This window comes from Bacillus sp. B.PNR1, assembly GCF_030386235.1.
GTDB classification, from domain to species: Bacteria; Bacillota; Bacilli; order Bacillales; family Bacillaceae; genus Bacillus; species Bacillus stercoris.
The window spans coordinates 573,593-631,263 of the sequence record NZ_JANYMN010000002.1 but is presented as its reverse complement, the minus strand read 5'-3'; the positions used below and the strand labels follow the sequence as shown (position 1 = coordinate 631,263).

Genomic DNA, 57,671 nt, shown 5'->3' with positions numbered 1-57,671 from the left:
TTTTTCAGCATATCAACAGCAAGCCTAACCGGCATTTTATTCCAAATGGAAATGCAGACGATTTGGAAGCCGAATGCCGACGGTATGAACAGCTAGTCGAATCCCTGGGCGGCACTGACATACAGCTTCTCGGCATCGGGCGAAACGGACACATCGGCTTTAACGAACCGGGAACGTCCTTCAAGTCGCGAACTCATGTTGTGACATTAAATGAGCAAACCCGCCAAGCGAATGCCAGATATTTTCCTTCCATAGACAGCGTGCCGAAAAAAGCACTGACAATGGGAATTCAAACAATACTCTCAAGCAAGCGCATTCTGCTGATCATTTCTGGAAAAAGCAAAGCGGAAGCTGTAAGTAAGCTGTTAGAAGGAAACATAAGCGAAGAGTTTCCCGCATCTGCTTTGCACCTGCATTCCGATGTTACGGTTTTGATTGATCGTGAAGCCGCGTCATTAAGACCTTGAAAGGAACATGCTGACTTATGCATATCAATAAACAATCGCCTATTCCGATTTATTATCAGATTATGGAGCAACTAAAAAACCAAATTAAGAGCGGAGAGCTGCAGCCGGACATGCCTCTTCCTTCTGAGCGCGAATATGCCGAACAATTCGGGATCAGCCGGATGACGGTTCGCCAGGCGCTTTCTAATTTAGTTAATGAAGGCTTGCTCTATCGCCTGAAAGGGCGGGGCACCTTTGTCAGCAAGCCAAAAATGGAACAAGCCCTCCAAGGACTGACAAGCTTTACCGAGGATATGAAAAGCCGCGGAATGACACCGGGCAGCAAGCTCATTGATTATCAGCTTATTGATTCAACTGAGGAGCTCGCGGCTATATTAGGCTGCGGGCACCCCTCCTCTATCCATAAAATCACTCGGGTGCGGCTGGCAAATGATATTCCGATGGCGATTGAGTCCTCACATATTCCGTTTGAGCTTGCGGGTGAATTAAATAAATCGCATTTTCAGTCGTCGATTTACGAGCATATTGAAAGGTACAACAACATACCGATTGCCCGTGCCAAACAGGAGCTTGAGCCAAGCGCTGCCACCTCGGAAGAAGCACACATTCTTGGTATCCAAAAGGGAGCGCCTGTCCTATTAATCAAACGAACAACATATCTGCAGAACGGAACTGCTTTTGAGCATGCAAAATCCGTATACAGAGGCGACCGTTATACATTTGTCCACTATATGGATCGTCTTTCATAAAAAAAGCCTCCAACCCTTTTCAAGGATTGGAGACATGGCGAAAATCAAACTGGTCTGGTGCCGGACGATATGTCTCTTTTTTCGTCTTGAACTTCCAGATCGGTGATTTCGTTTTGCCGTTAAAACTGTCTTCCACGATAATGTACCAATAATAAACAGACTGCGGTTCAAGATGATCCCAGTGGAATTCAGCTGTATCCCCGCTCTTCACTTGCTCTCGTTTTCCGAGCTCTTCATTGGTATATACGTTACATTCAAAATAATCGGTTTCCACCTTTTTGATTCTTGGCTTCAAATCAAGCGAAAGGGAAAATTCATCCTTGTTGCCATAGGTGTCCGTATCATAGTAATTCTTATCCTTTACATACGGAGAGTACGTCGATACGTGCACCATGTCATTGGCTTGGTCAAATTGAAGCAAACGCAAATACCCTTGCCCGCCTTCTGGCCCGCCCTGATAATCGGCCAGCATTTGATGCACGAGACGATCCGGTTTTCCATCACCATCATCATCCAGCTCATCTGTTTTTCTCATCGCACTATGATAATGCCCGCTCAACACCATCACCACATTCGGATTCGGCTTCACGATTTCTTTGAATATTTTCTCTCCGATTGGGCTTCTGTTTCCGCTGACCAGCAAATACTCATGAAAAGCTAAAATGGCCATCCGGTCAGGGTGCTTCTTCAGCACCTGATTCATCCACGCGATGTCTTCATCCGTAATGCCCCATCCCATGTAAAGCATGATATAATCGTTGCCGTTGCTCGAAATCAGGTCATAATGTCCGCGGTTGTTTTTATAGGAACCGCCGTAATGCAATTTTTTATCAAAACGATCGCTGCCAAAATATTTGCCAAACGCCCTGTAGGAACCATCCTTATGCCCGACATCGTGATTACCGGCCAGCACGCCGTATGGAATTCCGCTCTTATCCAGAACGGACATTGACCGATCAGCGTTTTTCCACTGTCTGATATCGGCAGAATCATCTACAATATCACCCGTGTGGAACACATATTTGATATTGAGCTGCTTTTGATTATCTTTTATCCATTCGGTCTGTTTATCAAAAATATGCGGATAGCTTTCGGCGTAATACTGTGTATCAGACATCCAGACAAATGTGTACATATCCTTCGCAGGAGGAATTTCATCCTGTACGATCACGTTCATTTTCGACTCCCGTACAAAATCGGAGGCGATCACAGACGCTTTCAGCGTAAATGGTTTGTCATCCTTCGCGACAAAGCTGTCAACGGGCTGCCATTCATTTGTCCGATAATTCCAGGCATACATCGTCACCTTTCTCCCCGGCAAAGAACTGCCCTTCCAAACTGCTTCCGCCAAATCATTCTCATCCACGGATTGATCAACAGTCACTTCAAAGCGATGATAAGGGAAAAGCTCTTTCTTTTCTGTCGATACTGTTTTTCCATCAGCAGCAGATACCAGCTCCAATTCTTTATTCGTAAACGGAGTCTCACTTTCCGGCACAAAGCTTTTCGGCGGTTCAGTCAGTGACGCGTGCTTAAATATTTTCACATGATTCCGCGCTGTATATTGAAATCCCCTATAAAAACCAACATCCATGGCATCATTCGTCGGATCCTTCACCCGCACAGAAAGCTTGGCCTTATGCGTGTCAGCTTCGGTGTCTATCACCTCCGGCTGGTCCGGATGCTCTCGTTCAATTTTAAACGTCCTCTCAATAACTGTTTTATTGCCCGCAAGATCCGTTGCCGTCACTTTTAGAGAATGTTTTCCCGGCAAAAGTTCAGAGGATGACGTATGATATGGAAGTGTAATGCTTTCCCCATCTAAAAACGCTTCCGCTTCCTCAATTATGCTCCATTTATCATACATATCCGCCTGCAGGATAAGGTTTCCTTTATATGTTTGCCCCTCGGTAATATTCGGCTCAATGTGAGGCCCTGAATTATCTACCCTTACAACCAGGCTGACATTTTCCTTGCCGTTGCTTGCTTGAATATGGTGAGCGCCTTCAGAAAGCTTTGATGTATCCCACTCCAGCAGCTGTGATGTAAACAGTCCGTCAGGCAGATTGAATTGGAATTGCCAGCTTTTATTCGAGCGCTGATTATCGCCAATCAAGAGTTCCTTCTCAGGGGAAACCCTCTCATCCCTGATCACCGTTCCATCCGATAACACCAATCGGGCGTTTTTGACTAAGAAGTCATCACGGTTTTCAGCCGTATCATATGGTGACACCTTTGAACCCGATCGTATTGTAATACGCTGCAGCTGCTTCCCTTTGCGCAGCAGCGTCTCCGGCAATGGAACAGAATAGGTGCGGTATTTATTTGTCGTATCATCGAACACTTTTAATACTTTGCCTTCCATCGTTACCGCGTTTTTAAAATAAAGATTCGTTTTCCTCGTATCAAACGCAAAATACACTTCTTTCTCCATCGCCGGCTCTGTCACTTGTTTTTTTCCGTCAATCCATAGCTTAATGCTGTCTGCTCGCCCGTCTGTCGTGGCTTTGAGAAATTGAGTTCCCGACAGCGTGTCTCTGTTTTCAATGTTCATCCGCAAACCATGCGACTTGCTTGTTTGTTTAATATCAATCATTTTAACAGGCGTTCTTGCTTCATTGATCCCGTCCCCGGCCGCCACGTAATACTCAAGCTGATCTTTCCCAATCAGTTCAGGTGAATACACTATATAATGGTAAAGATTATCGTTGCGGTCTTTTTCAGCAAGAATTCGCTTAAACGGTTTGTTTTCATCCGTCCGGTAGTAAAAAGCTGCTGTTTTCACCAGACTGCGATCCCTTATGTCAGCCCGCAGCTCAATGCTTTCAGCAGGGCGGACAGGCTTGCGGTCAGTCAAATCCTCAATAACCGGCTTTTCTTTATCCAGCTTGATTTTCCGTTTCTGCTCGGGTACCTGTGCCTGTAATACGGTTCCGGGAGACGGATTTTTTTCCCCGATTGAAATGTTCAAAAGTTCTGCAGTTCCGTTTAGCGGATACTTGTAAAGCACAGATGACAGCCGGCGCAACGCATGTTTCCGATAATGCGCTGCCGAAATATCCTTTCCTGTATTCGTTGATATTACAACCGCCCGCGGCCTCGTATTGGCCATACCCTCTGTCTCGTCTATCACCGCAAGATTTTTTCCTTCTATTAATTGTGTCTGATAATACCGATTGAAATCCTCCGGCGTCAATTCTGGATGCCCGGCAGGCTTCAGCCAGATAACAAACGTTTCACCGGATGGTATCAAGATCTTTTCATCAGGTCTCCAAATCAAATCGGAGTCAGGCCCTTCTTTTGGGTAGCGGTAACGGATATGGTAGTCTTTAAAATCAATCGTTCTGTCAGTCGTATTATAAATCTCAATAAATTCATAACCGTCTGCGCGTCCTATGTTCTTCGTATCAACCGCCAGCTCTGTGATCAGAAGCTCTGGAATATGCGCAAGGTCAGCCTGGTATCCTTCAAGCTTCAGTTTCTGCGTCTCCGACTCCACCCGCTGCTTCCCATTCGACATCACAATGTAATACTCAAGCTCGCTGTTCCAAATCAAACGTTTCGGAATTTGCGCCAAAAACTTGCGGACCGCTCCGGGTGTCGGATCCATCGGCACCATTTTGTAGCCCAGCTCATTACTTTGTTTGTAAAAAAGAAAGGCGGAAAATGCTTGATACGAATTGTCGCGAACTTGAGCCTCAATCATTAGGTTGCTTCTCATTTCAGCTTTCACATCAATTTGAGGAGGATTTTCAAGCAAAGGTATGTAATGAGGCGTTTGAAATGGTTCCTGCTGTATAACAGGAAAAACTTTCGATTCATGATGGCCGCCAGACAAAACGGAAAGAAAAGACAATAGCACAGAAGCGATAAATGTGTATTTCCTCACCAAAACACCTCCCTTTTCATGTATTTTGCGTCTGAACAGGGAAGCTTATGAGTTCATTTTTAAACAATGTCCAATCTGACAAAGCAACAAAAAGCGATTACTTCACAATTTTTTAAGAAGGCTGCAGAACATGTAAAAAAGCTGCCTTTGCGGCAGCTTTTTTTTATTTTTTTCTAAGCGGCTCTAAAATGCCTTTTTGAATCAATAAATGAAATACCGACAGGATAACGGATGCCCATATCGCTGTGCCGAAGCCGTCGATTTGAAAACTGTCACCCATGATGGACGCAGTCATCATCAGTGTGATGGCGTTAATCACAAACAAGAAGAGCCCAAGCGTCACCATGGTGACCGGCAGTGTAAAAATAATTAAAAGCGGTTTAATCAGCACGTTTAAGATCGATAAAATGAGGCTGGCGATAATCGCTGCCCCAATGCTGCTGATATGGATGGAGTCAATATATCCATCAATGACGATTAATAACAATGCATTGACTAAAATGCTGACTGCCCATTTTACCATGTCATTTCATATCCCTTTCTGACGGGACGATAAAAATCCAAATGATATAAATGAGCAAAACCGGTAAGACACTTGTCATAATTGCTAAGATGACAGTTATGACTCTGAGGAGTGATGCATCCCAATTGAAATATTCCGCGAGACCTCCAATGACACCAGCGATTTTCTTGTCTTTTTCTGAGCGATAAAGCTTATTCATTCGATCACCTCTGTGAGTACTTTAGTTTGATGGCGCCTGTTAATGATTCTGAGAAGACGGTGATGTTTTGATCATGTGCCTGATTTGAAGTGAACATCATTTCTTTTTGAATGGTTTCATTTTTTTCCTTCAGCATCTCAACATCCATTAATTCATGGGACAGCGAACCAAGATTGCTTTTCAGCTCTGCCTTCACTGCGAGATCGTCCGGAATCGCAAGCTCCACACTCCCAGTCGTTGTTTTTGCATAAATGGAGCGGCAGTCTGATTCTGTTACGTTAATCGCAATATTTCCGTTAAAGCTTTGAACGTCAATGGATTCGCTTTTCCCTCGGAGATCGATCAATCCGTTAATGGTTTCCGCTTCTATCGTTCCGCAGCTGTGGCTGGCGAGCTTAATTTGCCCGTTGGCCGTTTCAGCAATGGCTTTTCCAGCTGTTAAATGTGAGAACGACAGCACACCGTTTGTCGTTTTCGCTGAGAACTCTTTTACATGTAAATGTTCCCCTCTGATCGGTCCATTAAACAGCTTCACCCGAATCTTATCATACTCCTTTTGAGGAATATACAAAGTGACATTCGTTTTCATCGTCTTTTTCTCAGTACGGATAAAAAACTTATTTCCTTTGATTTCGCATTCAATATGCTGAAGAAATGCATGTCTCGCCGCATCCTGGCTGTCAGCGCGATATACCTTTGCCTGGCATTCCGCTCTGATATCCTCATCTTCCCAAGGGACGATATTCACGCTGCCATTGGCAATTTGCAGCTCGACACTGGAAAAGTCAGTATCTTTAAATTGAAAAATGTGCTGAACATCATATGCATGGCCGAAGTTTAAATCAAGGTCAACTTCCTTGACCTTTTTCACAGCAGAATCAATCCAGTCAAACAGCTTGGCTCCTAAAGACGGCTTGCCGCTCTCTTTTTTTGCCGTTGTAAATGGCTCTTCCTCGTCATGAACGTGAACTGAGAGCGCTGTGATTTTCTCTTCTTTTTCCTTATAGTCGCTGTCAAGTTTTTCAATCAGTGTCAAAGCCTCTTGTGCGGTAAGCTTCCCTTCCTCAACAAGCTTAAGGATTCGTTCCTTTTCTTGCTTCATTACGATCTCCTCCCCATTGTCTACTTATGCTGCACGCAGGACCTTAATGCCCTGAATCACATTCCAAATGATAATGCCAATGACAACCAAGAAATAAATAACCGCTCCCCCAATGATTACAAATACGGGAAGAAGGCTGTCTCCATCAATCGCAATAGCTCCGCCAAGTAAAGCAATAAAAAGGAACAGCCAGCCGACAAACGGAACAATGTGAGAAATAAGAGAACGTATCGCATGGCGTTTTGTTTCTTTCTCATTTACTACAAAATAAGCGACAATCGGCACAATGATTGGCGCAATGAACACACTGAAGTAACAAAGTGATGCAATAATAGCTTGATTACGGTTCAATTCATTCCACACTCCTATTGTGAATTGTCCATGACAAAAGATCAGGGACGTTTTACTTATTTATACGTTTAAAATCTCTTCAGGTTTCAAATTCATTCTTTAGACATGCTCCGATTTACGGAAATTGGATTTTAAAAAGTTTTAGAAGTAGAATCTTCCGGCTATACCGATTACAATATGTAAAAAGCTTACGGCAACCAAGGAGGCTGGACAAGCAATGGAGAAAGATACCAGTGACTATACAGTAACACAAGAATCCGTGTTAAAGCTGATTCATGAACAAAAAAGAATGAATCGTGAAATGATCGCCGAGCTTGAACAGATTCACGGTCCCTTCCCGATCTCTCACGATATCCAATATATAAAAGTGCTCCTCGATAGCAGCAACACGCATATTGTTCAAGATTTAATGAGTGTAAGTAAGCAGCTGTATAAGAAGACTTTATAATTGCGGAAAACATTTCATTTATGATAACTGAAACAAAGCTAAAGGTTAGATGACAATATCTTGCCTTTTTTGTTTTGAAAAAACAAGTGATTCCCTAACTGTCACATCATGATTGTAACAAAAAAAGCCTGCCGGCACATCCAGTTAATGGACTCTGTCGGCAAGCTGTGACTGTGACTATCAAAAAGAGATAGCCGTTCAGAATTAACGCAACAATTGAAGCACGTTTTGCGGCTGTTGGTTTGCTTGAGCAAGCATCGCCTGAGAAGCTTGAGAAAGAATGTTGTTCTTTGTGAACTCGCTCATTTCTTTCGCCATGTCAACGTCACGGATACGAGACTCAGCAGCTGTCAGGTTTTCAGAAGAAGCACCAAGGTTGTTGATTGTGTGCTCTAGACGGTTTTGTACCGCACCAAGTTTAGCGCGTTGAGCAGATACTTGATTCGTTGCTGCGTCGATAGCTCCAAGTTGATCGTCAAATGAATTAGTTGTGAAATCTGTTACTTTAATATCTTTGATTTTGATAGCGTCTGAACCTAAGTCAGCAGCTTTCATGCTCTCAATGTTTACACTTAACTGCTGTCCGCCATTCGCTCCAATTTGGAATGTAAGCTGTTTACCGCTTGCTTCTGAAAAAGAACCGTCTAACAGGTTTTTACCATTAAATTGCGTACGGTCCGCAATACCTTTACTTCCGTCTTGCCCACCGATCTCTTCAATTAAAGAGTCCATTTCGTCTTGGATCGCTTGAAGGTCAGTATCATCTTGCGTACCAGTGTTTCCAGCTTGAACAGTAAGTTCACGCATACGTTGAAGGATTGCATGAGTTTCAGTCAATGCACCCTCAGCTGTTTGGATAAGAGAGATTCCGTCTTGAGAGTTTTTAGAAGCCATTTCAAGACCTCTGATTTGTCCTCTCATTTTTTCAGAGATCGCAAGACCCGCTGCGTCATCTCCCGCACGGTTGATACGAAGGCCTGAAGACAGTTTCTCCATGTTCTTTTGGCTCGCACCGTTGTTTGAAGACAAACGGTTCAGTGTGTTAAGTGCTGCGATATTGTGGTTAATTCTCATGTGTAAATTACCTCCATGTGTATTTATTCTGAAATCAAAGACTTCCTTTTCTTTGATTTCTGGCGTATGAGATTCCAATAAAGCTTCTAACCTATGTAGATTCAGTTATTGATTAAGGATGCCTTTAAACCCCTTAATAGGGTTTGTCTGCTTGATTTGGAAATCATCATCCGCCTTTCAATTCATATATCGACAGCAATTTGTAAATGTTTAGGCGTTTTCCCAAAGAAATTTTACCCAAAGACGATTCTAAACCTATTATGCCGTAAAGAAAAAGCTTGCCTGCTAAGCCCCTGGATGGACTTGCTGACAAGCTGTTCTCTCTTAATAAAGTTTTTTAAGATGTAGCCGTTTCTTTCGCTTCCAAGAGCGATTTCATGCGTTTTTTGTCACGCTCCATAACAGGCTTCAAATAACGGCCTGTATACGATTCTTCCACTTCGGTGATTTCCTCAGGCGTTCCTGACGCGACAATGGTTCCGCCCCCGGCTCCGCCTTCCGGGCCCAAATCCACAATGTAATCGGCCGTCTTAATGATATCAAGGTTGTGCTCAATAACCAGTACAGTGTCTCCGTTGTCTACCAATCGTTGCAGCACGACAAGAAGTCTGGCGATATCGTCGACATGCAAACCTGTCGTCGGCTCATCTAAAATGTAGAGCGTGCGTCCGGTCGAGCGTTTGTGCAGCTCTGATGCGAGCTTCACGCGCTGCGCTTCTCCGCCCGACAAGGTCGTCGCCGGCTGGCCGAGCGTAATATAACCTAAACCAACATCATATAGGGTTTGAAGCTTGCGTTTGATTTTCGGGATATTTTCAAAGAAAGAAAGAGCATCTTCAACCGTCATATCAAGCACATCAGAGATGCTTTTTCCTTTGTACGTCACTTCAAGCGTTTCCCGGTTATAGCGTTTGCCGTGGCATACCTCGCATGGAACGTATACGTCAGGAAGGAAGTGCATTTCAATTTTAATAATCCCATCTCCGCGGCAGGCTTCACAGCGACCGCCCTTCACGTTAAAGCTGAAACGGCCTTTTTTATAGCCGCGGACCTTCGCTTCATTTGTCTGCGCAAATACATCGCGAATGTCATCAAACACACCGGTGTATGTCGCAGGGTTGGATCTCGGCGTTCTACCGATTGGCGCCTGGTCAATGTCGATGACTTTGTCTAAATGGTCCAAACCTTTTATCTCTTTATGGCTGCCGGGCTTCGCTTTCGCTTTATGAAGCTTTTGCGCCAGCGCCTTATGCAAAATTTCATTAACGAGTGTACTCTTTCCTGAACCGGAAACACCTGTAACTGCTGTAAACGTCCCCAGCGGGAACTTGGCATTCACTTTTTTCAGGTTGTTTTCTGAAGCGCCTTTCATTTCAATGTAACGTCCATCCGGCTTTCTTCTTTCAGGAGGCAATGGGATAAACTTTTTCCCTGATAAATAGCTGCCAGTTAATGAGTTCGGATCTTCCATCACTTCTTCCGGCGTACCTGCAGATGTCACCTGTCCGCCGTGAATGCCGGCACCCGGTCCAATATCTATTAAATAATCCGCTGCCATCATCGTGTCTTCATCATGTTCTACAACAATCAGCGTGTTCCCGAGGTCTCTCATATTTTTCAGTGCGCTGATCAAGCGGTCGTTATCACGCTGATGCAGACCGATAGACGGTTCATCTAAAATATAAAGCACACCGGATAAGCGCGAGCCAATTTGAGTCGCCAGCCTGATGCGCTGTGCCTCTCCACCGGACAGCGTTCCCGCTGCCCTGCTCAATGTCAGGTAATCGAGGCCGACTTTGTCCAGAAAGCTTAAGCGCTCCACAATTTCGCGCAAAATCAAATTGGCGATCTGCATATCCTTCTCAGAAAGGGTAAGGCCTTTGAAAAAGGCGAGTGCATCGGCTACAGACTGCTCGGTAATTTTTCCGATGTGGCGTCCGTCAACCAATACGGCAAGCGCCTCTTTCTTTAACCGATAGCCTTTGCACGTCGGACAAGACTTCTGAGACATATACTGCTCCATTTGTTCACGGATAAAATCAGAGCTTGTCTCCTTATAGCGTCTTTCAATGTTGCGCAATACGCCTTCAAATTGAATTTCACCTTCACGGATTTGTCCAAAATCATTTTCATATCGGAAATAAATCAGATCATCTCCGCTGCCGTACAGCACTTTATCCAGTTGATGCTTCGGCAGATCTTTGACCGGCACATCCATATCAATCCCGTAGTGGGTGCAGACTGCCTCAAGCAGCTGAGGATAATATTGTGAACTGATTGGTGTCCATGGGGCGACCGCATTCTCCTTCAATGACAAATCTTGATTGGGGATGACAAGGTCGGCATCCACTTCAAGCTTCATTCCGAGACCGTCACACGTCGGACACGCCCCGAACGGACTGTTAAACGAAAACAGCCGCGGCTCAAGCTCACCAATTGAAAATCCGCAGTGCGGACAGGCATGATGCTCGCTGAACATCAGCTCTTCCTCACCGATGACATCAATCATAACCCGTCCTTCACCTAAACGGAGCGCCGTTTCCAATGAATCTGACAGACGGGCTGCCACGCCTTCTTTCACCACAATCCGGTCAATGACAACCTCAATGGAATGCTTCTTATTCTTTTCTAATTCGATATCGTCGGAAAGCTCACCCATCTCGCCGTCAATTCTGACTCTGACATAGCCTTGTTTTCTAATCTGGTCAAGCACCTTGACATGAGCGCCTTTTCGACCCGAGACAATCGGCGCCAGCACCTGAAGCTTCGTCCGTTCCGGGTATTCCAGAATTCTGTCCACCATCTGCTCGATGGTCTGGGATGTAATCTCAATTCCGTGCTCCGGGCAATGAGGCTTCCCTACTCTCGCATATAAAAGACGCAGATAATCATAAATCTCCGTTACCGTACCGACAGTAGACCTCGGATTGCGGCTCGTTGTTTTCTGATCGATGCTGATGGCGGGAGACAGTCCCTCAATTGCATCAACATCAGGCTTATCCATTTGCCCTAAAAACTGGCGGGCATAAGCAGACAGCGATTCGACATACCGTCTCTGTCCTTCAGCATATATCGTGTCAAAGGCAAGGGAGGATTTACCTGATCCGGACAAACCCGTGACAACGACAAGCTGATCTCTCGGAATCGTTACATCTATATTTTTCAGGTTATGCGCCCTGGCTCCCTTCACCTCTATCCGATCCATAGCCATTTGTTCATCATCCTTCCGCTTTTAGCTCTAAAAGTAAATCGCGAAGCTCCGCGGCTCTTTCAAAGTCAAGCGCCTTGGCGGCTTCCTTCATTTCATGCTCCATCTGTTCAACGACTTTCTGGCGTTCTTTCTTCGTCATTTTCGACAGCTTCGGCGCGGCTTTTGTTTTGTATTCCGCTTTATCCTCAGCTGCTACTGTTGCACGAATGACATCACGAATTTCTTTATTTATCGTTTTCGGCGTAATGCCGTGCTCTTCGTTAAACCGCTCCTGCTGCTCGCGGCGTCGTTTTGTTTCATTAATCGCAATTTCCATAGACTTCGTTATTTTATCGGCGTACATAATGACGCGGCCTTCCGCATTTCTCGCTGCCCGCCCGATGGTCTGGATCAGCGAACGCTCAGAACGAAGGAAGCCTTCCTTATCCGCATCCAAAATCGCAACTAAGGATACTTCTGGAATGTCCAGCCCTTCCCTCAGCAGGTTGATGCCGACAAGCACATCGTACTTGCCAAGGCGCAGGTCACGAATAATTTCAATCCGTTCAAGCGTCTTAATCTCAGAATGCAGATAGTTTACTTTAATGCCGATTTCCTTTAAATAATCGGTCAGATCCTCTGACATCTTCTTCGTCAGGGTTGTCACAAGCACCCGTTCATCCCGCTCGATTCTTGCTTGAATTTCGCCGATCAAGTCGTCAATCTGGCCTTCGATTGGACGCACATCGATAAGCGGGTCAAGAAGCCCCGTCGGACGAATGATCTGTTCGACCATTTCATCTGTATGTTCAATCTCGTACGGCCCTGGTGTTGCTGATACATACACGATATTGTGCATATGCTTTTCAAATTCCTCAAAACGAAGCGGACGGTTATCAAGCGCTGATGGAAGCCGGAAGCCGTGATCAACAAGCACCTGTTTCCGCGCCTGGTCTCCGTTAAACATGCCGCGCACCTGAGGAATGGTCACATGCGACTCATCCACTACGATCATAAAATCGTCTGGGAAATAATCAAGCAGCGTATACGGCGTTGAACCTGGAGGCCGCAGCGTCAAATGTCTTGAATAGTTCTCGATACCCGAGCAGAAACCCATTTCACGCATCATTTCAAGATCATATCTTGTCCGCTGCTCTAAACGCTGCGCTTCAAGCAGCTTGCCGTTTTCGTGCATAACCTTCAGCTGTTCCTCAAGCTCTTTCTCGATATTTTGAATCGCTTTCTCCATTTTCTCGGCCCGCGTTACGAAGTGGGACGCCGGGAAAATCGCAACATGATCACGGTCGCCGAGAATTTCTCCTGTCAGCGCATCCACTTCCCGAATCCGTTCAATTTCGTCACCGAAAAATTCAACTCTGATACAATGCTCATCACGGGATGCCGGGAAGATTTCCACTACATCCCCGCGCACACGAAATGTGCCGCGCTGAAAGTCGATATCGTTGCGGGCATATTGGATATCTACAAGTTTTCTGAGCAGCTCGTTGCGCTCAATTTCCATTTCACTCCGCAATGACACGACCATTTCCCGGTATTCCTCAGGCGAACCGAGGCCGTATATACAAGACACACTCGCAATAATAATGACATCTCTACGCTCAAACAGAGACGATGTGGCGGAGTGTCTCAGTTTATCAATTTCATCATTAATACTAGCGTCTTTCTCTATAAATGTATCCGTTTGAGGCACATACGCCTCCGGCTGATAATAATCATAGTAACTGACAAAGTACTCGACAGCATTGTTCGGAAAAAATTCCTTGAACTCACTGTAAAGCTGTCCAGCAAGGGTTTTGTTATGGGCAATCACGAGAGTCGGCTTATTGACTTCTTTAATCAAATTGGACACCGTAAATGTTTTCCCAGTTCCTGTCGCACCCAGCAGAGTCTGATGCTTCTTGCCCTCCTGAATTCCTTTTACAAGCTTTTCAATGGCTTTCGGCTGATCTCCCTGGGGCTGATATTTCGAGACTAACTCAAAGCGATCTTTCACAAAAATAAGCCTCCGTTTCTTTAACGAAATCTTCCTATAGATATAGTAACACAATGGAAAGCAAAATCACTAAAAATACGAACTAAAGTTCGGTGGTTTTTTATTTCCATTTGTTTTTGTGTATAAAAAACCTGCTTTTTAAACGTAAAAGCAGGTATTCGGTCTTTATATTCATTATGTCCGATTTATTCTTCTTTTTTCTCTGCAGCTTTTTTGGCCATATACAGTCCGCCAGCCACAAGTGATACAACATCCAATCCTACAATAAAATACGTTTCTGTATAGCCTTTTAAATAAGAGGCAAACAGCAATGCAGCTGTTAGAGCAATCGCCACATAATGATTAAAAGTGACTCTAGTAAATAGAACGACAAGCATAAAAGGGAAAAACAATGCAAAAACGGCTTTTGTAATCAACAAAAACCCTCCTCAGGGATTCTTCATCTGATCTGATTATAGTAAAAAATGAAGAATCGGACAATCATGCATTCGCTCCCTCTCCTACACCATACCCCTTTTCATCCAAAATCAATCACCATATTTGCATTTTGGTGCCGGACATTGTGCTGCTGTTCCACACAACGGCACTTTTTTTGTTACATCATCAAGTCCGCCGCCAGATTCCTAGAATAAAAGAAAATAGGTATACAGCACCAGTTCATCCGTATATTTCATGATAATATAACTAACTTAACTATTCATTTTATTTAGGACTTTCTGAGTTTGACAGCATTTTCCTGAAAACCTACAATGGAATGATAGTGTTTACTATCATTTTTAAACACAGGCTCCGCCATAAAAAGACTAGAGAGAAAAATAAAATGAAGGAGAGAGGGGTTTCAACTATGTATTCTGTTTTATTTCGCCAGGCAGAAGAGTCCAGCCAGCTGGCTGGAGCAAAAGGAATGAATTTGATTAAATTGACCAAACACGGTCTTCCTGTTCCGGACGGGTTTATTATTCAAACGAACGCGCTCGCACGTTTTATGGAGGACAACCAGCTTCAAGAGACTAGCAAGAGCGTCGAAAGCGGGATCATTTCCGGAACATTTTCGGAAGAGCTGAAAAATGAGCTGACTAGTTCTTTTTATCAGCTTAGAGAATCATATCGATCCGTAGCCGTGCGTTCTTCATCTGCTTCGGAAGATTTAGAAGGCGCCTCATTCGCCGGTCAGTATGAAACCTACTTAAATATCAAAACAGAGGAAGAGTTTCTGGCTAAAGTGAAAGAGTGCTGGGCCTCATTTTTTTCAGGGCGGGTCAGCAGTTATAAGAAAAAAATGAACAATCAAATCACAGAGCCGTTAATGGGAGTGGTCGTTCAGGGGCTGATCGATTCAGAAGTGTCAGGTGTTATTTTCAGCCGCAACCCTGTTACCCATGATGATAGAGAGCTTTTAATCAGCGCCAGCTACGGGCTGGGTGAAGCTGTCGTTTCAGGAAGTGTTACCCCAGACACGTTCATTGTTCATAAATCTTCGTTTGAGATTCAGAAAGAAATAGGGGCAAAAGAAATCTACATGGAGTCTGCGGCAGAAGGAATTGCTGAAAAGGAAACGAGTGAAGACATGCGCAGCCGTTTTTGCCTTACAGATGAACAAGTGATTGATTTGGCTGAAATCACAAAAAAAACTGAAGACCTGTACGGGTATCCTGTTGATATAGAATTTGGAATTGCTGATCATCAAATATACCTTCTGCAAGCTCGCCCGATTACAACCATTGAACAGGACAAAAAAGCGGCAGAAGAAAAACGCAGCTTCATGATTACCGATGCTGATATGAATGATTTCTGGCTTAACATGGAGTCTAATATTGAAGGTCCGGTGAGTCCATTATTTTCATCGTTCATCGTGCCGGCATTGGAATATGGCCTAAAGAAGAGCATGCAAAAGTTCCCGATTGGTGTTGTTGTTGATGAAGTAAAACTTTATCGCGGACATATTTATTCCAAAAATCAAGGAGGGCAGCAGCCTCCTTCTGAAGACTGTGGCAAAGAGCTTTTCCCAATTTTATCGGAGCGTATGTATGACATCATCAATCACACCTATCTTCCTTTTTACCGGACACTGGACCAGTTCGCACAAACTGAGCATACTGCAGAAAGCGCACTGGATGCTTTTCGACAACTAAAGGCCTTTTATCTCAAGGCTTATGAAGAGCACTTCAATATCGTTTTCCCGCAAATCCTTTTAACAAACAAACTGCAAGCGATGTATCAGGACATTCAAGGAGAGTCCGAAAACGCTCATTTTTACGAGATGCTGACAGGAAAAATGAACAAATCACTGGAAACTGACCGCTGCCTATGGCTTTTTGCCGTTGAAGTTCAGGAGAACCCGCACCTTATGGCCATTTTTGAAAACAACAAGCCTGAACAGCTCCAGGAAAAATTGGAACAAACAGATGAGGGAAGACGCTTCCTGAAGAACATCCATGAATTCTTGCAAGAATACGGATGGAGATCTGTTAAAAGTCATGATCTGATTGAACAAATCTGGGCGGAAAATCCGTATTTTGCTCTGGCCAATATTCAAAATTATGTCCGTAATGGCTATCACTTTGACAATGAATTTCAGAAAACGAAAGAAAAACGAGAGAAATTATACAATGAATTCTTGGAAAACATAGAAGATCCCGATTTACGCACAGAATTTGGCCGCCTTTATCAATGGACGCTGAACGCTGCAAATATAAAAGATGATCACCACTTTTATATTGACGCCATGCTGGATGCCAAGGCGAGAATCTTTCTGCTGAAGGTAGGTGAATTGCTGGCGGAAAACGGTGTTATTCAAGATCGTGAGGATCTTTGGTTCTTATATGACGACGAAGTGGAACACGCGCTTCTTCACCCTGTATCCCTGCAAGAAAAGGCTGAAAAACGCAGGCAGACCTTTCATGAGTATGAGCTGGCCCAAGCCCCTGCCTATCTCGGCACTCCGACAAAAGAACAGCTAAAAGCTGCTGAAGAAATTGTCGGCGCTGTGATAGAGGATGAAAAAAACACAGAGAATCATATTTTTGGCATTGCGGCGTCAAGCGGCATTGCGACAGGTCCGGTGAAGATCATTCGGGACGCCAATGAATTTTCTCAATTCGCGCCTGGGGACGTACTCGTTTGCAAGATGACCACACCGCTATGGACCAGCCTGTTTCAAGACGCCAAAGCGGTTATTACAGACACGGGCGGCATTTTGTCTCACGCTGCGATTATCGCCCGTGAATACGGCATTCCAGCCGTTCTCGGCACACGCACGGCAACAGAAAGACTGCGAGACGGAGACATCATCACGGTTGACGGAAGCAGCGGCAAAATCACAGTTGTCAGCCGGTCCTGATGCGTCCCCTCTTTCTTATACAAGCGGGGCGGGTGTATACTTGTCCTGCCAGTATATTCGTGAGGTGAAACGTATTGAGACCGACAAACAAGAGAATCCTTGACGCTGCCATGCAGCTGCTCGTCCAAAAAGGATATCGCGCAACGACTACAAAAGAAATTGCAGAAAAAGCAAACGTAAGTGAAGCGACGATTTTCAGAAACTTTAAAAACAAACAAGGACTAGTTGAGGCTTTGCTTTCTCAGCATTCTACAAACAGAAGCAGCATTTTGGAACAAACCGAAGGAGATTTGTACAAAGACCTGCTTCATATCGGAACCTGTCTCTTGGAGGAGCTCGAACATAGAAAAGATATCATTAAAATCAGCTTTCGTGAACCGGCCATGTTTCAGGATGTCATTAACCACGTCACTGAATATCCCCAATCTATGAAACAGCTATTGGTTGATTATCTCAAAACGATGGGTGAAAAAGGGGTTATTCAGACAGGAAATGAAGCGGAGCATGCCGACGTGTTCATGTCGATTATCTTCGGTTATTTCATTCACCGTCTCCATTTAGGAAATCGGGTCATATCAATGCCCCAGGAAAAAATGCTGGAGCACAGCACAGCTTTATTTGTCAAAGGAATTTCTGCTGATTAACTCCTTGGCATAATAAAAAGGAGGATCCCAATGAGCTCAAGAAAAGAATGGGCGCTGATCGTCTCGCTATTATTGGGGGCCATTCTGGTTCCCATTAACTCAACGATGATCGCGGTCGCGCTCTCATCTATTTCCCATACGTATAACGAATCCCTCGCAAGCATCACTTGGGTGGTTACCGTTTATTTAATCGTGATGGCAGTCACACAGCCGATTGCAGGAAAGCTCGGTGACATGTACGGCAATAAAACAATGTACTTATGGGGAGTCGGCCTATTTCTATTCGCATCCCTAGGCTGCGCTCTCTCACCAAGTCTGCTCCTGTTAATTGTCTTTCGGGCATTGCAGGCAGTCGGCGGGGCATTGCTTACGCCAAACAGCATTGCCATTATCCGGCATGTGGTTTCTGAAAAACGCCTGCCGAAAGTGTTTGGATTTTTCGGACTGGGCGCGGGACTTGGTGCAGCACTCGGGCCTTTTATCGGCTCTATACTGATTGACAGCTTCAGCTGGCATTCGATTTTTTGGGTCAACATTCCGTTCCTCGCCATTGCTTTATTTACGGCATTAACGATGTTTCCTCAATATAAAGAAAATAAATCTGACGCGCCGCTGGATATCATCGGCTCTCTCTTGCTTGCAGGCAGCATCGTTTCCATTATCCTGCTGACGAAAAATGAGGCTTCGTGGGGTTATGCGGTATACAGTGTATTAATACTTCTTTTTGTTCCGCTTTTTTTCAGAAGAGAAAAACGTACGCAGCATCCAATCATTGACTTTGCACTGTTTAAAAGCTCAACCTTTACAAATGCCAATCTATCAGTCTTGTTAAGCAATTTAATGATGTATGCCGTCTTATTGATCATGCCGTTGTTCATGACGAACCAATTTGGGCTTACTACGTCTAACAGCGGGATGGCGCTTTCCGTATTTTCGATCTTCATGTCAGCCAGCAACTGGGTGGGCGCACAGTTCCATCATAAGTGGGGAGCAAAAAAAATCATTTTTCTTTCATTTGCTATGATGGCTGGAGCGAATCTATTATTTTTGCTGTTAAGCAGCTCACATTCCGTCTTGTTTCTCATGCTGTCTCTTATCCTTGGCGGGCTTGCTTCCGGAGTCGGCCTGACCAGCATGCAGGTGTCATCCCTTGCCACAGTAGATCCTAGTATGTCAGGAGTGGCATCCGGCATTTTCTCGACCTTCCGCTATTTCGGAAGCATCATTTCATCAGCCTTAATCGGCCTGATTTCGGGATATCACACCCTATTTATGATTCTCTTTGCTGTATCCATTATCGGCGTTTTTGTTTCATTGGGCATCAAATCTGATGAAACGGCACGGATTGAAAAAAACTCAGCGTAATACAAAACAGCCCGGCCCCGCATCTTCCTGCGGTGCCGGGCTGCCTTTTATGATCCCGAAGCGGCTGCTTCGTCTTCACGTTCATCCTTTACGAAGAGGATGCCCAATTCATGATGTTCTCCTTCATAAGAAGCTCGCTGGTCAAAACGAATTTCTCCATTCAAACCGATAATTTCAAGCTTCACATATGCACGGTTATGCTGGAGCGCCTCATAGAAATCGGAAACGTTCTTAACCGGTATCCCATTAACTTTTGTAATGATTTCTCCGATTTTCAATTCCAGGTCCTCAGCCGGCGTATTGGGGATAATCCCAAGCACCATCAAGCCCTGATCCCGTTTCGAGAAATAAAACGGAGCCGCGTTATCATTCACCCTTTGCTTTATAGACAGAAAAATGCGTCCTAACAAAGCTGTACAGACGGCTGCACCCGCAAGCGGCGTCCAAAGCAAGCTTGCTGCACCAAGAACTGTGACGGCAAGGCCGAGAATACAAACGCGTTTCGCTGTAATCCTTATACTCGTTTCAGGAAGCGATCCCTGTACCCTTTGTCCGAATCCGACAAAGTAAGGAATCCATAGAAAATGGAATGAGCCGCCGGGAACAGTAAACACGGGCCACCAGCTAAGATGCGATTCTAAACCATTACCGGGCACGAGAAGGAACAGCGGCAAAAGCCAAACCCGGTTTGCCAGCTGCTGTCCGATCGGCAAACCGCGGCTGCTTACGACAAGCGCCGGTGATGTTCTCACATGCGCAGAACGATAAGCAACCGCTCCTTCAATGATAATCAGCAAACCTAGAAACACAGCCACAGCCGGCCAAACAACTGCAAATCCTTGCGGAAATCTCTCCAGAAAGGGCTCAGCCTGATAGACTTGCAGTCCAAAACCTATCAGCATACTCACACTGACGATATATGCAGCAGACATCCAGTTTGCGCGAAGAGTGAACGCTGCCGCTGCAGTGATAACGGCAATAATCGCAAGTAAACCGAGAGGAATCGATAATCCGAGTCCACCTAAAACAACTGACAAAAGAAAACCTGGAATCAGTCCCTTTGTATATGTAAATTTCAGATCATCATAAATATCTGCTATTCTTGTATGAAAGGTTTTGCGTTCCCTTTTGATTCTTACATAGCCGAAAGCCAGAGTTATGATGATAAAAAACCAGAAAAGCGGGTGTAAGAAGAACAGGCCCGCGCTTTTTAACAGTTCAATTCCCCATTGAACAGACACTATCTCTCACCGCCTCAAGCCAAACATGTTACTCATATTCTATCAAATATTAAATGGCTTGGATATCCTCAGGAGAGTTTATCTCTCTTGCGTCATCCACAGCGTGACATTCGATAGTGAAAAATCCTTTAAATAGTGGTTTACGTCCACATCCAATAACCCGCTGATTAGATGCATCGACCTTTTTATATCTGTCAGATTAATTCCTAATCGCTTATGGTTTTTCATTAAGTAGTTAAAATAATGTTTGGCACATTCCTCATTAATGTCATTTACTGATTCGACATTGGTGTAATTGACCAAATATCTGCTGAACAGCATAAGAAGACTTAGTGCTTTTGTAGCTGAAAATGTTACGTCTTGTGTTCTGTCTTTTAATTGTTCCACTAATTCATAATATTTTTTCTCACGCACAATACTTGCCCTCTTCAATTGTGAACCCCCATTTTCTTTATCCAGATAAGCACGGGCCAGTATACGCAGCAGTACTGGAGTGCTAACAAGCATTCTCGCTAACGTTACTCTTTAAATACCTGTCGTTCAGCTGCCATAAACCTGATTACTGTTCTTTTTAGAACCTTCTTATATTGTATGAAGTAAACAAAGACTAGGCAACTTGCAAAAGTTTCATTTTAAATGCATATTAACTCGTTAGAAAGTCTCTCTCATATATTGATATCGGGTAATAACAGTCCTTTATAAATGTTTATTTGTGAAAATTTTTTTAATTTCTTGTCAAAAACTCATTTTTTATGTGACTTATGATCCATAATCTCTTTAAGCATAAAGAAACAGGAGATGGAATACCACCTCCTTTAATTGACAAATAATGATTTCAATGCTGTTTGAAGCTGCAAATCATTTTTTTCATCTGATTTTTTCTTTTCTATCTGCTGATTCAGTGCCTGTGCAGTGCGTGTGTCGATTACACCCGTTTTATTCAGCTTGTTTTGATCCTGAAAGGCCATAACCGCTTTTTTCATGTCTTTGCTGAAATAGCCATCCTCACGTCCCGGATCAAAGCTGAGACCTTTTAACAATACCTGCGCATGCTTGACATCTTCATTGTTCATGTCCACTTTAAGCGGCTCTTTCAGCTGCAACGGCCCTGCGGAAAAATAATCGGGCTGCTTAATCGCAATGGTCGGCTCAATTCCTTTCTTATGAATCCAGTTTCCATTTGGCGTCAGCCACTTGTAGAGCGTTAATTTGATGTTGCTGCCGTCCCCCATTGGCACAGCCTGTTGAACCGTTCCCTTGCCAAAAGACGTATCGCCTACAACATCATAATGGCCAGCCTCCTTTAACGCGCCGGCAAGAATTTCTGATGCGGAGGCACTTCCTTTATCCGTAATCACGTTGACAGGGTACGCTTTTTTATGGGCCAATGTTGAGAAATAACGTTTTTTATCTCCATTGCGTTCAGCAATCTGTATATACGGCTGATCCTTTGTAACGAAATGCTTAAGTATTTCTTCCACACTTTGAAGATATCCGCCCGGATTGCCCCGTACATCAATGACTAGTCCTTCTATTTCTTTTTTCTCAAGCTCTCTCAATGCTTTTGCAAAATCCTCTGCGGTATGCTCAGAAAAAGTAGAGATAGCGATATATCCGACAGAATGCCCCTGCACTTTTTTCTCTGATGCAAAAACAGTTTCAAGCGGAATCTCAGCTCTTTTGATCCGGAATGACAGCTGTTTCTTCGTTCCGGGCCGCTGAATCTTCATTGAAACACTGGACCCTTTCTTTCCTCTTATTTTTAACACAGCGTGGTTTAAATCCTTGCCGGCCATCGATTCTCCATTGATGCTGATAATTTCATCATTAGGCTTCAACCCGGCTTTTTCCGCTGGCGATTTCTTGAATGGGGAAACGATAATAATTTTGCCGTCTTCCATGCCAACCTCAGCCCCGATGCCTTCAAATGAGGAATCAAGAGAATCAGAAAATTGCTTAGCTGTCTGCTTGTCCATGTAAACAGAATAAGGATCATTTAGCGTAGACAGCATTCCCTGGATGGCTCCCTCGAGCAGCTTTTCTCTATCAACTTTTTCTACGTACTCATTCGAAATTAACTCATACGCTTTTTCGATTTTGTCCATAGCTTTATCCCGTTCAGAGTCAGCTTGTGCCGTCGCGGGAACTGCTGCAGTCTGGGGCTTATCCATCTCAAGCAGGTTGATTCCCGCATATACACCGGCGCCTCCAAACAGCATGCTCCCTGCTGCTATCACAGCCATTATTTTTTGATTCATCCTTTACTCCTCCTGTATGCCAGACTGTCTTTATCAAAACCTAGAGATAGTATATGTAAAGGATGGAGATTTCATGTAATCATAGAAGAAAAAGAAGGCAAATGAAAAGCCGCCCCGAAAGCGGGACGGCTTTTTCACTTTATACTCGCAGAAATTTGCGGATGGAAGTCAGACTTCCCCATACTCCAATTACTGCACCGATTGCAATCAGCACTAACGAAACTTGGAATACAAATGGATTATAAGGAAGAAGAGAGACAAATGACCCTTGAACCTTTGGAACGACCCATCCGATGACGTATTGGTACGTACTCAGCACCAATGCAATCGGGATCACAGAACCGAATACGCCTAGCAGCAACCCTTCAAGGAAAAACGGCCAGCGGATAAACCAGTTTGTCGCGCCGACAAGCTTCATGATTTCAATTTCTTTTCTTCTTGCGAAAATTGTAATTTTAATGGTGTTGGAAATTAAGAACATCGCCGTAAATACCAGGCCGATAATTAACGCGATTCCGATGTTGCGGGAAACGCCGACTACTTTAAACAAACGGCTGACCTCTTCTTTTCCGTAAGTGACTTTATAAACATGATCCATTTTTTCGATCTTTTTCGCCACGTTCGGCGTATCATGCGGATCTGTCGTTTTGACGACAAACGCATCATTAAGCGGGTTTTCCTGATCCTTCATCGTCAGGGATTTTCCGCTGTCGCCAAAGCTGTCAACCAGCTGGTCAAGCTCTTTTTCTTTAGATGAAAACGTAACACTCTGAATGCCCTTCAGTTCCTTAATATCGTTCTGAAGCTTGTCCTGCGCCTTCTGATCTGCAGTCAAATCAACCAACACTTTGATTTCGACTTGTTTCTCAGCATTCGTAGCCATGTTATTCAAATTCAGCATAATCACTAAAAACACGCCGACCAAAATCAGCGTAACGGTTACAGCACTAATGGATGCGAATGTCATCCATGTGTTTCTCCCGAGAGATTTAAAACTCTCACGCAAGTGGCGCCCGAGAATTTTAATCATATGAACCATACTCCCCTCTTGACTCATCACGCACAATGATACCATCTTCGATTGCAATGACACGTTTCTTCATGGTGTTTACGATTTCTTTATTATGTGTCGCCATCACGACTGTTGTCCCGCGGTTATTAATTTCCTCCAGCGTCTTCATGACTTCCCAAGACGTATCCGGATCAAGGTTTCCTGTCGGTTCATCAGCAATCACAACATCAGGGTTGTTCACAATTGATCTGGCAATAGATACACGCTGCTGCTCCCCGCCTGAAAGCTGGTCAGGAAATTGTCTCGCTTTATGCTTCAGCTGCACGAGATCAAGCACTTCAAGCACCCGTTTCTTAATGACAGACGGCTGTTCTCCAATTACTTCAAGGGCAAATGCCACATTTTCAAAAACAGTAAGTTTCGGCAAAAGCTTGAAATCCTGAAAGACAACGCCGATTTTACGGCGCACGAAAGGAATCTCTTTTTCTTTAATTGCCGCGAGATCTTTATGATTGATTAAAATTTGTCCTTTTGTCGGTTTTTCTTCTCTGTAAATCATTTTAATAAAAGTAGATTTACCCGCTCCGCTCGGACCGACAACATACACAAACTCGCCGGGATGAATGGCAACAGAAACCCCATTGAGCGCTTTTACGCCGTTCGGATAGGCTTTATATACTTCCTTCATTTCTATCATGAAATCACCTAATCTTTTATATCATTTTATCTATCACACGGTCATACTCTTCGAATGCATTCGACAATTTATGACCCATTCATTTGTAAAAAGATGAAAAATCTGAAAGTTTCCTTTTTCAATACACTTCATTATACGTCAATTTTAGACATAATACTATTACAGTTTCTTTTCATTCATATTGTTATGGTATAAAAAAATCCTTGCCAGCACTCGGCAAGGATTTTCTCATCTTACTTTTTTTCTGACAGCCATTTGGCAATAACAGCGGCTTCGTTATCATTTACAAGCCCCTTTGGCATATTGCCGCGGCCGTTTTTAATAATGCTTTCAATTTTGTGTTCGTCATATTTGCCTCCGACCTCTTGGAGATTAGGTCCTGACACACCTTCTAAATCCTTGCCGTGGCAGCCAACGCAGCTTTGCTGATATAATTCTTCCCCTTCAGATGCAGTGGCTTCCGTCTTGCTGCCGGTGTCTGTCTTCTCTTCTTTTGCATCGTTTGAACCGCAGGCAGCCAACAGAACAGAAAGCGCAAATCCAAGCATTAGTATCGATAACTTTGATTTCATGTTGAGAAGCACAACTCCTTTACGATCTCTTCCATATTATAACCTCGTTTAAGCGCGTTTGAAACCCTCGCCCAGCACCTCGCTCGCGTCTGCTACAATCACAAAAGCAGACTCATCAATCTGTTTGACGATTTGTTTCAATTTGGTGAATTCAGTTTGCCCCACCACGCACATTAAAATCGGACGGTCATCGTCGGTATATCCGCCAACTGCTGAAATTTTCGTCACGCCTCTGTCAATCTTCTGTAAGACAGCCTCCTTGACCGCCTGCTCCTGCTTTGTAATAATGAGCGCCATTTTGGAACGATTAAAGCCGACTTGCACAACATCAATGGTTTTGCTGGACACATAGACGCCAAGCATGGCATATAAGCCTTGCTCAATATTAAATACGATCATAGCGGTAATAACGATCATTCCGTCAATGATAGCAAGACACTTCCCCAATGACAGGCCGGAGTACTTATGAATGATCTGTGCAGCCAAGGCTGTTCCTCCTGTCGAACCTTTCCCTAAGTACACAATGCCAATTCCGACACCTATCCCGACACCGCCAAAAATTGCCGCTAAGAGTTCATGGTGAGTGGCTGGCTGAATATCCCTTGTCAAAAACACTACTAGCGGCAAAAAAACAGAACCTGCAAGCGTCTTTAGCCCAAATTTCCCGCCGAGCAAAATGACACCCGCAATAAATAAAGGAATATTAATAATCCACTGTACATACGCTGCTTCAAAACCGTATGATTGTAAAATCGTACTGATCCCGCTGACACCGCCGGCGGCGATCTTGTTCGGAAGCAAAAATACATTAAAGGACACGGCTGTAATCGCTGCTCCTATCAGTATGTATACATAATCCCGCAAAACCCATAATGTTTTATTCCGTACGTCCATCAAAATATCCTCCGTTTCTTCCAATGCTCTCCGATAGCATTTTAATCCTTCCCTGATTAGATGTAAATAACACCCAAATACAGTGGTAATATGCTAAAGCAGCAGTGAAATCAAGGATATGAGGAATAAAAAAACACACCCGTATGCATCAGGTGTGTTTTTCAGCTTAGGAAAGCTTAGAACGCAGATAGGCATCAATAAATGTATCAATGTCACCATCCATTACAGCTTGAACGTTCCCCATTTCTGTATTAGTCCGATGGTCTTTTACCATGGAATACGGGTGGAATACATAAGAACGAATTTGGCTTCCCCAGCCGATTTCTTTTTGTTCACCGCGAATTTCATCCAGCTCTGCCTGCTGCTCTTCAATTCTGCGCTGATACAGCTTGGCCTTCAGCATTTTCATGGCTCTTTCACGGTTTTTAATTTGTGAGCGCTCCGTTTGGCACGTCACAACCACATTCGTTGGCAAGTGAGTAATCCGAACGGCTGAATCTGTCGTATTGACGTGCTGTCCGCCCGCTCCGCTGGCACGGTACGTATCAACTTTAATATCCTCCGTACGGATATCAATATCGATCTCATCGTTAAATTCAGGCATGACTTCACAGGACACGAAAGACGTGTGGCGGCGGCCTGATGAATCAAACGGTGAAATCCGCACGAGACGATGGACACCTTTTTCCGCTTTGAGATATCCGTAAGCGTTGTGTCCTTTGATTAGCAATGTCACTGACTTAATTCCCGCCTCGTCACCTGGAAGGTAATCGAGCGTTTCCACTTTAAAGCCGCGGCGCTCTCCCCATCTTGTATACATTCTAAGAAGCATAGAGCCCCAGTCCTGTGACTCTGTACCGCCAGCACCTGGGTGCAATTCTAAAATCGCATTATTTTTATCATACGGCTCGCTGAGAAGAAGCTGAAGCTCAAACTCATTGAGCTCTTTTGTTAATGATTTTAGTTCTTTTTCAAGCTCAAGCTGGAGATCTGAGTCCGGCTCTTCTTTCAAAAGATCATGAGTCATTTGTAATTCTTCGTGGGATTCATTCAATTTTTTATACGAATTGACATAATCCTTTAAACCATTTGCTTCATTTATAACCGTTTGAGCTTTTTGCTGATCATTCCAGAATTCCGGGTCAGCCATTTGTTCATCTAGCTCAGCAATGCGGGCCTCCTTTGATTCGAGGTCAAAGAGACCCCCTAAAGTCCGCTAAACGAGAAGCCATATTTTCGAGCTCTGCTCTGATTTCTGATAATTCCATTTCATTCACCTCATTAAAAGATCCGCAGGCGCCTGCAGGCGCCGCGGTCAATAAACATGCCGGAGCGATCTATTCAGTACGGCCGCAGCAATTTTTGTATTTTTTCCCGCTTCCGCAGTGGCATGGGGCATTTCGGCCGATATCAACCACTTTTCGAACCGGTGCTTTCTTTGCTTTTTTGTTATCGTCGCCTTCTTGCGGCTGATGGGCTGTGGTTTGGCCTTGTACAACCTCTTCACGCTCCAGATTGTTTTCAATCTCAGCTTTCATCACAAATTTTGCGACTTCATCCTCAATTGATTCAATCATATGCTCAAACATCGCAAAGCCTTCCATTTGATACTCACGCAGCGGATTCGTCTGCGCATAAGCACGAAGGTGAATCCCTTGGCGAAGCTGATCCATCGCATCGATATGATCCATCCATTTAGAATCAACGGCACGAAGAACGATAACTTTTTCGAATTCACGCATTTGCTCTGTGCCGAATTGCTCTTCCTTCGCATTATATTTCGTGATGATGCGATCCATAATGAGTTCAAGCATTTCATCCGGCTCTTTGCCGAAGATGTCGCTCTTCTCAAGTGCGCCTTCATCAAGATAAGTCGTGTTGATGAGCTCAACTAGACCGTCAAGCTTCCACTCCTCAGGAAGCTCTTCTCTTGGCGTGTATGCTGCAATTGCGCGTTCGAGAGAAGACTTAATCATATTTTCAACGATTTCACGCAGGTTTTCAGAGTCAATGACTTCAAAGCGCTGCTTATAAATGACCTCACGCTGCTGGCGCAGAACATCATCATATTGCAGCAGCTGCTTACGCGAATCGAAGTTATTGCCTTCAACTCGTTTTTGAGACGATTCAACCGCGCGAGATACCATTTTGCTTTGAATTGGAGTAGAGTCGTCCATTCCGAAGCGGTCGAGCATTGCCATCGTCCGCTCAGCTCCGAATCTGCGCATCAATTCGTCTTCCATAGAAAGATAAAATTGTGTGATCCCCGGGTCTCCCTGACGTCCGGAACGTCCTCGAAGCTGATTGTCAATCCGGCGTGATTCATGTCGTTCTGTGCCGACAACAGCGAGTCCGCCAAGCTCTTTTACTCCTTCGCCAAGCTTAATGTCCGTTCCGCGCCCCGCCATGTTAGTCGCGATCGTAACTGCGCCTTTTTGGCCGGCCTCTTCAATGATCTGCGCTTCACGTTCATGGTTTTTGGCATTTAACACTTGATGCGGGATTCCTTTGTTTTTAAGCAGCTTAGAAATCAACTCAGATGTTTCAACGGCAACCGTACCGACAAGAACTGGCTGTCCCGTCATGTAACGCTGTGCGACATCCTCCGCAACCGCCTTAAACTTTCCTTCCATCGTGCGGTAAATTAAATCCGGGCGGTCATCACGGACAACAGGCCTGTTGGTAGGGATCGTGACAACCTGCATGTTGTAGATATTGCGGAATTCTTCTTCCTCTGTCTTTGCCGTACCGGTCATACCGGCAAGTTTTTCGTACATCCGGAAGTAGTTTTGGAACGTAATTGTCGCCAAGGTCATGCTTTCGTTTTGGATTTCAAGCCCTTCCTTCGCCTCAATTGCTTGGTGAAGCCCCTCACTGTAGCGGCGACCTTTCATCAGACGTCCCGTAAAGGAATCAACAATAACAACCTGTCCGTCTTCCACTACATAGTCAACGTCCTTTTGCATCGCAACGTGAGCTTTTAGGGCCTGGTTGATATGGTGGTTGAGCGCGACATGCTTCACATCAAAGAGGTTATCGATGCCGAACGCTTTTTCCGCCTTCGTCATTCCTTCTTCAGAAAGCTGTACAGCTTTTGTTTTGATATCGTACGTGTAATCCTTCTCCGCTTTTAACGTACGGACAAAAGCATTTGCCTGTACGTACAGCTTAGTGGATTTTGCAGCTTGTCCAGAAATGATAAGCGGTGTTCTCGCTTCATCAATTAAAATAGAGTCCACTTCATCTATTACCGCAAAATGAAGCGGGCGCTGAACCATCTGCTCTTTATAAAGAACCATATTGTCACGCAAATAGTCGAAGCCAAGCTCGTTGTTTGTGGAATAAGTGATGTCAGCGGCATAAGCTTCCCGTTTTTCGTCTTTTGACATTGAGTTTAAATTCAAACCGACAGTCAAACCGAGAAACTCGAAAATTTTACCCATCTGCTCAGCATCACGGCTTGCCAGGTATTCGTTGACAGTCACGATGTGTACACCTTTACCTGTTAGCGCATTTAAATAAACAGGCAGAGTTGACGTTAACGTTTTCCCTTCCCCTGTTTTCATTTCCGCGATATTTCCGTCATGAAGCGCAACGCCCCCCATGAGCTGGACTTTGAACGGGAACATGCCTGTTACGCGGCGCGAAGCTTCCCGAACAACAGCGAATGCTTCAACAAGAAGATCATCCGTTGTCGCCCCTTTTTCAAGGCGCTCTTTAAATTCAATCGTTTTATGTTTCAACGCGTCGTCAGAGAGATTTTCATAGTCTCCGCGAATCGCATCAATATCGTTAGCAATTTTTTCGTATCTATTCAGCGTACGTTTTGTTGGATCAAACATTTTATTTAAAATTCCAAGCATTTATAACGCTCCTCTATCATCACATGCCTATTTTAGAGGCATGTATAAATAATTTACTAGTCCATGTATACCTCTCATTATCATATCATACCTTTTGTTATTTCCAAAGAATTTGCAAATAAGAAAAACAAAAACCTTCCGCGGACATCACGGAAGGCTTCTCTTCATTATTCAGTCGGTTCAATTAAGCCATATTTCCCGTCATTTCTGCGGTACACGACATTTGTAAGGTTTGTTTCCGCATTTGTGAAAACAAAGAAATTATGGCCGAGCATATTCATTTGCAAGATCGCTTCTTCACTATCCATCGGCTTTAAATTAAAGCGTTTCTGACGGACGATGTCCAAGCTCTCCTCCTCTTCTATATCATCTTGAACCGCAATATCTGTATCAGAGCCAAGGCCGCTGGCTAATAAATATTTCGGAGAGCCCTGCTCACGGAATTTACGGTTTACTTTCGTTTTATGCTTACGGATTTGACGTTCCAGTTTGTTTGTTGCGAGATCAATTGCGTTGTACATATCCTCGTTATGCACCTCGGATCGAAGCGCCAGATCTGTCATCGGAATCGTAACCTCAACCTTAGACTCCTTGTCATTGTAAAACTTCAAGTTGACGTTCACATCGGCATTCACGCTATGGTCAAAATAACGCTCCAGCTTGCCGATTTTCTTTTCGACATGATCCTTTAACGCAGGTGTCACTTCAATATTTTCTCCTCTGATGTGATAGTTCATCAAAGAACGCCTCCCTTTTATTAAGGATATGTATCTATTTCTCTTTTACCCTTTACAATTCCTGCTGAAACATAAATCTTTTGTGAAAATTCAGTGAACTTTGTCGAATATTGTTTGTATTTGCTGCTAATGGCGGTTCGGAGGTATATGTATATGCTGATTGAACAAAACAAATACCTCACACACGCCTAATTGATTAAAAAGGGTTCCATACATTGATGAATAGACAGCATCCATTTTCTATAGTGAATCAGAAAATGTTCTTTTAAATACTCGCAGAACTCATGAGAGGGAAAAGAGAAAGAGACCAATTGATCAAACTCTGCAAAAATTTGGTCAAATGCTTTCACACAAATTTCAGCACATCGCGTATCCATAATGAAGAGAAGTGTTGAATGTGTTGAATCCAAATAAAAAAAGGCTTGGATCAGATCTTGATAGATCCGATCCCCTTCTGTTTTTGATAAATTCTCTTCAGCCTCTATCAAATAACATAACCCTTCTTCAATGGTAAAAAGAAGATGATAATAAGCTGATAAAAGCGTATAATCTTCTATGCTCTTCAAGGCACTCACCTATTTACGCTTGTCATAATATGTGCCGTCAATCGTAATGTTGTTATATGGATTTAAATACGTCGTATGCATCACACGTTTTCTTTTCATCTGCTGAAGTTCTGTTGCGATTGACTGCTTCAGTCTTTCCATTTCCTTCACAATCAGCTGATCCCATGTCAAGATAAGTTTCATCTGCTTTCGCTCTTCTTCTGAAAGCGGCAGAGATATCTCCTGAATCAGTTCAGACCGTGTAGCCACAAAGTCTTCAATTTGCTTTAAAAGTTCATCGCTTTCCGGCGTATTTTGTATGTGTGACAGCATACTCTTCGTCTCAGTGTATAGTTGATCTATGTTATTCATGCGATCCCGCCTGATCCGTGCCGGTCCTTCCGTTCACTTTGAATGGCTTGTTTCCAAGCATCGCGAAAATCTGTTACATAACCTTCAACCTCAGCCAGCATGCCCGTATCATTTTTGATATTTGCCTGTACCAATCTGCGATACATATAATCGTACATCGCACCCATAGAAGCGGAAAGCTCTATATTACGGTTAAGTGTAAAATTTAATTCCTGAATAATATTTTGCGCTTTAATCAGATTTTCATTTTTACGTTCCATATCATCATTCTCAATGGCCTGAGAGGCAAGTCTTATAAATTTCAAACAGCCATTATACAGCATAAGCGTCAGCTCACCGGGTGTAGCCGTATTCACTGAATTTTGCTGATAGGCTGTATAAGGATTTTGGATCGCCATGTGTCATCCTCCAAATTACATTTATTGTGCAAGAAGCTGTGATAAATAGGACGATTGTTCGTTCATTTTTTGAATCGCAGAATCCATTGCACTGAATTTTGTATAATAGCGGTTTTCTATCGTGGTCAACCGGTCCTGCATTTTGGTGATATCAGTGCTGATCGTGTTTAAATTTTTACCGATTGAATAGTCATTGGTTCCCATTGTCGAGTTACCGGCTTTTGCTTCAATGCTTTTCACCGTACTTTTCAGTGTGTCACCAATACGTTTCATAATCCCTTTATCACTATAGGCACTGCTGTTTGTTCCGCTTGTAAATAAGGCGGCAACACTTTGCGGATCTTCTTGTATTTTAGCTTTCAGTTTATCTTCATTAATCTCTAAATGGCCCCGCATTTGGTAAGCACCTGAGGTTGTGATACCAAATTCAGTTAATTGATAGGATTTTCCATCCGCGTTCACTTTAGAATAAAAATCCGTCCGCATTTGGTTCGTACCTGTGCTGATGCTGCTATCATTTCTCAGCAAACCGCTTTTTGCCTTTTCTTCCCAGAGTTCTACCTCTTTATCGGACATGGCTTCTTTTTGTTCACTCGTCAGCGGCGTATAGTCTCTGTATTTTTCTTCTTGCAGCTTTTCGTTCAGGCTGTCAACCAATTCATTGTATTTATCCACAAACTCTTTAATTTGGTTGTAAATCCCGTCAACATCAGTTGAAACAGATGTGGTAACAGGGCCTGTGGCTGCAGTTGTATTTTTGATCGAATACGTAACGCCATTAACTGTGAAATTATTTGACAGCTTCTCCATTTCAAAGCCGTTGATCGTGACTTTTGCATTCGTTCCTTCTTTGTAAGCAGTAATCTTATTATCAGCGTCCAAAGAAAAACCTAGCTGACCGGACATAAAATCTGCTGTAGAAGCGTCTGCTGCCTGTATGCTGCCTCCTGCGCCTGTTGCTTTAGAAGAGAATGCAATCGTTTCCACATACTCTGTTCCATTCCAAATTTTATCTTTAAATGCTGATACGCCTAGATCTGAGCTGTTAAGTTTAGAAATCACATTATCAATCGTATCAGCGCTCGTCACACTGATGTTCACTGTTTTTGCCGTTGTCTCGCCAGGCGCAACAACGTTAAATGCCAAATTATAATCGCCTTGTGTGTATCCCGTATAATTATTTGCCTTATACGTTGCCGCGGTTGCCAAGCTCGCTACTTCAACAGTAGAAGAAGAGTTTGGCGCGCTTGCGCTTCCTGTAGCAGTTAACACAGATTCATTTGAGCTTGTCACAGTTTTGCTCTGATACGTACTCGGATATGTTAACGTATTTTTAGACATATAATCTTGGAATTCTTTTATTTTTGTATTTACTTCACGATAGCTGTCACGCTGCCATTCGAGAGTCTGTTTTTTTTGTGTCAGCCTGTCAAGCGGTGCTCTTTCTGTCTTCATCAGCTTTGAGACGATATCATCTATATCCATTCCTGACGCCAGACCTGTTATTCTCGTGACCATTTCAAACCACTCCTAATCTACTTTTTTTCATCTACAAATAACCCAAGATATTCAGTCATAGCCGCATAAAAATCAAGCCACCGTTTTGGCGGAATTTCGCGGATGACCTCATTTGTAGAGTCCTCTATTACTTTTACATAGTATTCATTTAACTTCTCATGAAGCTCAAACTTGAGATGAACTTGCGAAGGTTCCAAAAGCTTGTTCATTTCCCCAACCATTTCAGAAAGGTTGGTAAATGAAACTTGATGAACAGGAACCGCATTCTCATTGTCTTTCTGATTATGTATTTGAGTATCGTAACGATCCCAAACAGGTTGTAACGTAGTGAGCCTTTCAATGTTCAATTGATCATCCCCTATGCCCCAATCTATCGTTTATATCGACTGAGTCGAGATAAGATTACACATATTTTTGGAAAAAAACTCATCTGTTTTAGATTTCTTGTTCGGAAATGCATTTATAAAAAGTCAGTGGAGAGAATCCAGTTATTATATCATGAGTTAGAGAAAGCAAGGAGAATGATTCGGGGTTAGAAATATAATAAAAGACCTTGGCAACGCCAAGGTCTTCTTTAAAATTAACGTAACAATTGAAGTACGTTTTGCGGCTGTTGGTTTGCTTGAGCAAGCATTGCTTGAGAAGCTTGAGAAAGAATGTTGTTCTTTGTGAACTCGCTCATCTCTTTAGCCATGTCAACGTCACGGATACGAGACTCAGCAGCTGTCAGGTTTTCACCAGAAGCGCTTAAGTTGTTGATTGTATGCTCAAGACGGTTTTGTACCGCACCAAGTTTTGAACGTTGAGTAGAAACTGTATTAATAGCATCGTCAACGATTTTAAGCTGTTCGTCAAATCCACCGGCTGCATTAGCTGCAGTGCTTGAGAATTTTTTTACATCGATATCCGATACTGCTTGTCCAGTAACAAGAGCTCCCGCGTTATCTACTGCTCCGATTGCAGTAGCAGCCATACTTTCAATATTAACAGAAAGCTGCTGACCGCCGTTTGCTCCGATTTGGAATGTAAGCTTATTAGTACCTGTAGAACTGAAAGATCCGTCTAAAAGTTTTTTTCCGTTAAACTCAGTACGATCAGAAATACCATTTGCCCCACTGCCGCCACCGATTTCTTCAACAAGTGAAGAGATCTCGTCTTGGATGGCTTGAAGGTCAGTACCATCTTGAGTACCTGTGTTTCCTGCTTGAACAACTAGCTCACGGACACGCTGAAGAATTGAGTGAGTTTCAGTCAATGCACCCTCAGCTGTTTGGATAAGAGAGATTCCGTCTTGAGAGTTTTTAGAAGCCATATCAAGACCTCTGATTTGTCCTCTCATTTTTTCAGAGATCGCAAGACCTGCTGCGTCATCTCCCGCACGGTTGATGCGAAGACCTGAAGAAAGTTTCTCCATGTTCTTTTGGCTCGCACTGTTGTTTGAAGACAAACGGTTCAGTGTGTTAAGTGCTGCGATATTGTGGTTAATTCTCATTTTAATTTCCTCCCTGAATATGTTGTTAAGGCACGTCCTTGTGCCTCAATTTTGTAATCGGCGGAGCCATTTGTGCCCTCTCCCGGCTACATCATTAATATCGGATTGTCTCTGATTTTGTTAATACAAAAATAAAAAAATCCTCACTTTTTTTGTGAGGATAATGCGGAGATCACATCGCTGGATAACGACGCCGCACGGTTATTTTCTTCCTGAATGGTTAAATAAATCTCTTTCCGATGAATATCAATATGCTTTGGGGCTTCAATTCCAAGCTTCACTTGATCCCCCTCAACCGCAATCACTTTCACTTCAATATCAGTGCCTATTTGAATCGCTTCGTTTATTTTCCGCGATAAAACTAGCATGATTCTCCTCCAATCAGATGCTTTGTCGTATATGAGGAGTCGTGTAAAACGACTTGCTTAGCCATCATGTTCTTGCGATTCACAATTATGGGAGCCAATAAATTCGCAGTAGACTTTTCGAATGGCTCTGCCATGGTCAGTATTGTCATGACTTCTATATCTTCAATATTTTCAATATCCAAAAGTTCAGCAGTTGATTCATCAAGGTCAAATTCATAATTCTTAAAGAAGATAAACGGACTTACAACGATGAACGCAAGATTTTCTGAAGTGACGGACTGCAGTGCCACGAATGGAGAGTCTTCTGAAAGCGGAAGAATGACGAACTGTTTTTCTTCTAAAAAACCTGGAATTCCGTTTTCAAAAAGAATGATTTGTTCTTCTTTTACGTTCATTTGGCCATGGTACTTCGTATGAATGATCATTGTTCACGATCCTTTTCTTTTTACTTTTCGGGTGATTCTTTCGGGTATTCTACATCTATATTTAAATCAGGGTATTGGAGCATGTCAACCTTAACATTTCCTGGCGTATATTCAACAATAGGCTTATGCGGCTCGGCCTGAATAACAGGCTTTCGCGGCGTAATCTGAACATCAAGCTGTGACGGAGTATATTGTATTTTCACCCTAGATAGAGAAGGGGCATAATGTTCGCCTAATTGAATTTGGTGCATTTCAGAGTTCCTCCTTGCTTGTGAAGCGATTGGGTTCCCCTTATTTTCAATCCTCATAAGCTCGTCGCCCTCTTCGGCAGTACGGGCTATCCCCTCCATTACATCCTCATGTCCTTGTTGGGCGGCTTCTTCAATTCTCTTGAAAACATGCTTTCTGTCTAATTCTTCCCATGCTTGTGTCTGGTCAATCGTGAGTTTTCCAGGTGTCACCGATATTTCCATTTCCGCACTCGGCTGTTGGATCTCAAGATCGGCTTGCGGCTGCTCCATTTTTAAGCTGGCGGGCGTCGTTGTTAAACCTATTTTCCCTTGAACACTATGCATAATCAATCTGGGAATCTGCATCACTCTACCTCCTGAACTATAAAAAAAGCGAACTCCTAAGAGAGCCGCTTACTTTAAAAAGTCAATCAATGTAGGCTGAACAATTTGCGCATTAACAGCCAGAGTTGCCCTGTGCACACTTTGCTGCGCAATAAATTCAGTTATTACTTCTTCCAGCTCTACATCTTCATTGTCTGACAACACTTTGGTAGCTGTTTCTTCTTGAGCTGAAAGTCTTGTATTAACCAGTTCAAGACGATTATATCTCGCTCCAAGATCAGAGCGTTCAGCGCTCATGCCGTCAGAGAAATGGTCAATATCATCTAAAACACTGTCCATGCCGTCCAGTGAACCAGAACTTAATGCTTTCTCAAAAGAATCAAGCATTTCAAATACATTCTGCCCGCTTTCAGAAGTGCCTCCAAAAGCTGACTTTGGATCTGAGTTCACTTTCAATGACATATTATTTGATATATTGACTACGACATCAGCTGTATCAGAAATTGTATAAGTTCCGTCTCCGTTATCTGTAACCGGAGGCTTATCTGAATTTGTCCCGTTAAAGATATATCTGCCGTTCACTTGTGTATTCGCAATATTTAAAAGCTGTTCCTTTAGCTGCTTCACTTCTACGCCAATCGCTTGCCGCTCCGCCTCGCCGTTTGTATCATTTTGAGCTTCAACCGCTAATTCTCTGACCTTCGATAGGATGTCAATTCCTTCTGTAATGTTTGTTTCAGTGTTTTCGAGCCAGGTAAAAGCTTGAGAAGCATTGCTTTTATACTGCTGCACTTGAGACAGTTGCGTATTATACTTTAAGCTTTTCATTGCTACTACAGGATCGTCGGAAGCCTTTGAGATTTTTTTTCCTGAAGAAATCTGTGACTGGAGTTTATCCAGTTTTGAATAGCTCGACCCGATATATCTCAGTGAGTTTTGCTGTATCATGCCTTGTGTTACTCTCATATGACTTTACCTACCTTCCCCCAACACCCATGCCGTTGATCACTTTATCAAGCAATTCGTCTTGTAAAGTCACCATTCTTGCAGCTGCATTGTATGCGTGTTGGAATTGAATCATATTGGTCATTTCTTCGTCTAAAGAAACTGCGCTCATTTGCTGACGGTTTATGTCTGCATCATTCAGCTGTGTTTCTGTATTAGACGCCAGCCGATTAGCCTCTTGAGCTTCGATCCCTAGCTCGCCAATCAGACCCGCATAATAATCTAACACACTAGTTTCTTTGCCGTTAATGGTTATTTTGCCGGTTAAAACATTTGCTAATTTTGTAGCATTGGCGTTATCGTTTGCTGAACCAGTCAGTGAGAAAGCAATGTTTGCGCCTTTTGAATCTATTATACTGTCAGACACTTTAATCTTGCCCGCCGCTCCCTTTGCAGGTTCAGTTTCACTTCCGGTAAAATCAAAAAAGTCTCCGCCTTGTTCACCGCTCTTGGTCAAACCATTTCTGTGCACTTCATTGAAAGCTTTGGCAAATTCAAGCGCCATATTGTCAAGATCAGAAAGCATTTCCGGGTATACGCCCTTTTCTTGACCGTCTGCTGTTATATACCCGTAAGACTCTATAAATCCTAAAAGAGATCCCTTGCTGCTGAAGGACTCCGCCTGCACAGCTTTATCTCCGATTGAAATACTTGATACTAAACCAGTTTCATTATCATAGTTGGCTGTAAGTTCTGAAACCTCGTAATTTTTACCGTCCAAAACAGTTCCAAGCGACTGTTTATTTTTATCAAGGATTTCAATTGATACAGTTCCCTCAGCAGACGAAAGTGCATTCCCGCCTGATTTGTTATAGCTGACTTTGATATCAACCATTGAGGATAATTTATCGATCAGCAAATCTCGCTGATCATATAAACCATTCGGAAGAAGCCCGACCGGTTCTACTTGTGCAATTTGCTTATTTAAACTGTTTAATTGAGAAAGCAGAGAATTGACATCCAACACAGTTGTATTTAACTCCGCTTTTAAATTCGATTGAACATTGGTAAGTGATTCAGAAATATAATTAAACGTTTCAGCTACAGCTTGTCCTTTTCGAGCCACAACAGAACGTGCACTTTCTTCATTTGTATTATTCGATAATTCCTGCAGGGAATCCCAAAACGAATTCAGCACACTGTTCAAGCCGCTGTCATCCGTTTCATTTAAAACGCCTTCCATTTGCGACAGCGCTTTAGCTTTCGTGTCATAGTATCCGGCACTGTTGTTTTGAAGACGGTATTGATAATCAAGAAAGATATCTCTTATTCTCTCAACTGACTTTCCTTGAACACCTGTACCCATTTGTCCAGCTGTTTTTTCTGCATTTTTGGATACCGCAGGGAAATAGTCAGTTGCCTCCAATGAGACCCGCTGTCTTGTATAACCATCAGTATTGGCATTTGCCACGTTATTTGCAGTCGTGCTTAACGCTGCCTGCTGAGCGCTTAACGCCCGCCTTGCAGTTTCAAGCCCCATAAAGGTAGATGTCATTTTCTGAATTCCTTTCTGCTAAGCTTTTGAATCAAAAAGTTTCATTCGGCTGCTCTTCGGCAGCTCAGCTTTAATTGATTTGCTGTAATTGAAGTTATTTTCCTTAGGAACCAGCATATCGTACGAAATAGAGATGAATTGCAGCGCGTCTCTTGTCAGCTGCCTATTCATCTCATTTACTTTTTTCAGACGTCCGAGAACTGTAGAAAGAGATTCGAATAGTTGTTCCAGCTCTTCCCTTTCGCTGCCTGAGGTTTTGGCGATACATGCGGTAATGGTGTTATTTTCGCTGTATCCGAGAAAGGCGGAGGTTGCTTTGATCCGGTCATCTTCTGTCTGCGTGATCGCTTGAATATATTTTTGCTCTTTTGTCAAAAGGTTTGAAAGCTCCTTTGTTTTGCCGGCTTTGAGCGCTTCCGTCTTTTCTTCAGACAGCGTGAGCAGGTGCTCATGCAGAACGCAAAGTCGCTTTAATTGTTCAATAATGGCCTTTGCTGACATGGGCTTTCTCCTTTTTATTGCTTTTTATAAAAATTAATCATATTTTTCGCTATGTGATTTGCGTCTACTTTGTATGACCCGTTTTCGATTTGCGCTTTAAGCTGCGCAATTTTTTCCTGTCGTGAACCAGCGACTGCGTCGGATGCATTTTGCATTTCTTTAGCCTGTGACGAAATTTCAATTTTATCTTGAGGCTGTGCAGCAGTTTTTTGCACCGCTTGCTTTTCATAATTTTTTTGATATGGATTAACGGATTGTGTTCCAAATTGATTGATTTTCATAGGATTCCTCTCGCTTTCCGTTGCAGTCTTTAAACAATCTTAACCCTTTTATCGACTGCGTTTTCAGTTAGTTTAGGGAATCAGCTGTTTTTGGTATTATAGGCATAGTATGTGTCTTTTTTACTATTTTCTTTCTCGATTTTCAGAGCGTCCTCGTGGTTCAAATGATCCATTTGAGCCTTGATATCGGACTGGCAAGCCTTGCAGAACTTGCCTTCTCGAATCGATGTTCCGCACCTTTCACAAGGGTATGCCAAATTAGGAAGATGAGTGATCTGAATTCGCTTCTGCCTGATGAATTTCAATATCAGCTCTTCTTCCACACCTGTTTCCTCAGTTATCCGGTTCAAAGTTGATTGCCGATTTTCCTGCTTTCTTAAAAATTTATAAACAGTCTCAAATGATTTTTCTTCTTCCTTAATACACGCCTGACATACGGTTTGCAGCTTTGTCTTTAAAAATAAAGTATTACATTTCGGACAATTCGCCAGTTCTCCCATCTTTTTTTCTCCTTATTCGATAATATGCCTGTGTCAATTTCTAGTGATTATATCGGCATAAAAACAGAATCATTTAGCTTCTGATTAAGGTAAAAGATGCCACTGAAGCGGCTTTTCCTTTTTCTAATAAGCAGCGCGCTGCAAAATGCAAAGTGGCGCCTGTTGTATAAAGATCGTCTATTAAAATGATATTCATACCTTCTGCTGAATTGTTTTTCGTATCAAAAATACGCGCGGAAAGCAGGCGTTCTGTTTTCTTTTTCTTAGACTGTTTCTCATTATTCAGGCGGATGAGGGGATGGTGGATGGGCCTGCCTAAACATTCTGCCAGGAGCTGTGACTGATTAAATCCGCGCTCCTCTTCCCGTTCCTTGCTTAGCGGAATAGGAACAAGAACAAAATGCTTATCGGGGTAAACCTTTGAAAAGGTTGAAGAAAAATCGCTTTTAAAAGCATTTATAATTTCTGCATCTCCTCTAAATTTAAAACGGGAGAGCGTTTCTTTCATCATATCATTATATGTGTAAACTGAACGATTTTGGCGGAGCAGCAAGCTGTGACTGATCCTTGATTTCCACGCCTCACAATCCCTGCATACCGCATAAACGGATTGAGGTCTGCCGCATATGGTGCAGATATGTCCTGTGATTTTTTTTAATTTACTTCTGCAGGAATGACAGACCTTTTCGTCAGGCTTTAATAAAAAAAGAGCTCTCCATGTAACAGCTTGAGAAAATTGCGAATCGCATAGCAGACAGATCAGTTTATGAATGCCTCCTCCTGCTTTGTTTGGCATAAATCGCTTGGACTCTCTGATACCACAGCTGCAGATTCAGCCAAAATGACAAGCATAGCCGTATTTTTTTGTTTATCTACCATCTCTGCTTTCGTATATGCGATCTTTTTAAGATCAGTAACGTAGGATGGTCTCACTTTGTTTAAAGAAAGTGCCAGTACATCGTTTTGGCATACTTGGCACGTGCAGGCCATGTGAAGCTGGTCCATATAACGGTCGAGCAGTTCTTTCATTACGATTTCTTTTGAATTGACAAGCATTTTTACAGCTCCTCATCATCGGTTATATGAGTATACTGTACCACGTTTTCAAATAATGGCTAGTCTGTTCATTCATTTTTTTGCTGCCAAGCCGTTCATTTCTTTTATATGCTTTTTTGCATCGAGCATACTCTTTGTTTTGCCATAGTGAAAGAAAATGACATCGCCGTCTGCATATTCTTTATGCCGGCCGGTTCTTCCTGCAATTTGAACAAGTGCGCTTTCCGTAAAGATAGGCGATTCCGCTCCCAGTACACCTGTTTGCACCTTGGGAACCGTAACACCTCTTTCCAGTATTGTTGTTGTGATTAATAGATCGAGCTGACCATCTCTGAATCGCTGCACTTTCTCCTTTCTATGCTTGTCTTCCGCATGCACAGTCGCGGTTCGGCAATTAACATCTTTAAAGCTCGCAGCAGCCTTTTCTAGAATAGAAACGGAGGGAACGAATAAAAAAACCGGCCTCCCTTCTTTCACATGAAACTCTATCCATCTTTTCACCGCTGGCGGAATTTTATTTCGGTTTAATTTCTTCTTCCAGTTTCCACACCATACAAAGCACGGTTCGGGTAAAGGTTTCCAGTGGTGTCTTGCGGGGATGCGAACTGAATGTAACTGTCCGTTCCGCGCTTTTCTTTTTAATTCTTTAGGAGGTGTTGCACTTAAATAAACGAGAGTGCTGTTTTTCCTTCTTGCTTTTTGAACAGCGAATTGAAGGGTTTGATCAGCAGAATACGGAAAAGCGTCAACCTCATCAACGATCATAACATCGAATGCATCTTTATATCGCAAAAGCTGATGCGTGGTGGAAATCATGAGCGGAGATAGCCGCCCTTTGTCATCGCTTCCTCCGTAAAGCGCTGAAATGTCAGCACCCTGAAAGGCAGCCTTGAGTCTTGGAGCAAGCTCTAATACAACATCGGTGCGAGGAGTTGCAATACATACACGCAGTCCTTGATTTAACGCTGATTCTATACCAGGAAACAGCATTTCTGTTTTGCCAGCGCCGCAAACCGCCCAGATGAGGAGCTCTTCTCTTTTTGATATTGCTTCAATTAAAATATTGGCGGCTTTTTGCTGTCCGCTTGAAAGCTTGCCGCCCCATGTCAGCTTAACAGACTTCCAGTTTTGTTCATCTCCCTCTTTCCATGAATATAAAGGAACCTCCTCACTCACTCTGCCCATCATGATACAGGAACGGCAATACAGCTGATCTTTTCCAAATGAGTGATAAAAAGAAAAATACCGCTTATCAGTTTGGCCGCACCTATTACATCTATAGCCCTGTTTATTTATTGATATAGAATTTTCAGCGGTGATATAGCCATTCTTGATATGCCATTCAATCATCTCATCGGAAAATGGGAGCTCAGTCCTGAGCAAATGACGGCTTTGAAGCGTCTGCTGCAATTCTCTAGAAAAGGAAATGTGCTTTTCAGTTGGCACCTTCACATAGCACCGCCTCCTTTCGAGACAGTATGCCTGAATGAATAGTTTCTGTCGAACAATCAAAATAGAAATATAAAAAAATCTCCGTTGCTAAAACGGAGATTTGGCCTTATTTAAAACACCAGCAAATTCCTAGCGCACCTTCACCCAAATGAGTGCCGATTACCGCGCCAAAATAGCTGTTATAAAATTCAACATGAGGATATTTTGCAGAAAGCTCTTCAATGATTTTCGCTGCTTCTTCCTCGCGATTAGCATGGATAACAGCAGCGCGCATAGGCAACCCTTTGCTTGCATCTTCATCTAAAAGCTCATAAATTCGCGAAATTGCTTTTTTACGTGTGCGAATCTTCTCAAAAGGCACAATTACCTTATTGTCAAAATGAAGGATAGGCTTTACCTTTAGAAGACTACCAATGAAGGCTTGGGCGCTGCTTAATCGCCCGCCGCGCTGAAGATGAGCTAAGTCATCTACCATAAAATAAGCTCGAACTGTTTTTTTCATTTCTTCCAGTTCTTTTATAATATCTTCCGGCGATGATGCTCCGTTTTTAATTAATTCAGCGGCTTTAAGAGCATAAAAGCCTTGGGCTAAACAGCTTATCTCTGAATCAAATGGATACACATCAATATTGTCGACCATTGAATCAGCCGCTGCCGCACTGCTGAATGTTCCGCTGATCCCGCTGGAAAGATGGATACTGATGACCGCATCATAAGATTTGCCAAGCTCTTCATACAACGCAATCAGCTCGCCGATTGGCGGCTGAGAAGTCGTCGGGAGCTCATTATGTTTTTTTACTTCTTCGTAAAAGCTTTTCCAGTCCAACTCAATTTCTTCACGGTAAGTCTCCTCCCCAAAAACAACCTGGAGAGGGATCATATGTATCTGATGTTGTTCACGCATTTCTTTCGGAATATATGCCGTGCTGTCTGTTACGACTGCAATATTCATAGCTTCGATACCTGCCTTATTGCTTTATAACTCTATTGTAAGGGAAACGGCAGCCTAAAAAAAGACCTGCCTAGAAAAAGGCAAGTCTCCTAATATACTATCTCATTTCTACCCAGCCATTTTTAATGGCGACCACAACGGCTTGCGTCCGGTCGTTCACATTCATTTTTTGTAAAATATTGCTCACATGGTTTTTAACGGTTTTCTCACTGATAAACAATGATTCACCAATTCCGCGGTTGCTTTTTCCGTCTGCAAGCATCTGCAGCACTTCACATTCCCGCCTAGTTAGAATATGTAATGGTCTGCGGATTTCAGGGTAAACCTCGTGTTGAGGATGTGCAGAAACTCCGCTTGTTGCAAGACGGCGGAATTCGTTAACGAGGTTATGCGTAACCTTCGGATGAAGGTAAGAGCCGCCCTCGGCAACTACTTTAACCGCTTCAATTAATGTATCAGCATCCATCTCTTTCAGCAGATAACCTCTAGCACCTGTTTTCAGGGCATGTGTTACATAATTTTCGTCATCGTGAATTGATAGAATAATTACTTTAGATTCAGGATACAGCTCAACAAGCTGTTTTGTAGCTTCCACACCATTTACGTTTGGCATATTGATATCCATGATCACAACATCAGGATGATAGTGCTCAACAATACGAGCCGCTTCGTCTCCGTCATCACCTTCGGCTACCACTTCAAAGGTAGGTTCAAAATCCAATATCCGTTTAACACCTTCACGAAATAACTGATGGTCGTCGATAATAACAATGTTTACTTTAGTCACAAGCCACGCCTCCTTGTATTATTGTTCTATATACTCTAGCATTCGGTCAATATGCCTTTTGGCTCTATTTTACAAATCATAGTCAAAGAGATAACGGAACCTTAATCATAATAAATGTCCCAAGACCTATTTTCGAATCTATTGTCATCGTTCCTTCCAATAAATCTACTCTTTCTTTCATGCCCAGCAAGCCGAATGATTTGTTTTTCTTCTCTTTCGCTTCCTTCAGGTCGAACCCTTTACCGTTATCTTTTATCATTAAAATCACAAAATCATTTGTGATTTCAACTTTGACTGTAATTTCTTCAGATTCAGAATGCTTTAGCGCATTAGACACAGCTTCCTGTGCGAGCCTGAAGAGCGCAACTTCAAACTGAGGCGCAAGCCGCTGATCCTCTGTTTCTCCAATACACTGAAAATGTATTTTGACCTTCCCGTTATATTCTTCGGTTGTATATAGATATTTTCTTAAAGTTGGAATCAGGCCTAGGTCATCAAGGGCCATCGGTCTTAAATCATATATAATCCTTCTCACTTCGTAAAGGGCATTCCGAACATTTTGACGGAGATTTTTAATTTCTTGGAATCCGTCCTCTGCACCCCGGTCACGGAAAATCCGCTCGATTAATTCCGATCTCATCATAACATTCGCCAGCATTTGAGCGGGTCCGTCATGGATTTCTCTTGAAACTCTTTTTCGCTCTTCTTCCTGCGCCTCAATAATTCTTAAGCCGAAATCCTGTTTTGCCTGAGCATCTGCAAGAAGCAGTCCGACTTCGCGCAGATCCTGATTCAAGTAATTAAGCACAACTGTAATTTGGCTTACTAATGATTCTGACCGCTCGATGATTTCCTGAAGCCCTAGCAATCTGCGCTCCAAATCATCCCGCCGTTCGCGCAATTGCTTCTCACGCTGCTGGATCATCGTCAATTCTACCTGCAGCTTATGGGCTTTTTCATAAGCATTGCGGATTTCCTCTTCACTGAATCTATGAAAATTACGGCTGACCTCGGATAAACGGTTTCTCGCATGGCGGGTTTGCACTTCAAGTTTATCGCCAAGCTCAATCACTTCATACACCTGCTGCTTAATTTGTTTCAGTTCTTCAACCAGCTGTTCATACTGCTGGCGTGACTGCTCCCCGATTTGAAAAACCTCGTCCTTGCTCCCGTCAACGGTTTTCAGCATCTTCATCAAAATAGAATCCAACACTTTGGAATCCATCTTTGTTTTATTCATAATTTCCCTCCGTCACGGCGTTGTCATATATTTTTATTATAAATGTAATTGATCTGCAAATTATGTCGAATTATAATGAAAGAATGCGTATATTCTAGAAAAAAACATTTTTATATACGATCTACTCTTTATGATACCAAAATACGCACAAAAATTCTAAAGACTGTACGAATTTGTATAGGCAGTCTTTTATGCTTAGCAGGAGGGTCAGCTAGCATGCTGCACAGCTATTTTACTGTGAAAGAAGCAGGAGAACACGAGATTGTTATAGAAAAATCGCGTTTTATCTGTCATTTAAGCCGTGTTTCTACCGAACAAGAGGCACAGGAATTTATACAGAAAATAAAAAAACAGCACTGGAATGCGACTCATAATTGCTCAGCTTACGTTATCGGCGAGAATGATCATATCCAAAAAGCCAATGATGACGGAGAACCAAGCGGTACAGCGGGAGTGCCGATGCTTGAGGTATTAAAAAAACGCGGACTTAAGGATACTTGCGCCGTCGTTACACGATACTTCGGAGGTATTAAGCTTGGGGCTGGCGGATTAATTCGCGCTTATGGGAAATCAGTGTCTGAAGGATTAAATCATATAGGTGTGGTAGAACGGAAGCTTATGCGTATCATGCATACTTCCGCAGATTACACATGGCTTGGCAAGATTGAAAATGAATTAAGGGAGTCACAATTTCTGTTAAAGGAAATCCATTATTCAGAAAATGTTGAATTCGAAACATACGTGGAAGCAAAGGAAACAAATGCTTTTTCTGAATGGATGACAGAACTGACAAATGGAAAGAGTGATATTAAAGAGGGAGAGTTGACGTATCTTGAAAAAGCCGTCAATCACATAAAGGAGACTGAATAATGGCTGAACGCGTTAGAGTGCGGGTGCGAAAAAAGAAAAAGAGCAAACGCAGGAAAATTATAAAAAGAATAATGTTATTGTTCGTCCTCGCATTATTAGTAGTTGTAGGGCTTGGCGGATATAAACTTTATAAAACCATTAACGCTGCCGATGATTCGTACGATGCCCTATCTCGCGGGAATAAATCAAATCTTCGCAGCGAAGTTGTAGACATGAAGAAAAAGCCGTTTTCTATTTTATTTATGGGAATAGAGGATTACGCGACTAAAGGACAAAAAGGGAGATCAGACTCTCTTATTGTAGTTACCCTGGATCCTAAAAATAAAACCATGAAAATGCTGAGTATTCCGCGTGATACACGTGTGCAATTAGCCGGTGACACAACCGGAAGCAAAACAAAGATCAATGCCGCTTACAGCAAAGGCGGTAAAGATGAGACAGTTGAAACTGTTGAAAACTTCTTGCAAATCCCGATCGATAAATATGTCACAGTTGATTTTGACGGATTTAAAGATGTGATAAATGAAGTCGGCGGTATTGATGTAGACGTGCCTTTCGATTTCGATGAAAAAAGTGACGTAAACGAAAGCAAACGGATTTACTTCAAAAAAGGCGAGATGCATTTAAACGGCGAACAAGCCTTGGCGTATGCCCGAATGAGAAAACAGGATAAACGCGGAGACTTTGGCCGTAATGACAGACAGAAACAAATCTTAAACGCGCTGATTGACCAAATGTCAAGTGCAAGCAACATTGCTAAAATTGATAAAATCGCAGAAAAAGCCAGCGAAAACGTTGAAACCAATATTCGTATTACTGAAGGTTTAGCGCTTCAGCAGATTTACAGCGGCTTTACCAGCAAAAAAATCGACACGTTGAGCATTACAGGGTCTGATTTGTATTTAGGTCCTAACAACACGTATTACTTTGAACCTGATGCTACAAATCTCGAGAAAGTCAGAAAAACGCTTCAAGAGCATTTAGATTATACTCCAGATACAAGCAGCACTGGCACTTCCGGTACCGGAAGTTCAACAGATGGGACTGACAGTTCAAGCGGTTCTGACAGCAATGGCACAACAACTGACGGCACGACGAGCGGAAGCAGCTATTCGAATGACAGCAGCACAAGCTCAAACGGTACAACGAATTCAACAACTGGTTCATCCTATTAAAAAATGCCCGGTCCTTTAGAGGATCGGGCATTTTTGCGCAGAAAAAAACTCCGGCACATAAGCCGGAGTTTTTAATTCCTTTTCACCAGCCGTTTATAAAATTTCGTAAACGGTTTAAATTTTTCATTCACGAGTCCTGTCACTTCTGCTATGATTTGCATAAAAATGATTAAAATGAAGATAATAAACAAAGAGAGCCAAATTGTGGCAGTTTTAAGCACAATCGCACTGATACTGAAAATAAATCCAATCATATAAATAACTAAGACCGACATCCGATGTGAAAGGCCAAAGGCCATCAGTCTATGATGGATATGTGACTTATCAGGCGCTGAAATCGGCTGTTTGTTTAAGATTCTCCTGATAATAGCAAATGTTGTATCAAAAATCGGTACGCCTAATATAATAATCGGGATAACGATACTGAACAATGTGACACTTTTATACAAGCCTAATAATGAAAGAATCGAAATACTATACCCTAAAAAAAGTGAGCCCGTATCTCCCATAAAGATTTTTGCCGGATGAAAGTTGTAAAACAAAAATCCAAGCGTGCTGGCAATAACAACTAATGAGAGTGACAGAATGAGCACTTTTCCGCCGGATAGCGCCATGACAGCGATCGTTGACAGGCCAATAACAGAAAGACCGGCAGCAAGGCCATCCAATCCGTCAATCAGGTTAATTGCGTTCGTGATGCCGACAATCCATAATACGGTCAGCGGATAAGCCATCCATCCTAATTCAAATCGTTCTGTTAAAAAAGGTACTGAGAAAAAGTCCATTTTTAAGCCAGTGCTTACAATCATAATGGCTACACCTAATTGAATCAAAAACTTAACTTTTGCACTTAATTGATATTTATCATCAAGAATACCTAACACAATTATGATGAATGCTCCGACTGTAATAGCCGTCATCCTTGTTTCAGTGTATATACCGGATGCAAGCACACCTGCAACCACCCCGATAAATATGGCCAGCCCGCCCATCCGGGGCATGATTTTGTCATGTACTTTTCGATTGCTGGGCTGGTCAACTGCACCTATTTTAATCGCAATCCTTTTTACGATTGGGGTTATGATTAAAACTGTCAGCAGCGAGACAATAAACGCAACAACAATGCGAATCATGCGTTCGTCAAGCATAAAGAAGTCTCCTTTGGAATTAAATAAAGTCTTTATTTATATAGAGAACCGTTCCTTCCATTATACCTTCTCCTTAGTTATTATAACAAGCTTCATCAAAAAGAAACACGTATAATCAAAAAACGCGCATCCCAATTTATAGGACTACGCATGTTTTTGAATCCCTGTATATTTCATAATTTGTCTAAATAAGCAATCCCAATCTTGGGTGCGGGCGATGTTTCGGCGCATTTCTTTATAGGTCTCGTCTCCGTTTTGTCCGAGAACTTTTTCACAAGCGGCTATAAAATCAATCGGATGATCGCCCTCTACATATTCGTATACATAAGGCTTTTGCATTTTTGAGGTTGACGGAAGATTAGTGCCTACAACAGGTTTTCCTGCCGCTAAAAATTCAAATAGTTTCAGCGGAAACACAGCTTGGTTATACGGTGATTGTTTATATGGCATGATGCCAATGTCGATAAGCTCCATAAAATGAGGCACTTCTTTTGGATCTGCCGGACCGGTCCATATAACATTGGGAAGTCTCAGCAGCTCTTGAAACGAAACGTCACCATTGGTGGCATCCGGGCCAACCCATAAAAATGTCCAATCAGGCTTTTGCAGGGCGGCGGCTTCAATCATTTTAAAATCGAGCTTCGGTTTAATCCCGCCAATAAAACCTAACACCGTTCCTTCTCTCCCCTGCAGTATACTGCGATCGGGAGCTTGTTTATGTGCAGAAAACAGCTCAAACTCCACACCGTTTTCCACAGTATGAACCTTTTCTCGTCCCGCAGTCAGTTTTTTGCCTACTTCCTTATGAAGATAATCCGATGAACAGGTAATTGAATCTGCTCGTTGTATAATTCTCAGCTCTGCCGATTTTATGACTTTTCGCCGAAATTCAGACAGCAGATTTGAACGCCCGCTGATCGGCGCAGCCCATAGGTCACTGCAATCATAAATGACCTGATCCCAAGAAAACAGCGAAGACAGCAGCGGGAATCCCGGAAACGTGTACCATAAACAGCAGCGTTCACCGTTTGAAGAAGCAGATGCAAGCTCATCGAGTAAAGGCGAGAGCTTATGCCTGTAAAAAACATCTGTATATCGTCCAAAACGAAACATTTTTTTCTGCAGCAGGTCTTTGACAGCGAATTGCCTGATGCCAGAATGGACTTCTTGAAATTCTTTCCCCTGGGCACGCGGAGCCGGACATACCCAAATGACTTCTTTCGTTTCCTCTTGAGCAGCTAAAAATTCTGCCAGCCGGTGCCTTCTGTATCTCAATTGGTCTTTTCCCCATTCAGCAGTGGCAACGATGACATGAATGATTGCTTCTTTTGTTTCCACCTTCATCACCTTTTCTCTCTGTTTGCGGCTATAATCTTTTTTTCACCGCGTTTTTTGCATATTGAACAAAACACCATGTCGCTTTCATGAAGTGAAGCCGTTCGATTTCCCTGTAGACAAACCACGTTTTTTTCGCAGCCTTCCATTTGTTGCTGGAAATTGAGTTGTTGACAAGCCGATATTCAGCAAGGCATTCATTCATTCCATAGGCAGTAAATCCTTTTTTTAAAAGAGACAGCCATGTGGCTAAGTCCTGTCTCGTTCTGATATTCGGCATTTGGATCTGTCCCGTTTGCTCTCTGTCAATCATCACCGTCAAGCAGCCGATAATTGTATTTTTCAGAGCGTCATCGTACGTCAGGCTCTCCGGCGCATGAATGAATTTATCGAGCGGGGTTCCGTCCTGCTCCATTAACCTGTAGCCTGTGAAAGAAAACGCACAGGAGCGCTCCATCATAAACGCAAGCTGCTTTTCCAGTTTGTCTTTTTTCCATTTGTCATCACTGTCCAAAAATGCTACATAGCGCCCTTGAGCGCGTTCCAACGCTTTGTTGCGAGCAACCGCAGCTCCGCAGTTCTCCTCCAGATACACCACGTGAATTCTTTCGTCTATTTTTTCATACTGCTGTAAAATGTCGCGGGTCCCATCCGTTGAGCAATCATCCACGATAATCATTTCCCAATGAGGATGGCTCTGATCTAAAACCGAATGAACCGTGTCTTCAATATAGTCACGCGCATTATAGGAAGGTGTAATGACAGATACGAGAGGTTTCCAATTGGTCATGATCACATCTCCATCGTATGATTTTAAAAGGATTCTCTGAAAAATTCAGGAATGACAACGAACATAAAGGCAATCGTAAGGCCAATCATAACGCCGAGAACTGCTTTCTTTTTCGGAGACATTCCGCCGCCTGCTGTCTCACTCACGGTTTCAGAATCTGTAACACTGGCCGCTTTCAGATTAAGCTGAGTATTTTTAAGTTCATACAAAAATCTCTCTTTATCCACTTTGGAATCCTCGCTCACCTTCTCGCCTTCAAGCGCATCGATGCTGCTGCGGACGACGGCTTCTCTTTCTGCATACAGCTTTTGATCGTTTTTGAGAAAGGTGGAGGAAATGGCGTTTAGGACAGATTCCGTTCGATCCTTATCCTCGTCGCTATAGCTTAAAGTCAGTAACGATTTAGATTCTGTTTTGATGGTAAGCTTCTCTTTGATTTCTGCTACATCTTCATCCTTTTCATCAGGAAGCGCCTCCTTCAAAAAAGAGTCGCTCTTTAGCAAAAGCGGAATCTCTTCTGTGCTGTTATAAACCGGATGATCATAGCTTCCCACAGCCAAAGTGTCTTCAGCTGTATAGCTCTTTTGACCAGCGATTTGTGACGGCAGGATATACCCCGCCGCACCTAATATAATTGGCACCGCTATGATCCAAATGATATTTTTTTTTTATGCGACGGGCTATTCTTATCAATATATCGTTCATATAAGTCTCCCTGCTTTTTGTAGTCTGTTTATCTGTACATCGGCTCAGGCATTTGTCTGGACCGCCTTAACACATTCACGGCGGCGATGACGAGCGCCATAAACACCCAATGGAAAAATAAATTTGAAACAGAGCTTGGGCTGATACTTGATACCAGGAAACTGACCAAAGCAGTAATAAGCCCTTCTGTGATCAGTTTTGACTGATTTTCTAATTTTCTTTCATAAAACTTGTAAAGCACCCATATGAGGTAGGCATAAATGGACAGATATCCCAGCATGATGAACAAGCCAAAATTAGCAAGAATTTCAACGAGCCAGTTATGCACCTCTGCCACATTGTCCGTATCATATAAAGCATAATGCTCAAGATAATAGGATACATTTCCTGCCCCGACTCCGAATCCGTATGAATCCAGGAAGAAATGCCAAGCGTTTTTCAGCAGATTGGCCCGGGCCACATTTGATGGAAGCCTGTCATGAAATGAATGCAGCGTCTGCGGGGCCAGAAACAGCTCCCAAAACTTCGAATACATTTTGCTGGCGAAAAGAACTGCGAAAAGAGCAATTCCCGCCGCCGACAGCCAGATGGCCATTTTCTTTAAAATAGGCGGCAAAACAATGAAAATGTAAACTGCAACACCTGCAAAAATCCCCAGAAGACTGGCTCTTGAACCAGTAGCAAAAATTAAATACAACGCACAGAGCGAGAGCACAAGGCCAATCGCCTTGATGTATCCATTCTTACTGTTTTTCATCATCGTGATGTAAAAAAAGAAGCTGATTGATAAAAAGGTCGCAAAGTCATTTTGATTAAAAAAGACTGATGTCGGATAATGCTGCTTATACTCCGGTCCGCTGTACAATGTGGAACTCGCAAGATGATGGTGGGTGATATGATTGTAAAAACCAATGATCATCAGAAATACTGTCATCACCAGCCAAATGGCATAAACAATCATCAGCCGCTCGATTTTTTGCACGTACATGACAATGAGATAAATGAAGAAAATGCCCATTGCCAATAAGGCCAAATATTTGAGGCCGGCTGTTACCGACTTGGCCCACAGCAGAGAAACAAGGCCGTATATAAACCAAAAGGCGAAAAAGAGCAATATCCCTTTCACCTGCAGCCCATTCCATCTTTCGATATGAGTACGATTCCGAAACATGCCAATAATGTGAAGGCACCCGGCGGCAATGAGCAGAAGCCTGTAAAGGAACAAACTGAAAAATCCAAGATGAATGGCGAAAAATGCATTATTTAAAAAAGTGCAGGCGATCAAAATATAGATTACAGCCATAAAGAGCCGTTCTTTTGTTGTAAATGCGGTTGCAAGCGTCAGCGCGAACAGACCAATTGCCAACACCGCAAGCACAGCGGCCATCTGCACGAAACCTATATCTTTATGGATGGCTCCCACTAATAGAACGACTCCTAATAAAGCAGCGGCCAGTAACGCTAGCGTATGGACCGCTGATCGTTTGATACTCACATGTTTAACCCCTTTCCTGATGTTTCAGGAGCCGGCGGCCGAGCCTAGCAGCCGGCAGCTTCAGCCAAGTAATACTTTTTCTTTTTATAAATTGACGCTCCCAAAGTCTTTAGCCAATTCCTCAAGCGGCAAACCCGGAAAATACTTGTCAGAGGGTTCCGTTCCTCGAACAGCGGGACGGCCGATAGAGTGGTAAATGTATCCGGCTGCCTGCATCTCTTCAAGTGAAAATAAATTTCTGCCGTCGATGATGATGGGCTGTTTTAAGAGGGTTTTCACTTTCACAAGCTCCATTTCTTTTACTTCCGGCCAGTCTGTTAAGATGAGGCATGCATCTGTGTGCTCAATCGCAGCATACACATCTGTGTAATACTCGACCTGTTCGCCAAGGATTGCGGAAGCTTCAGGAATGGCAATCGGATCATATGCTTTTACGTGGGCGCCCAGCTGCTGCAGCATCGGGATAATATCAAGCGCTGGAGCAGATCTCACATCGTTCGTATTCGGTTTGAAGGCCAATCCAAGGACTGAAATGGTTCTTCCCTTGATGCTTCCCATAACAGTCAAAAGTTTATCTACAATATGAACACGCTGCTTTTCGTTCGTTTCAATGACAGCTTCAATGAGCTTGAATGGATAGCCGGCTGATTTTGCGATTTGCAGCAGTGCAGTTGTATCCTTAGGGAAACATGAACCGCCAAATCCAATACCAGCTTTAAGGAACTTTCTGCCGATCCGGCTGTCAAGCCCAACGCCATCAGCAACCTTTGAAACGTCTGCGCCGACTCGCTCACAGATGTTTGCAATATCGTTGATAAAGGAAATCTTTGTTGCCAGAAATGCGTTCGCAGCGTATTTAATCATTTCTGCACTTTCTAGATTTGTTTTAATGACAGGAGCATGGAATGGCTGATGCAGATCCTCAATGATGGCAGCGGCTTTATGACTTGTTGAACCAATCACGGCACGCTCCATATTCATCGTGTCATGAATTGCTGAGCCCTCCCGAAGAAATTCAGGGTTAGATACAACATCAAAAGAGTATCTTCCCCTTGAGGCTTTTTGAACGATAGATTGCACCAGTTTCCCTGTTCCGACCGGGACTGTGCTTTTATTTACGATCACTTTGTAGCCGTTAAGATGCTCACCGATTGTTTTCGCCGCCGCTTTTACGTACGTTAAATCAGCTTCACCTGTTTTTGACATAGGCGTTCCGACTGCAATATATATAATATCTGAGGCTCGAATGGCGGACGGGATATCGTTCGTAAAGGTCAGGCGCTGACCCAGCACATTTTTTTCAACTAAGTCTGCAAGCCCTGGTTCATAGATTGGGATTACTCCATTTTTCAGACTTCTGATTTTTGATTCGTCGATATCACAGCAAACAACTTTATTGCCGATTTCCGCAAAGCAAGTGCCTGACACGAGTCCCACATAACCTGTTCCAATTACAGCTATTTTTTTCACAGCGCTCATCCCTCTCCTGTAAAATGATCTTCCTATTTATATTGGTCGCAGTTTCTGACGATTAAACGGACGTTTTCATGACCGTCTGATACTGATGATGCAAGGCCTTGGCATTTTTTCCTGCATCAAATTGAGCCTGCACAGTTTCATACAAATCATCTGCCACTTCCGGCTTCCATACTTGCTCATGTTCGTACCGAGTGATCGCTTCCGCCAAGGCTTGAGCGGATTTTGGCTTAATCAGCAGATGCTGGTGCTTTCCGAATAAAGATGCCACTCCGCCAACATCTGTACAGATGACAGGAATCCTTAACGCCAGCGCCTCAATTACAACAGTCGGCATTCCCTCACTGTAAGAAGGAAGCACGAATAGGTCTGCCGCAAGCAAATAGTCTCTTACCTGATGATTTGGGACTTGGCCTGTGACGATATGCCCCTTCTGCGTCAGCATCGATTTTGCGGGACCATCCCCAACAAAGACTGCCTGAGGAGGGTCCTGCAGGGATTCGATGGCTTCGGACAGTTCAAAAATGCCTTTCTCCCTGACCAGCCGGCCGACATAGACAGCCAGACGCTGATCGAGTGGCAGTCCGAGTTTTTTTCTGAGTTCTTCTTTCGTCTGCTCATTTTCCTGAAAGCGGCTGAGCTGTATGCCGATCGGCAAAACCGAGCTGTCAAAGCCCGAAAGCTTTTTGGCTTCTTCCTGAAGCTTGTGGCTGACTGCTAAAACGGCTGACGCTGAACCTACGGCACGCTTGAAGGCTTTAAACGCTCCTTTGCTGTAATGCGGATAGACATTCACATCACTGCCATGCAAGGTCAGGACATAAGGAATTCGCATTGACTCTGACACGACTGCCGCAGCCCCGCCCGATGGCATGGCAAAGTGCGCATGGATCAGATCCGGATTTAGGTCGCGTTGTTTCATGGTTTTTATAACCGCTGATGCAATTCTCCGGTGAGGCTGCGCCCACTTCAGCTGGCCGGGAACTGCCCGGTAGAAAGGCCGGTAAACCGGTATCCCCTTCCTAATCTCATACTCCGGTCTGGCATCTTTTTTACGATATGTCTTTTTCAGCATACGGACAGGTGCTGAATGAAAAGGCCTTGGGCATATCACAGTGATATCAAGCCCGAGTTTCTGCAGCTCTTGCACCTGTGTCTCATGGAACACACCTTCACCAGGTTTCAGACTGCTCGGATATACGCTTGTGATCCACAAAATCTTCATGACAAACGTCCTTTTCTTAGTAGTTTGCTTTTCGTTTGAGGGTACGCTTTTACCAAAAGAAAGAGATAGCACAGCGCCCCAGCCGCAACTGAAATGGCCAGCCGCATTTCTGCCTGCATACTGAAGTGTTCCGTACTCAGGCTTACACCAAACGCGATGATCCCCATCGCCGCAGTAATCAGAAACGGCTTCATAATCGACTGGAAATAAGCTGAAAGGTTAAGCTTGATAACATATGCCAGGAGCCAGCGCCCAATCAGGAAATTGACAACGCTGATAGTGGCATACACCCATGCGACTGTCAGCAGGCTTCCCGTCTGTACAGCTGCAAACAGTGATAAGCCGTACAGCAGCAGCACGCCGGAATCCCAATAAAATGCTAAATCCGCTCTTCCTTTAGCAAGCAGCACAGATCCATTTGGATTCATAAGCACTCTTAGTATTCCGACAATCGCCAGAACATTTAGGATCGGAACAGCAGCAAGCCACTTTTCCCCGAAAACCGCTGTGATAAAGGCGTCGGACACAGATACGAGCCCGATTAACAGCGGAAACGAAACAAGCGCCAGCATTTTTGTCATATTTAGAAAGCCTTCTCTGATCACGCTGTTTTCATATTTGTTTTTTGCGAAAACAGGGAATGCCACCCGTGTGACAATCGGATTGATCTTCAAAACCGGAATGGTGACTATCTGATAGGCGAGGTTATAAATCCCCAATGCTTCAGCACCAATAAACCGGCCGATCAAAATCATATCGATATTTGCTCCCAGCCTGTTCACAAGACGGGATGAAAGCTGAAAGGCTCCAAAAGAAAAGAACTCCTTCATGCCTCTCAAATCAAAAACAAAAGCAGGATGCCACTTTTTCCGGTATACAGCCCAATATAAAATCCCTTTACTGGACTGGAGCAGGACCTGAGAAATGACGTACGCCAAAATCGCATCCATCATAAAAACCGCAATCGCTAAATATCCGAATGACAATACATTTGAAAAAATCTCTATTTTGCTTAACGTATTAAAATGCAGCTGCTTTTGCAGCATATACTGGTACTGCTGTCCAATCGGCGCGATCAAAAACATAATCGCCAGAATCCGAACTAGAAACACCAGCTCTTCTCTTTGATAAAATCCCGCAATGACAGGACTGCTCACATATAAAAGAACAAACAGCAAAACGCCCGTCATAATGTTAAGCCAATACAATGTGGACAGCTGACGCTCCGTCGCGTCGTCTCTCTGAATTAACGCTGCGCCAAAACCCATATCAAGCACAATCTGGGCGAAAACTGTAACCGTTGTGATCATGCCGACGAGCCCAAATTCTGTTAAGGTCATCATATTTCCAAGCAGGGCAAACTGAACAATTTGTATGATTGTAATACACATAGTTGAAATACTTGTCCACTTTGCGCCGCTCATAATTTGTTTTGTAATACTTGGCATCATATTCCCTACTTCTTTTTAAGCTCAGATTGATGGTGAATACCGGCATTCCATTTTATCTTGCACCATCACCTGTCCAGACTACTTTACAAGTTTTTAACATAATTTTTAATTCTAAAGTGAAAGTCAGGTTGCGAATGTAATATAAATCAAATATCAGCTTTTCCTTCGGCGTCATATCGTAACCGCCGTTCACCTGAGCCCAGCCGCTCAATCCCGGTTTAACAGCCAGACGCTGCGTAAAGCCCGGAATCTCATTCTGGAATTTTTCCGTAAAAACGGGACGTTCCGGACGAGGGCCAATCATACTCATATCGCCTTTCAGCACATTAAACAGCTGAGGAAGCTCGTCAATTCTCGTTCTTCTGATAAAAGCTCCGATCCTTGTCACCCGCGGATCTTGCTTCTGTGCC

General features: G+C 43.3%; 55 protein-coding genes and 1 pseudogene (2 of these 56 running past the window's edge). 8 read left to right on the top strand and 48 right to left on the bottom strand.

Annotated elements, in window-relative coordinates; all coding sequences use genetic code 11:
- Positions 1–467 carry the 3' portion of a glucosamine-6-phosphate deaminase gene (gene nagB / locus NZD81_RS14535; protein ID WP_069838634.1) on the top strand. It extends 262 nt beyond the left edge of the window, so the window shows 467 of its 729 coding nt (coding positions 263–729); its start codon lies beyond the left edge, outside the window; it ends in the stop codon at positions 465–467.
- A 17-nt stretch (positions 468–484) separates the two neighbouring features.
- Positions 485–1,216, top strand: a complete 732-nt coding sequence (nagR, locus tag NZD81_RS14530; RefSeq protein WP_103031078.1) for an N-acetylglucosamine utilization transcriptional regulator NagR — start codon at positions 485–487, stop codon at positions 1,214–1,216.
- A gap of 19 nt (positions 1,217–1,235) precedes the next feature.
- On the opposite strand, the gene NZD81_RS14525 is transcribed toward nagR, so the two are convergent.
- From NZD81_RS14525 to yvlA, 5 genes are all read right to left on the bottom strand, one after another.
- Positions 1,236–5,105, bottom strand: coding sequence for a lamin tail domain-containing metallophosphoesterase family protein (locus NZD81_RS14525; protein WP_289860937.1), 3,870 nt, complete (start codon positions 5,103–5,105; stop codon positions 1,236–1,238).
- 163 nt (positions 5,106–5,268) lie between these two features.
- A complete protein-coding gene (locus tag NZD81_RS14520; RefSeq protein WP_003228066.1) occupies positions 5,269–5,628 on the bottom strand; it encodes a phage holin family protein in 360 nt (119 codons plus the stop codon).
- Position 5,629: 1 nt separating this feature from the next.
- On the bottom strand, positions 5,630–5,827 hold the full coding sequence (locus NZD81_RS14515) for a PspC domain-containing protein (RefSeq protein WP_014665524.1): 198 nt from the start codon (positions 5,825–5,827) through the stop codon (positions 5,630–5,632).
- A 4-nt stretch (positions 5,828–5,831) separates the two neighbouring features.
- Positions 5,832–6,929, bottom strand: a complete 1,098-nt coding sequence (locus NZD81_RS14510; RefSeq protein WP_069150401.1) for a DUF4097 family beta strand repeat-containing protein — start codon at positions 6,927–6,929, stop codon at positions 5,832–5,834.
- Positions 6,930–6,953: 24 nt separating this feature from the next.
- Positions 6,954–7,280 carry a protein YvlA gene (gene yvlA, locus NZD81_RS14505; protein ID WP_014665526.1) on the bottom strand — a complete coding sequence of 109 codons (327 nt, stop codon included), beginning with the start codon at positions 7,278–7,280 and terminating at the stop codon, positions 6,954–6,956.
- A 217-nt stretch (positions 7,281–7,497) separates the two neighbouring features.
- On the opposite strand from yvlA, the gene NZD81_RS14500 reads away from it, so the two are divergent.
- The gene (locus tag NZD81_RS14500; RefSeq protein WP_014665527.1) at positions 7,498–7,728 is read left to right on the top strand and encodes a hypothetical protein; all 231 of its coding nucleotides are present in this window, start codon (positions 7,498–7,500) and stop codon (positions 7,726–7,728) included.
- A gap of 204 nt (positions 7,729–7,932) precedes the next feature.
- Here the strand turns inward: NZD81_RS14500 and hag (NZD81_RS14495) are convergent, their stop codons facing one another.
- From hag (NZD81_RS14495) to NZD81_RS14480, 4 genes are all read right to left on the bottom strand, one after another.
- Entirely contained in the window at positions 7,933–8,802 is an 870-nt protein-coding gene (hag, locus tag NZD81_RS14495) for a flagellin Hag (RefSeq protein WP_040081686.1), read from the bottom strand.
- A gap of 337 nt (positions 8,803–9,139) precedes the next feature.
- Positions 9,140–12,013: an excinuclease ABC subunit UvrA gene (gene uvrA / locus NZD81_RS14490; RefSeq protein WP_282373657.1), complete on the bottom strand. Its 2,874-nt coding sequence runs from the start codon at positions 12,011–12,013 to the stop codon at positions 9,140–9,142.
- 7 nt (positions 12,014–12,020) lie between these two features.
- Complete coding sequence (gene uvrB / locus NZD81_RS14485) at positions 12,021–14,006, bottom strand: excinuclease ABC subunit UvrB (RefSeq protein WP_172640937.1); 1,986 nt, start codon at positions 14,004–14,006, stop codon at positions 12,021–12,023.
- Positions 14,007–14,191: 185 nt separating this feature from the next.
- Positions 14,192–14,422: a CsbA family protein gene (locus NZD81_RS14480; RefSeq protein WP_003228053.1), complete on the bottom strand. Its 231-nt coding sequence runs from the start codon at positions 14,420–14,422 to the stop codon at positions 14,192–14,194.
- 428 nt (positions 14,423–14,850) lie between these two features.
- Between NZD81_RS14480 and NZD81_RS14475 the strand changes: the two genes are divergently transcribed.
- The 3 genes from NZD81_RS14475 to NZD81_RS14465 all read left to right on the top strand — a co-directional run bounded on the left by NZD81_RS14475 (position 14,851) and on the right by NZD81_RS14465 (position 19,355).
- Positions 14,851–17,346, top strand: coding sequence for a PEP/pyruvate-binding domain-containing protein (locus tag NZD81_RS14475; RefSeq protein ID WP_282373658.1), 2,496 nt, complete (start codon positions 14,851–14,853; stop codon positions 17,344–17,346).
- 74 nt (positions 17,347–17,420) lie between these two features.
- On the top strand, positions 17,421–17,990 hold the full coding sequence (locus NZD81_RS14470; RefSeq protein WP_014665534.1) for a TetR/AcrR family transcriptional regulator: 570 nt from the start codon (positions 17,421–17,423) through the stop codon (positions 17,988–17,990).
- A gap of 30 nt (positions 17,991–18,020) precedes the next feature.
- Positions 18,021–19,355, top strand: coding sequence for an MFS transporter (locus NZD81_RS14465; RefSeq protein ID WP_014665535.1), 1,335 nt, complete (start codon positions 18,021–18,023; stop codon positions 19,353–19,355).
- Between the two features lie 47 nt (positions 19,356–19,402).
- On the opposite strand, the gene minJ is transcribed toward NZD81_RS14465, so the two are convergent.
- The 30 genes from minJ to degS all read right to left on the bottom strand — a co-directional run bounded on the left by minJ (position 19,403) and on the right by degS (position 45,591).
- Entirely contained in the window at positions 19,403–20,596 is a 1,194-nt protein-coding gene (gene minJ, locus NZD81_RS14460) for a cell division topological determinant MinJ (RefSeq protein WP_282373659.1), read from the bottom strand.
- Positions 20,597–20,674: 78 nt separating this feature from the next.
- Positions 20,675–21,028, bottom strand: a complete 354-nt coding sequence (swrA, locus tag NZD81_RS14455; protein WP_015251121.1) for a swarming motility protein SwrAA — start codon at positions 21,026–21,028, stop codon at positions 20,675–20,677.
- Positions 21,029–21,411: 383 nt separating this feature from the next.
- Entirely contained in the window at positions 21,412–22,854 is a 1,443-nt protein-coding gene (ctpB, locus tag NZD81_RS14450; RefSeq protein WP_069150407.1) for a carboxy-terminal processing protease CtpB, read from the bottom strand.
- Positions 22,855–22,993: 139 nt separating this feature from the next.
- Positions 22,994–23,884: a permease-like cell division protein FtsX gene (gene ftsX / locus NZD81_RS14445; RefSeq protein WP_015251119.1), complete on the bottom strand. Its 891-nt coding sequence runs from the start codon at positions 23,882–23,884 to the stop codon at positions 22,994–22,996.
- Complete coding sequence (gene ftsE / locus NZD81_RS14440; protein WP_014665539.1) at positions 23,877–24,563, bottom strand: cell division ATP-binding protein FtsE; 687 nt, start codon at positions 24,561–24,563, stop codon at positions 23,877–23,879. Before ftsE ends, ftsX begins: the two co-directional genes overlap by 8 nt.
- Before the next feature lie 233 nt (positions 24,564–24,796).
- Positions 24,797–25,135, bottom strand: coding sequence for a cytochrome c551 (cccB, locus tag NZD81_RS14435; protein WP_014665540.1), 339 nt, complete (start codon positions 25,133–25,135; stop codon positions 24,797–24,799).
- A 48-nt stretch (positions 25,136–25,183) separates the two neighbouring features.
- Positions 25,184–26,029 (bottom strand): YitT family protein, encoded by an 846-nt coding sequence (locus NZD81_RS14430; protein ID WP_041521428.1) that lies wholly within the window; start codon positions 26,027–26,029, stop codon positions 25,184–25,186.
- A gap of 166 nt (positions 26,030–26,195) precedes the next feature.
- Positions 26,196–27,297 (bottom strand): peptide chain release factor 2 gene (gene prfB / locus NZD81_RS14425; RefSeq protein WP_282373660.1). Its coding sequence is split into 2 segments (ribosomal slippage): positions 26,196–27,224 and positions 27,226–27,297, totalling 1,101 coding nucleotides; the frame shifts between segments, so codons are not numbered across the junction.
- A 69-nt stretch (positions 27,298–27,366) separates the two neighbouring features.
- Positions 27,367–29,892, bottom strand: coding sequence for a preprotein translocase subunit SecA (secA, locus tag NZD81_RS14420; RefSeq protein WP_040081672.1), 2,526 nt, complete (start codon positions 29,890–29,892; stop codon positions 27,367–27,369).
- A gap of 167 nt (positions 29,893–30,059) precedes the next feature.
- Entirely contained in the window at positions 30,060–30,629 is a 570-nt protein-coding gene (gene hpf, locus NZD81_RS14415) for a ribosome hibernation promotion factor (protein WP_069150409.1), read from the bottom strand.
- A 188-nt stretch (positions 30,630–30,817) separates the two neighbouring features.
- Positions 30,818–31,195 (bottom strand): DUF8042 domain-containing protein, encoded by a 378-nt coding sequence (locus NZD81_RS14410; RefSeq protein ID WP_014665547.1) that lies wholly within the window; start codon positions 31,193–31,195, stop codon positions 30,818–30,820.
- Positions 31,196–31,204: 9 nt separating this feature from the next.
- Complete coding sequence (fliT, locus tag NZD81_RS14405; protein ID WP_003242603.1) at positions 31,205–31,546, bottom strand: flagella biosynthesis regulatory protein FliT; 342 nt, start codon at positions 31,544–31,546, stop codon at positions 31,205–31,207.
- The gene (gene fliS, locus NZD81_RS14400; RefSeq protein WP_014481041.1) at positions 31,543–31,944 is read right to left on the bottom strand and encodes a flagellar export chaperone FliS; all 402 of its coding nucleotides are present in this window, start codon (positions 31,942–31,944) and stop codon (positions 31,543–31,545) included. Before fliS ends, fliT begins: the two co-directional genes overlap by 4 nt.
- 21 nt (positions 31,945–31,965) lie before the next feature.
- On the bottom strand, positions 31,966–33,462 hold the full coding sequence (locus NZD81_RS14395) for a flagellar hook-associated protein 2 (protein WP_069838616.1): 1,497 nt from the start codon (positions 33,460–33,462) through the stop codon (positions 31,966–31,968).
- 17 nt (positions 33,463–33,479) lie between these two features.
- A complete protein-coding gene (gene flaG / locus NZD81_RS14390; RefSeq protein ID WP_014665550.1) occupies positions 33,480–33,809 on the bottom strand; it encodes a flagellar protein FlaG in 330 nt (109 codons plus the stop codon).
- A gap of 233 nt (positions 33,810–34,042) precedes the next feature.
- Positions 34,043–34,954, bottom strand: a complete 912-nt coding sequence (gene hag, locus NZD81_RS14385) for a flagellin Hag (RefSeq protein ID WP_069150414.1) — start codon at positions 34,952–34,954, stop codon at positions 34,043–34,045.
- Positions 34,955–35,097: 143 nt separating this feature from the next.
- On the bottom strand, positions 35,098–35,322 hold the full coding sequence (csrA, locus tag NZD81_RS14380) for a carbon storage regulator CsrA (protein WP_069838614.1): 225 nt from the start codon (positions 35,320–35,322) through the stop codon (positions 35,098–35,100).
- Positions 35,316–35,747: a flagellar assembly protein FliW gene (gene fliW / locus NZD81_RS14375; RefSeq protein ID WP_071582053.1), complete on the bottom strand. Its 432-nt coding sequence runs from the start codon at positions 35,745–35,747 to the stop codon at positions 35,316–35,318. Before fliW ends, csrA begins: the two co-directional genes overlap by 7 nt.
- Before the next feature lie 20 nt (positions 35,748–35,767).
- Positions 35,768–36,343, bottom strand: a complete 576-nt coding sequence (locus tag NZD81_RS14370; RefSeq protein ID WP_014665553.1) for a DUF6470 family protein — start codon at positions 36,341–36,343, stop codon at positions 35,768–35,770.
- Positions 36,344–36,391: 48 nt separating this feature from the next.
- Positions 36,392–37,288, bottom strand: a complete 897-nt coding sequence (gene flgL, locus NZD81_RS14365) for a flagellar hook-associated protein FlgL (protein ID WP_040081667.1) — start codon at positions 37,286–37,288, stop codon at positions 36,392–36,394.
- 10 nt (positions 37,289–37,298) lie between these two features.
- A complete protein-coding gene (gene flgK / locus NZD81_RS14360) occupies positions 37,299–38,822 on the bottom strand; it encodes a flagellar hook-associated protein FlgK (RefSeq protein WP_282373670.1) in 1,524 nt (507 codons plus the stop codon).
- Between the two features lie 18 nt (positions 38,823–38,840).
- Entirely contained in the window at positions 38,841–39,323 is a 483-nt protein-coding gene (flgN, locus tag NZD81_RS14355; protein ID WP_282373672.1) for a flagellar protein FlgN, read from the bottom strand.
- A 14-nt stretch (positions 39,324–39,337) separates the two neighbouring features.
- A complete protein-coding gene (gene flgM, locus NZD81_RS14350) occupies positions 39,338–39,604 on the bottom strand; it encodes a flagellar biosynthesis anti-sigma factor FlgM (RefSeq protein WP_014665557.1) in 267 nt (88 codons plus the stop codon).
- Positions 39,605–39,684: 80 nt separating this feature from the next.
- The gene (locus tag NZD81_RS14345) at positions 39,685–40,104 is read right to left on the bottom strand and encodes a TIGR03826 family flagellar region protein (protein WP_014665558.1); all 420 of its coding nucleotides are present in this window, start codon (positions 40,102–40,104) and stop codon (positions 39,685–39,687) included.
- A 73-nt stretch (positions 40,105–40,177) separates the two neighbouring features.
- Positions 40,178–40,900 (bottom strand): ComF family protein, encoded by a 723-nt coding sequence (locus NZD81_RS14340; protein ID WP_282373674.1) that lies wholly within the window; start codon positions 40,898–40,900, stop codon positions 40,178–40,180.
- A complete protein-coding gene (gene comFB / locus NZD81_RS14335; RefSeq protein ID WP_014665560.1) occupies positions 40,864–41,160 on the bottom strand; it encodes a late competence protein ComFB in 297 nt (98 codons plus the stop codon). The genes NZD81_RS14340 and comFB overlap by 37 nt, the downstream gene beginning before the upstream one ends.
- A 72-nt stretch (positions 41,161–41,232) precedes the next feature.
- Positions 41,233–42,612 (bottom strand): ATP-dependent helicase ComFA, encoded by a 1,380-nt coding sequence (comFA, locus tag NZD81_RS14330; protein ID WP_282373676.1) that lies wholly within the window; start codon positions 42,610–42,612, stop codon positions 41,233–41,235.
- Between the two features lie 106 nt (positions 42,613–42,718).
- Complete coding sequence (locus NZD81_RS14325) at positions 42,719–43,564, bottom strand: DegV family protein (RefSeq protein WP_282373678.1); 846 nt, start codon at positions 43,562–43,564, stop codon at positions 42,719–42,721.
- 97 nt (positions 43,565–43,661) lie between these two features.
- A complete protein-coding gene (degU, locus tag NZD81_RS14320; protein ID WP_003219701.1) occupies positions 43,662–44,351 on the bottom strand; it encodes a two-component system response regulator DegU in 690 nt (229 codons plus the stop codon).
- Between the two features lie 82 nt (positions 44,352–44,433).
- Positions 44,434–45,591 (bottom strand): two-component sensor histidine kinase DegS, encoded by a 1,158-nt coding sequence (gene degS / locus NZD81_RS14315; RefSeq protein WP_014665563.1) that lies wholly within the window; start codon positions 45,589–45,591, stop codon positions 44,434–44,436.
- A 216-nt stretch (positions 45,592–45,807) separates the two neighbouring features.
- Here degS and NZD81_RS14310 point away from each other — a divergent pair, with 216 nt between their 5' ends.
- Positions 45,808–46,461, top strand: coding sequence for a YigZ family protein (locus tag NZD81_RS14310; protein WP_282373679.1), 654 nt, complete (start codon positions 45,808–45,810; stop codon positions 46,459–46,461).
- Entirely contained in the window at positions 46,461–47,636 is a 1,176-nt protein-coding gene (gene tagV, locus NZD81_RS14305; RefSeq protein WP_040081662.1) for a polyisoprenyl-teichoic acid--peptidoglycan teichoic acid transferase TagV, read from the top strand. Before NZD81_RS14310 ends, tagV begins: the two co-directional genes overlap by 1 nt.
- Positions 47,637–47,707: 71 nt before the next feature.
- Here the strand turns inward: tagV and NZD81_RS14300 are convergent, their stop codons facing one another.
- From NZD81_RS14300 to NZD81_RS14260, 9 genes and pseudogenes are all read right to left on the bottom strand, one after another.
- The gene (locus tag NZD81_RS14300) at positions 47,708–48,784 is read right to left on the bottom strand and encodes an MraY family glycosyltransferase (protein WP_014665566.1); all 1,077 of its coding nucleotides are present in this window, start codon (positions 48,782–48,784) and stop codon (positions 47,708–47,710) included.
- A 144-nt stretch (positions 48,785–48,928) separates the two neighbouring features.
- Entirely contained in the window at positions 48,929–50,122 is a 1,194-nt protein-coding gene (gene tuaH / locus NZD81_RS14295) for a teichuronic acid biosynthesis protein TuaH (protein ID WP_103749381.1), read from the bottom strand.
- 28 nt (positions 50,123–50,150) lie between these two features.
- Positions 50,151–50,909 (bottom strand): teichuronic acid biosynthesis protein TuaG, encoded by a 759-nt coding sequence (tuaG, locus tag NZD81_RS14290; RefSeq protein WP_069150423.1) that lies wholly within the window; start codon positions 50,907–50,909, stop codon positions 50,151–50,153.
- Positions 50,910–50,932: 23 nt separating this feature from the next.
- Positions 50,933–51,614: pseudogene (tuaF, locus tag NZD81_RS14285) on the bottom strand (teichuronic acid biosynthesis protein TuaF).
- A 28-nt stretch (positions 51,615–51,642) separates the two neighbouring features.
- Positions 51,643–53,109, bottom strand: coding sequence for a teichuronic acid biosynthesis protein TuaE (gene tuaE / locus NZD81_RS14280; protein WP_282373682.1), 1,467 nt, complete (start codon positions 53,107–53,109; stop codon positions 51,643–51,645).
- 84 nt (positions 53,110–53,193) lie between these two features.
- Positions 53,194–54,579 carry a UDP-glucose 6-dehydrogenase TuaD gene (gene tuaD, locus NZD81_RS14275; RefSeq protein WP_081483690.1) on the bottom strand — a complete coding sequence of 462 codons (1,386 nt, stop codon included), beginning with the start codon at positions 54,577–54,579 and terminating at the stop codon, positions 53,194–53,196.
- 61 nt (positions 54,580–54,640) lie between these two features.
- Positions 54,641–55,810, bottom strand: a complete 1,170-nt coding sequence (tuaC, locus tag NZD81_RS14270; RefSeq protein ID WP_095431992.1) for a teichuronic acid biosynthesis protein TuaC — start codon at positions 55,808–55,810, stop codon at positions 54,641–54,643.
- On the bottom strand, positions 55,807–57,258 hold the full coding sequence (tuaB, locus tag NZD81_RS14265) for a teichuronic acid biosynthesis protein TuaB (protein WP_069150801.1): 1,452 nt from the start codon (positions 57,256–57,258) through the stop codon (positions 55,807–55,809). The genes tuaC and tuaB overlap by 4 nt, the downstream gene beginning before the upstream one ends.
- A gap of 55 nt (positions 57,259–57,313) precedes the next feature.
- Positions 57,314–57,671 carry the 3' portion of a sugar transferase gene (locus tag NZD81_RS14260; RefSeq protein ID WP_003242561.1) on the bottom strand. It continues 302 nt past the right edge of the window, so the window shows 358 of its 660 coding nt (coding positions 303–660); its start codon lies off the right edge, out of view; the stop codon is at positions 57,314–57,316.

What these genes read in the sequence shown, in the direction of transcription:
- nagR (WP_103031078.1), top strand. Translation starts at nt 485, where the DNA reads ATGCATATCAATAAACAATCGCCTATTCCGATTTATTATCAGATTATG.
- NZD81_RS14520 (WP_003228066.1), bottom strand. Translation starts at nt 5,628, where the DNA reads ATGGTAAAATGGGCAGTCAGCATTTTAGTCAATGCATTGTTATTAATC.
- NZD81_RS14515 (WP_014665524.1), bottom strand. Translation starts at nt 5,827, where the DNA reads ATGAATAAGCTTTATCGCTCAGAAAAAGACAAGAAAATCGCTGGTGTC.
- NZD81_RS14510 (WP_069150401.1), bottom strand. Translation starts at nt 6,929, where the DNA reads ATGAAGCAAGAAAAGGAACGAATCCTTAAGCTTGTTGAGGAAGGGAAG.
- NZD81_RS14500 (WP_014665527.1), top strand. Translation starts at nt 7,498, where the DNA reads ATGGAGAAAGATACCAGTGACTATACAGTAACACAAGAATCCGTGTTA.
- hag (WP_040081686.1), bottom strand. Translation starts at nt 8,802, where the DNA reads ATGAGAATTAACCACAATATCGCAGCACTTAACACACTGAACCGTTTG.
- uvrA (WP_282373657.1), bottom strand. Translation starts at nt 12,013, where the DNA reads ATGGCTATGGATCGGATAGAGGTGAAGGGAGCCAGGGCGCATAACCTG.
- NZD81_RS14475 (WP_282373658.1), top strand. Translation starts at nt 14,851, where the DNA reads ATGTATTCTGTTTTATTTCGCCAGGCAGAAGAGTCCAGCCAGCTGGCT.
- NZD81_RS14465 (WP_014665535.1), top strand. Translation starts at nt 18,021, where the DNA reads ATGAGCTCAAGAAAAGAATGGGCGCTGATCGTCTCGCTATTATTGGGG.
- ctpB (WP_069150407.1), bottom strand. Translation starts at nt 22,854, where the DNA reads ATGAATCAAAAAATAATGGCTGTGATAGCAGCAGGGAGCATGCTGTTT.
- ftsX (WP_015251119.1), bottom strand. Translation starts at nt 23,884, where the DNA reads ATGATTAAAATTCTCGGGCGCCACTTGCGTGAGAGTTTTAAATCTCTC.
- ftsE (WP_014665539.1), bottom strand. Translation starts at nt 24,563, where the DNA reads ATGATAGAAATGAAGGAAGTATATAAAGCCTATCCGAACGGCGTAAAA.
- cccB (WP_014665540.1), bottom strand. Translation starts at nt 25,135, where the DNA reads ATGAAATCAAAGTTATCGATACTAATGCTTGGATTTGCGCTTTCTGTT.
- NZD81_RS14430 (WP_041521428.1), bottom strand. Translation starts at nt 26,029, where the DNA reads ATGGACGTACGGAATAAAACATTATGGGTTTTGCGGGATTATGTATAC.
- secA (WP_040081672.1), bottom strand. Translation starts at nt 29,892, where the DNA reads ATGCTTGGAATTTTAAATAAAATGTTTGATCCAACAAAACGTACGCTG.
- hpf (WP_069150409.1), bottom strand. Translation starts at nt 30,629, where the DNA reads ATGAACTATCACATCAGAGGAGAAAATATTGAAGTGACACCTGCGTTA.
- fliT (WP_003242603.1), bottom strand. Translation starts at nt 31,546, where the DNA reads ATGAATAACATAGATCAACTATACACTGAGACGAAGAGTATGCTGTCA.
- fliS (WP_014481041.1), bottom strand. Translation starts at nt 31,944, where the DNA reads ATGGCGATCCAAAATCCTTATACAGCCTATCAGCAAAATTCAGTGAAT.
- NZD81_RS14395 (WP_069838616.1), bottom strand. Translation starts at nt 33,462, where the DNA reads ATGGTCACGAGAATAACAGGTCTGGCGTCAGGAATGGATATAGATGAT.
- hag (WP_069150414.1), bottom strand. Translation starts at nt 34,954, where the DNA reads ATGAGAATTAACCACAATATCGCAGCACTTAACACACTGAACCGTTTG.
- csrA (WP_069838614.1), bottom strand. Translation starts at nt 35,322, where the DNA reads ATGCTAGTTTTATCGCGGAAAATAAACGAAGCGATTCAAATAGGCACT.
- fliW (WP_071582053.1), bottom strand. Translation starts at nt 35,747, where the DNA reads ATGATCATTCATACGAAGTACCATGGCCAAATGAACGTAAAAGAAGAA.
- NZD81_RS14370 (WP_014665553.1), bottom strand. Translation starts at nt 36,343, where the DNA reads ATGCAGATTCCCAGATTGATTATGCATAGTGTTCAAGGGAAAATAGGT.
- flgL (WP_040081667.1), bottom strand. Translation starts at nt 37,288, where the DNA reads ATGAGAGTAACACAAGGCATGATACAGCAAAACTCACTGAGATATATC.
- flgK (WP_282373670.1), bottom strand. Translation starts at nt 38,822, where the DNA reads ATGACATCTACCTTTATGGGGCTTGAAACTGCAAGGCGGGCGTTAAGC.
- flgN (WP_282373672.1), bottom strand. Translation starts at nt 39,323, where the DNA reads ATGTCAGCAAAGGCCATTATTGAACAATTAAAGCGACTTTGCGTTCTG.
- flgM (WP_014665557.1), bottom strand. Translation starts at nt 39,604, where the DNA reads ATGAAAATCAATCAATTTGGAACACAATCCGTTAATCCATATCAAAAA.
- NZD81_RS14345 (WP_014665558.1), bottom strand. Translation starts at nt 40,104, where the DNA reads ATGGGAGAACTGGCGAATTGTCCGAAATGTAATACTTTATTTTTAAAG.
- NZD81_RS14340 (WP_282373674.1), bottom strand. Translation starts at nt 40,900, where the DNA reads ATGCCAAACAAAGCAGGAGGAGGCATTCATAAACTGATCTGTCTGCTA.
- comFB (WP_014665560.1), bottom strand. Translation starts at nt 41,160, where the DNA reads ATGCTTGTCAATTCAAAAGAAATCGTAATGAAAGAACTGCTCGACCGT.
- NZD81_RS14325 (WP_282373678.1), bottom strand. Translation starts at nt 43,564, where the DNA reads ATGAATATTGCAGTCGTAACAGACAGCACGGCATATATTCCGAAAGAA.
- degS (WP_014665563.1), bottom strand. Translation starts at nt 45,591, where the DNA reads ATGAATAAAACAAAGATGGATTCCAAAGTGTTGGATTCTATTTTGATG.
- NZD81_RS14310 (WP_282373679.1), top strand. Translation starts at nt 45,808, where the DNA reads ATGCTGCACAGCTATTTTACTGTGAAAGAAGCAGGAGAACACGAGATT.
- tagV (WP_040081662.1), top strand. Translation starts at nt 46,461, where the DNA reads ATGGCTGAACGCGTTAGAGTGCGGGTGCGAAAAAAGAAAAAGAGCAAA.
- NZD81_RS14300 (WP_014665566.1), bottom strand. Translation starts at nt 48,784, where the DNA reads ATGCTTGACGAACGCATGATTCGCATTGTTGTTGCGTTTATTGTCTCG.
- tuaG (WP_069150423.1), bottom strand. Translation starts at nt 50,909, where the DNA reads ATGACCAATTGGAAACCTCTCGTATCTGTCATTACACCTTCCTATAAT.
- tuaC (WP_095431992.1), bottom strand. Translation starts at nt 55,810, where the DNA reads ATGAAGATTTTGTGGATCACAAGCGTATATCCGAGCAGTCTGAAACCT.
- tuaB (WP_069150801.1), bottom strand. Translation starts at nt 57,258, where the DNA reads ATGCCAAGTATTACAAAACAAATTATGAGCGGCGCAAAGTGGACAAGT.